At 40.3% G+C, this 57,671-nt stretch carries 47 protein-coding genes and 1 pseudogene (1 of these 48 cut by a window edge); 5 read left to right on the top strand and 43 right to left on the bottom strand.

Going from position 1 to position 57,671, the window contains the following annotated elements; all coding sequences use genetic code 11:
* Positions 1-161: 161 nt before the first annotated feature.
* From HNW13_RS04180 to HNW13_RS04165, 4 genes are all read right to left on the bottom strand, one after another.
* The gene (locus HNW13_RS04180; protein WP_192115199.1) at positions 162-707 is read right to left on the bottom strand and encodes a thioredoxin family protein; all 546 of its coding nucleotides are present in this window, start codon (positions 705-707) and stop codon (positions 162-164) included.
* Positions 708-929: 222 nt separating this feature from the next.
* A complete protein-coding gene (locus tag HNW13_RS04175) occupies positions 930-2,399 on the bottom strand; it encodes an ATP-binding cassette domain-containing protein (RefSeq protein WP_192115200.1) in 1,470 nt (489 codons plus the stop codon).
* A 158-nt stretch (positions 2,400-2,557) separates the two neighbouring features.
* Positions 2,558-2,848, bottom strand: a complete 291-nt coding sequence (locus tag HNW13_RS04170; protein WP_162023430.1) for a putative quinol monooxygenase — start codon at positions 2,846-2,848, stop codon at positions 2,558-2,560.
* A gap of 79 nt (positions 2,849-2,927) precedes the next feature.
* Entirely contained in the window at positions 2,928-3,953 is a 1,026-nt protein-coding gene (locus tag HNW13_RS04165; protein WP_192115201.1) for a zinc-binding alcohol dehydrogenase family protein, read from the bottom strand.
* A 122-nt stretch (positions 3,954-4,075) separates the two neighbouring features.
* Here HNW13_RS04165 and HNW13_RS04160 point away from each other — a divergent pair, with 122 nt between their 5' ends.
* Positions 4,076-5,011: a LysR family transcriptional regulator gene (locus HNW13_RS04160; protein ID WP_182744990.1), complete on the top strand. Its 936-nt coding sequence runs from the start codon at positions 4,076-4,078 to the stop codon at positions 5,009-5,011.
* A 112-nt stretch (positions 5,012-5,123) separates the two neighbouring features.
* Here the strand turns inward: HNW13_RS04160 and HNW13_RS04155 are convergent, their stop codons facing one another.
* From HNW13_RS04155 to HNW13_RS04145, 3 genes are all read right to left on the bottom strand, one after another.
* Entirely contained in the window at positions 5,124-5,363 is a 240-nt protein-coding gene (locus tag HNW13_RS04155) for a hypothetical protein (protein ID WP_162021953.1), read from the bottom strand.
* Positions 5,364-5,372: 9 nt separating this feature from the next.
* The gene (gene msrA / locus HNW13_RS04150) at positions 5,373-5,966 is read right to left on the bottom strand and encodes a peptide-methionine (S)-S-oxide reductase MsrA (RefSeq protein ID WP_192115202.1); all 594 of its coding nucleotides are present in this window, start codon (positions 5,964-5,966) and stop codon (positions 5,373-5,375) included.
* 170 nt (positions 5,967-6,136) lie between these two features.
* Positions 6,137-8,098 (bottom strand): DNA topoisomerase III, encoded by a 1,962-nt coding sequence (locus HNW13_RS04145; RefSeq protein WP_182744992.1) that lies wholly within the window; start codon positions 8,096-8,098, stop codon positions 6,137-6,139.
* Positions 8,099-8,269: 171 nt separating this feature from the next.
* Between HNW13_RS04145 and HNW13_RS04140 the strand changes: the two genes are divergently transcribed.
* A complete protein-coding gene (locus HNW13_RS04140) occupies positions 8,270-8,977 on the top strand; it encodes a tRNA (adenine(22)-N(1))-methyltransferase TrmK (RefSeq protein WP_192115203.1) in 708 nt (235 codons plus the stop codon).
* A gap of 150 nt (positions 8,978-9,127) precedes the next feature.
* Here the strand turns inward: HNW13_RS04140 and HNW13_RS04135 are convergent, their stop codons facing one another.
* The 5 genes from HNW13_RS04135 to HNW13_RS04115 form a co-directional block, all read right to left on the bottom strand.
* Positions 9,128-9,547 carry a hypothetical protein gene (locus HNW13_RS04135; protein ID WP_192115204.1) on the bottom strand — a complete coding sequence of 140 codons (420 nt, stop codon included), beginning with the start codon at positions 9,545-9,547 and terminating at the stop codon, positions 9,128-9,130.
* Between the two features lie 97 nt (positions 9,548-9,644).
* Positions 9,645-9,950 (bottom strand): DUF3240 family protein, encoded by a 306-nt coding sequence (locus tag HNW13_RS04130; RefSeq protein ID WP_101086726.1) that lies wholly within the window; start codon positions 9,948-9,950, stop codon positions 9,645-9,647.
* Complete coding sequence (locus tag HNW13_RS04125) at positions 9,947-13,000, bottom strand: CusA/CzcA family heavy metal efflux RND transporter (RefSeq protein WP_192115205.1); 3,054 nt, start codon at positions 12,998-13,000, stop codon at positions 9,947-9,949. Before HNW13_RS04125 ends, HNW13_RS04130 begins: the two co-directional genes overlap by 4 nt.
* A 1-nt stretch (position 13,001) precedes the next feature.
* Positions 13,002-14,033, bottom strand: a complete 1,032-nt coding sequence (locus tag HNW13_RS04120) for a membrane fusion-like protein (protein ID WP_192115206.1) — start codon at positions 14,031-14,033, stop codon at positions 13,002-13,004.
* Positions 14,030-15,271: a metal transporter gene (locus tag HNW13_RS04115; protein WP_192115207.1), complete on the bottom strand. Its 1,242-nt coding sequence runs from the start codon at positions 15,269-15,271 to the stop codon at positions 14,030-14,032. Before HNW13_RS04115 ends, HNW13_RS04120 begins: the two co-directional genes overlap by 4 nt.
* A 187-nt stretch (positions 15,272-15,458) precedes the next feature.
* Here HNW13_RS04115 and HNW13_RS04110 point away from each other — a divergent pair, with 187 nt between their 5' ends.
* Entirely contained in the window at positions 15,459-15,956 is a 498-nt protein-coding gene (locus HNW13_RS04110) for a LuxR C-terminal-related transcriptional regulator (RefSeq protein ID WP_162023441.1), read from the top strand.
* Positions 15,957-16,225: 269 nt separating this feature from the next.
* Here the strand turns inward: HNW13_RS04110 and purF are convergent, their stop codons facing one another.
* The 9 genes from purF to fabB form a co-directional block, all read right to left on the bottom strand.
* Positions 16,226-17,740 carry an amidophosphoribosyltransferase gene (gene purF, locus HNW13_RS04105; protein WP_011636872.1) on the bottom strand — a complete coding sequence of 505 codons (1,515 nt, stop codon included), beginning with the start codon at positions 17,738-17,740 and terminating at the stop codon, positions 16,226-16,228.
* Positions 17,741-17,773: 33 nt separating this feature from the next.
* Entirely contained in the window at positions 17,774-18,262 is a 489-nt protein-coding gene (locus HNW13_RS04100) for a CvpA family protein (RefSeq protein WP_101086721.1), read from the bottom strand.
* 152 nt (positions 18,263-18,414) lie between these two features.
* Entirely contained in the window at positions 18,415-19,047 is a 633-nt protein-coding gene (locus HNW13_RS04095; protein WP_192115208.1) for an SPOR domain-containing protein, read from the bottom strand.
* 71 nt (positions 19,048-19,118) lie between these two features.
* Positions 19,119-20,396, bottom strand: a complete 1,278-nt coding sequence (folC, locus tag HNW13_RS04090; RefSeq protein ID WP_192115209.1) for a bifunctional tetrahydrofolate synthase/dihydrofolate synthase — start codon at positions 20,394-20,396, stop codon at positions 19,119-19,121.
* 91 nt (positions 20,397-20,487) lie between these two features.
* Positions 20,488-21,273, bottom strand: a complete 786-nt coding sequence (gene truA, locus HNW13_RS04085; protein WP_101086718.1) for a tRNA pseudouridine(38-40) synthase TruA — start codon at positions 21,271-21,273, stop codon at positions 20,488-20,490.
* A 129-nt stretch (positions 21,274-21,402) separates the two neighbouring features.
* Positions 21,403-25,416, bottom strand: coding sequence for a FimV/HubP family polar landmark protein (locus HNW13_RS04080; protein WP_192115210.1), 4,014 nt, complete (start codon positions 25,414-25,416; stop codon positions 21,403-21,405).
* A 290-nt stretch (positions 25,417-25,706) separates the two neighbouring features.
* On the bottom strand, positions 25,707-26,723 hold the full coding sequence (locus HNW13_RS04075) for an aspartate-semialdehyde dehydrogenase (protein WP_011636866.1): 1,017 nt from the start codon (positions 26,721-26,723) through the stop codon (positions 25,707-25,709).
* Between the two features lie 189 nt (positions 26,724-26,912).
* Positions 26,913-28,049, bottom strand: a complete 1,137-nt coding sequence (locus HNW13_RS04070) for a 4-phosphoerythronate dehydrogenase (protein ID WP_192115211.1) — start codon at positions 28,047-28,049, stop codon at positions 26,913-26,915.
* Between the two features lie 628 nt (positions 28,050-28,677).
* Positions 28,678-29,892: a beta-ketoacyl-ACP synthase I gene (gene fabB, locus HNW13_RS04065; protein WP_162024366.1), complete on the bottom strand. Its 1,215-nt coding sequence runs from the start codon at positions 29,890-29,892 to the stop codon at positions 28,678-28,680.
* A gap of 132 nt (positions 29,893-30,024) precedes the next feature.
* Here fabB and mnmC point away from each other — a divergent pair, with 132 nt between their 5' ends.
* Positions 30,025-32,118: an FAD-dependent 5-carboxymethylaminomethyl-2-thiouridine(34) oxidoreductase MnmC gene (gene mnmC / locus HNW13_RS04060; RefSeq protein ID WP_243756165.1), complete on the top strand. Its 2,094-nt coding sequence runs from the start codon at positions 30,025-30,027 to the stop codon at positions 32,116-32,118.
* Positions 32,119-32,762: 644 nt separating this feature from the next.
* Here mnmC and galU read toward each other — a convergent pair.
* The 22 genes and pseudogenes from galU to HNW13_RS03950 form a co-directional block, all read right to left on the bottom strand.
* Complete coding sequence (gene galU, locus HNW13_RS04055; RefSeq protein ID WP_011636862.1) at positions 32,763-33,653, bottom strand: UTP--glucose-1-phosphate uridylyltransferase GalU; 891 nt, start codon at positions 33,651-33,653, stop codon at positions 32,763-32,765.
* A 296-nt stretch (positions 33,654-33,949) separates the two neighbouring features.
* A complete protein-coding gene (locus tag HNW13_RS04050; RefSeq protein WP_208062794.1) occupies positions 33,950-35,545 on the bottom strand; it encodes an IS66 family transposase in 1,596 nt (531 codons plus the stop codon).
* Positions 35,546-35,628: 83 nt separating this feature from the next.
* Positions 35,629-35,976 carry an IS66 family insertion sequence element accessory protein TnpB gene (gene tnpB / locus HNW13_RS04045; protein WP_208062782.1) on the bottom strand — a complete coding sequence of 116 codons (348 nt, stop codon included), beginning with the start codon at positions 35,974-35,976 and terminating at the stop codon, positions 35,629-35,631.
* Positions 35,970-36,299 carry an IS66 family insertion sequence element accessory protein TnpB gene (locus HNW13_RS04040; RefSeq protein WP_208062797.1) on the bottom strand — a complete coding sequence of 110 codons (330 nt, stop codon included), beginning with the start codon at positions 36,297-36,299 and terminating at the stop codon, positions 35,970-35,972. The genes tnpB and HNW13_RS04040 overlap by 7 nt, the downstream gene beginning before the upstream one ends.
* Before the next feature lie 242 nt (positions 36,300-36,541).
* Positions 36,542-37,813, bottom strand: coding sequence for an O-antigen ligase family protein (locus tag HNW13_RS04035; RefSeq protein WP_243756164.1), 1,272 nt, complete (start codon positions 37,811-37,813; stop codon positions 36,542-36,544).
* An 86-nt stretch (positions 37,814-37,899) separates the two neighbouring features.
* Entirely contained in the window at positions 37,900-38,598 is a 699-nt protein-coding gene (locus tag HNW13_RS04030) for a hypothetical protein (protein WP_192115219.1), read from the bottom strand.
* Entirely contained in the window at positions 38,598-39,335 is a 738-nt protein-coding gene (locus HNW13_RS04025; protein WP_192115220.1) for a CpsB/CapC family capsule biosynthesis tyrosine phosphatase, read from the bottom strand. Before HNW13_RS04025 ends, HNW13_RS04030 begins: the two co-directional genes overlap by 1 nt.
* Positions 39,332-41,614 carry a polysaccharide biosynthesis tyrosine autokinase gene (locus HNW13_RS04020; protein WP_192115221.1) on the bottom strand — a complete coding sequence of 761 codons (2,283 nt, stop codon included), beginning with the start codon at positions 41,612-41,614 and terminating at the stop codon, positions 39,332-39,334. Before HNW13_RS04020 ends, HNW13_RS04025 begins: the two co-directional genes overlap by 4 nt.
* Complete coding sequence (locus HNW13_RS04015) at positions 41,614-42,150, bottom strand: polysaccharide biosynthesis/export family protein (protein WP_123776938.1); 537 nt, start codon at positions 42,148-42,150, stop codon at positions 41,614-41,616. Before HNW13_RS04015 ends, HNW13_RS04020 begins: the two co-directional genes overlap by 1 nt.
* A gap of 7 nt (positions 42,151-42,157) precedes the next feature.
* A complete protein-coding gene (locus HNW13_RS04010; protein ID WP_123776939.1) occupies positions 42,158-43,369 on the bottom strand; it encodes an outer membrane beta-barrel protein in 1,212 nt (403 codons plus the stop codon).
* 321 nt (positions 43,370-43,690) lie between these two features.
* On the bottom strand, positions 43,691-45,091 hold the full coding sequence (locus HNW13_RS04005; protein ID WP_192115222.1) for an undecaprenyl-phosphate glucose phosphotransferase: 1,401 nt from the start codon (positions 45,089-45,091) through the stop codon (positions 43,691-43,693).
* Positions 45,092-45,102: 11 nt separating this feature from the next.
* Positions 45,103-45,837, bottom strand: a complete 735-nt coding sequence (locus tag HNW13_RS04000; RefSeq protein WP_123776941.1) for a WecB/TagA/CpsF family glycosyltransferase — start codon at positions 45,835-45,837, stop codon at positions 45,103-45,105.
* Positions 45,838-45,876: 39 nt separating this feature from the next.
* Positions 45,877-47,055 (bottom strand): aspartate-semialdehyde dehydrogenase, encoded by a 1,179-nt coding sequence (locus HNW13_RS03995; protein WP_192115223.1) that lies wholly within the window; start codon positions 47,053-47,055, stop codon positions 45,877-45,879.
* Between the two features lie 62 nt (positions 47,056-47,117).
* A complete protein-coding gene (locus tag HNW13_RS03990; protein WP_347813077.1) occupies positions 47,118-47,240 on the bottom strand; it encodes a hypothetical protein in 123 nt (40 codons plus the stop codon).
* Between the two features lie 268 nt (positions 47,241-47,508).
* Positions 47,509-48,936, bottom strand: coding sequence for an IS4 family transposase (locus HNW13_RS03985; RefSeq protein ID WP_192114076.1), 1,428 nt, complete (start codon positions 48,934-48,936; stop codon positions 47,509-47,511).
* Between the two features lie 100 nt (positions 48,937-49,036).
* Positions 49,037-50,527 (bottom strand): hypothetical protein, encoded by a 1,491-nt coding sequence (locus tag HNW13_RS03980; RefSeq protein ID WP_192115225.1) that lies wholly within the window; start codon positions 50,525-50,527, stop codon positions 49,037-49,039.
* A 1-nt stretch (position 50,528) separates the two neighbouring features.
* Positions 50,529-51,854 carry a phenylacetate--CoA ligase family protein gene (locus HNW13_RS03975; protein ID WP_192115226.1) on the bottom strand — a complete coding sequence of 442 codons (1,326 nt, stop codon included), beginning with the start codon at positions 51,852-51,854 and terminating at the stop codon, positions 50,529-50,531.
* Positions 51,847-52,998, bottom strand: coding sequence for a glycosyltransferase family 4 protein (locus HNW13_RS03970; protein WP_192115227.1), 1,152 nt, complete (start codon positions 52,996-52,998; stop codon positions 51,847-51,849). The genes HNW13_RS03975 and HNW13_RS03970 overlap by 8 nt, the downstream gene beginning before the upstream one ends.
* Complete coding sequence (locus HNW13_RS03965) at positions 52,988-54,190, bottom strand: O-antigen ligase family protein (RefSeq protein WP_192115228.1); 1,203 nt, start codon at positions 54,188-54,190, stop codon at positions 52,988-52,990. The genes HNW13_RS03970 and HNW13_RS03965 overlap by 11 nt, the downstream gene beginning before the upstream one ends.
* Complete coding sequence (locus tag HNW13_RS03960) at positions 54,180-55,406, bottom strand: oligosaccharide flippase family protein (RefSeq protein ID WP_192115229.1); 1,227 nt, start codon at positions 55,404-55,406, stop codon at positions 54,180-54,182. Before HNW13_RS03960 ends, HNW13_RS03965 begins: the two co-directional genes overlap by 11 nt.
* On the bottom strand, positions 55,396-56,319 hold the full coding sequence (locus HNW13_RS03955; protein WP_192115230.1) for a glycosyltransferase family 2 protein: 924 nt from the start codon (positions 56,317-56,319) through the stop codon (positions 55,396-55,398). Before HNW13_RS03955 ends, HNW13_RS03960 begins: the two co-directional genes overlap by 11 nt.
* A gap of 69 nt (positions 56,320-56,388) precedes the next feature.
* Positions 56,389-56,862: pseudogene (locus HNW13_RS03950) on the bottom strand (UDP binding domain-containing protein); the annotation flags it as partial.
* An 82-nt stretch (positions 56,863-56,944) separates the two neighbouring features.
* Between HNW13_RS03950 and HNW13_RS03945 the strand changes: the two are divergent.
* Positions 56,945-57,671 carry the 5' portion of an IS4 family transposase gene (locus HNW13_RS03945; RefSeq protein WP_192114377.1) on the top strand. The gene runs 704 nt beyond the window's last position, so 727 of the gene's 1,431 nt are visible here — the first part of the coding sequence; its start codon is at positions 56,945-56,947; the stop codon falls past the right edge of the window.

The following is a 57,671-nucleotide window of genomic DNA, read 5'->3' as shown; positions in this document are numbered from 1 at the left end:
AAACAAAAAACAAAATACAAATTAACAATAAATACAAATTAACAATAAATACAATTAGTTAACAACACAGTTAACTTAAAAATTTCTTTGCATTATTATTGTGCTTAAAAACAATTTTTCAAGGTTTATAGCTCATTAAATTTATAGCTAACTAAAATGGCTTATCGCCATTTAATAGAGCAACCCATGCTGGCTGTTTGTTGTTTAGGCCCTTTGCCTATTGCAGCAATCATTTGCATGGCTTGTAGTAGTTCAGGTTCTCTGTTCGGCGCATCTTGCAAACGCGCATCATCTAACCTGCCACGATATTGCAATTCACCGAAATGATTAAAACCAAAAAAGTCAGGAGTGCACACTGCACCATATTGCTTAGCCACTTGCTGATCTTCGTCCACTAAATAAGCAAATTCAAAACCATGTTGCTTGGCAAAACGCAGCATATTTTGTGGCGAGTCGGCCTCAACATCATGATAATCGTTAGACATAACCGCTAACACATTGATGCCTTCAGCCATTAATTGCTTTGTATCCGCAGCTAAACGCGTCGCAACGGCTTTAACATAAGGACAATGATTACAAATAAACATAATTAATAAGCCCTTTTCTCCTAAGTGCTCACTCATGGTAAAAGCATTACCATTGGCATCTTTCAAGGTGAAATCTGGGGCTTTCCAGCCATAATCGCAAATGGGTGTATCAAGTAGCATCAGTTTCCTTAAGCGTGTCGCTGTATGTCTATAGCCCTATTACAGCTCAATTCACTCAATATTCAAGGCTATCGGCGTTAATGTGGTTATGATATACAAAAGTTTAATCGCCATATACAGCATAATAATTGAAACATTATCAATTATTATTAGAAAATAAACTCACAAACAAAAATAGCCAACCTAAGTTAGCTATTTAGAGACTCTTTAAACACGATGGAATTACCCCTGAGAAACCACCGCCCGATAACCATCTTGGTTTTCATCTTGCACAAACTCAATATAATGCTGAATACTGTCTAGGCTATCTTCTTGATAATGCGAGACATACAACAATTGACTTAAGTGTTCTTTGGCAATGAGTTCAAGGGCATTTTTAATCAGTCGGCGTCCCAAATAATCCAAACCTTGATAAGGCTCATCGAGGATCAATAAGGTGGGTTGTTTCACTATGGCGCGAGCAATGAGTAATAAGCGTTGTTGGCCATATTCTAATTGTCGAAAAGCGGTTTTACTTAAATGGCCCATGTGTAAAATGGCCAACCATTCTGTAGCGACAGATATTTGTTGTGCCGTCGGTTTTTGGTACAAACCAATAGAATCATAAAAGCCAGAAACAATCACATCCAGTGCACTGCAATTAACCCGGTATTGAAGATGTAATGCCGAAGACACCATACCGATGTGTTTTTTAATTTCCCAAATACTTTCGCCAGAACCTCTTTTGTTACCAAAAATATCAATGTCATTACTGTAACATTGTGGATGGTCACCAAAAATAAGCCCAAGCAAAGTACTCTTACCACAGCCATTAGGCCCTTTGACCTGCCAATGCACGCCATTATCAATACGCCAGTTCACACCCGAGAAAATCACTTTATCGCTGTAAGCCACTCGTCCATTATTTAACTGAAAAACCGGGTTAGCAAATAATGGTTTGTGTCTGTGACGACGAATAAGCGCCAACATATCATCGCTTTGTTGACCCGCTTGCGCCGTTAGCTGGGCAATAACAGGATGGTTATCCCACTGTGATTTGGTCATCATAGTGTCTAATTTACCATGACTAAACATAGCAACATGTTCAATCCAATCTGGCATATCTTCTTCACGCGACACCACGACCAGTATTTGTTTGGTTTGAGATAATTGTTGTAAATATTCTGTCAGGGTCTGTCTGTGCGCAACATCAAGGCCTGCATAAGGCTCGTCGAGCACTAAAAAAGGCACTTGGGTTGCTACTGCACGGGCAAGCATTACTCGGCGGCCTTCACCGGTAGACAATTGAGCAAAAGGACTTAAGCTTAAATGCGTTAAATCTAATTGCTGCAGCAATTGATGGGTTAAGTCATTGTCATGGCATTGATTAAAAACAACCCCAAACACGGTCGTTTTAGGATCGGTATATCCCAGTGACTCGCTGTCATCTTGCTCTAAAATAGCTTCAAGCAGTGATTGTTGCTCAAGCAATGACACTAATGCCACACAAGCTGGCGTTACACCGGTAATATCGCCACTATACGTTAAGGTTTGTGCATCAACTTGCTGGGTTAATAACTGACCAAGTAATGCACCGACATCACCTTCGGTGCTAAATACCCCCCAAGATTGTTGTGATTCAATCACCCAATCATCAATATCGACAGTGACACTCGATGAACAACACTGCAACTGCGTAAATCTGATTTCCATCTTGCCACTTATCCTAATATTTAACCTGAACTAGGTTTAATCAAGTCGATTTATCACTTGAGTGTCTCATAAGAGACTAAAAAAAATCGACAAAAAAGCAGAACATTTTATGTTCTGCTTTTGGATGTCATTCAATTGAATCGCCAACTTGAATAAAACTAGTCGATAACGGTCATTTCATTCAACGTAAATTCATCAACAGCGCCTTGAGTTGCAGCCACAAAATCGGCTAAATGCTGATTTTCCATATGCACACGCCATAATTCACGGGTCTGCCAAGTCTCATAAAACATAAAGTGAGCAGAGTTGTCATTGTCTCGGTGTAATTCATAGCTAATACACCCTTGTTCAGCGCGTGTAACGTCAATCAGCTTCAGTAACTCAGTTTTCACCAATTCAATTTTGTCCGCTTTGGCTTTAATATTGGCTACAATCGTTAAATGTGACATGTTGATTCCTGTTCGATAATATAAGTGTTCGATAATATAAGTATTTAACATTACTCAATAATATAATTTAAGGTCTTAATTAAAACCCTTCTAACACAATTTTACCAATCGCACGGCCAGCTTCTAACGCCTCATGTGCAGCACGAAGATTTGCAGCATTTATTGCGCCCATGCGCTGGCCTAACGTAGTTTGAATAAAACCTTGGTCGACAAGATCCGCTACTCGGTTAAGTAAACGTCCCTGCTCATCCATATCGACTGCGTTAAACATCGAACGAGCAAACATAAACTCCCAATGTAATGACAAACTCTTTAGCTTTAATTTAGTCACATCAAGCGCAACTGGATCGTCAATCATCGCAATCTTACCAAACGGTGCTAATAACTCTGTGTAACTGTCAAAATAAGTATCGGTGCTGTTTAGACTCGCAACATGAGTAACAGGGCCAATGTTTAATGCCGCTATTTGCGCAACAAGCGGTTTAGTGTGGTCGACAACATAGTCCGCACCCAATTTCTTAACCCACTCACTTGAACTGGCACGTGATGCGGTACCAATAATGGTTGCACCCGTAATGGCTTTAGCCAATTGTACAAATATAGAACCCACACCACCCGCTGCGCCAACAACCAAAATCACTTCGTTTGATTTCTCTACAGCGCCAGGGCTTTGCTGCTTAATCGATAAATGTTCAAACAACAATTCCCATGCTGTTATCGCCGTTAAAGGTAGTGCAGCAGCTTCTGCATTCGATAAACTCTTAGGCTTCATGCCCACTAAGCGTTCATCTACTAACTGATATTCAGCGTTACTTCCTGTGCGAGTAATATCACCAGCATAGTACACCACATCACCCGGTTTAAATTGACTTGCCTTATCACCCGTTGCAATGACTTCGCCAACCGCGTCCCAACCAATCACTTTTACTTCACCGTCTGCCGGTGGCATGTTTAAGCGCACTTTATAATCGGCAGGGTTAACGGCGATGGCATTAACTTTAATCAATAAATCACGGCCTGTTGCAATTGGTTGATCCAATGTCACATCGATTAATGATTCTGGGTTCGAAATTTCAAGAGACTGTTTATATCCAATAGCTTTCATAAGATTGTTCCTGTGATATATAAAATAAGGTTGCTCAAACTTGATGAAGCTATATTAGCGCTTGTTTTATCTCCCATAAACAGCATAATAATTGAAACATTATCAATTAAAAATGGATAATCATGTTATTAGAAGACCTTTATGTGGTGCTTAAAGTCGCAGAGTTTCGCAGCATCACTGCCGCGGCAACCAATCTAGACATGCGCACCGCCACCGCTAGTGCTGCATTAAAACGGGTTGAAGCCAGTTTAGGCGTTGAACTTTTTATTCGCACCACCCGGCAACTTCGTTTATCGAGCGCTGGCGAAAAGTATATACCGCAGTGTGAGCAAGCCATGTTAATGCTGGAGCAAGCAAAGCAAAACATGAAAGGTGAGCTGGACATTATTGATGGTGACTTACGCCTAGCCATATCATCGGATCTGGGGCGTAATATTGTAATCCCTTGGCTTGATGAATTTATGGATACTCATTCAAAAGTGAGTTTGAGAGTCAGCATTAGTGATGCCAACGTTGACTTTTATCGCGACGCTGTCGATTTAGCTTTACGTTATGGTTCACCTAATGATGCTAATTTATACGGCTTTAAAATTTGTAATGTGCCAAGGCTAATTTGTGCATCACAAACTTACCTTGATAAATTTGGCACCCCAACACATCCACAAGAATTGGCAGAACATAATGCCCTGCTATATCAATTACAAAACTTAACTCACGACATCTGGGAGTTCACCCAAGCTGACAACAGTATTAAAGTAAAAGTATCCGGTGACCGGGTTGCCAATGATGCAGACTTAGTTAGACGTTGGTGCGTTAATGGCAAAGGAATATCAGCTAAGTCATGCTTAGACATGTCACATGACTTACTGACCAATAACCTAGTGAGGATAATGGCGGACTATCCCGTTAAATCCACTGAACTCTGGTTGGTATTTCCCAGCAGACAATCTATTACACCCGCAGCGCGATTACTGCGTGACATGCTTAAAGACAAAACTCGCAGTATTTTACTGCAACTAATAGAGAAAGGCATACTCGATAAAAGCGTTTTGGATTGACAAGACTAACTATGACATCTTATTCATTATTATTCCGATAACCTTATTCAATTCTGGCCTACGGCATTAACGTTTTAACGTTCGCTAACTCCAGCGTTGGAAAAGCAAAAGACTATCGCGTAACGACGTGCCAGATGACATAAAACCAAGATAAAAAACCATGAAAAATCGCCCATAAAACAGACTTGTTTACACTCCATGAAATAGCGATAGATAACGCTGTTCCAAAGGTTATGCCGTATTTCGCTATTTCATTCCTTGAATCTTTCATTAATTCTATTCCTTGTTTTATTTGATTCAGTATAAAATCATAATTCAATTGAATAGTGATAATACAAGTAGCTGCGGCCATAAATTAAGCCTAATGTGTTGCTTTATCACCCCAAATTTCATTTAATCTTTTGTCTCTGCCGCAGTTCCAGCGATAAGCATTATAGCGAATGGGGTTGTTCTTATAGTAATCCTGATGATAACTTTCATCACCTTTTATTGGATAAAATGTAGACGCATTTAAAATTGGCGTCACCACTTTATTATTCGGAAACTGCTTTTCTACTTTTTTTTTAGACTGTTGGGCAATTTGTCGCTCGGTGTCGTTTGCCACAAAAACAGCACTTAAATAGCTAGAACCTTTATCGCAAAATTGTCCGCTTGCATCAAAAGGGTCAATGTTGACCCAGTAATGTTCTAACAGCTCTGTATAGCTCACTTTGCTAGGATCGTATGTTATTTCAACCGCTTCATAATGACCACGGTGGTTACCATTATAGGTAGGGTCTTTGATGTTTCCGCCAGTAAATCCTGAGACCACATCGGTTACGCCATCAAGCTTTTCAAAATCTGATTCCATACACCAAAAACATCCACCAGCTAAAATGGTTTTATCTGCTGTGGCATTAGATGCATAAGACAATAAACTTGCTGCAAATATCGTTAACGCTAGTGTGCTTTTCATAACACTCTCCTTTATTTTCCTAGGTTATTAGTATGTTTGTCTGTAAATATCTACTATATGAACTTAATGGTTTAAAAGTTCACAATGACATTTACAAAGTTCCTAATGGTGAGTTAACACAGTTATATTTCCGAAATACCTAGACTGTAATGCAAGTAACTCTTGCCAATTTAGCTTTTCGCTTTAGCCTTCTTTTTATACGATTTCTTAAAACTGCGTTTCGGTGCAGTACTGGCAACACCTTGTAATGCTGAGGGTAATTGACTCGATGCTTGAGTGATAAGACCATCTAATTGGCTCAACAATGGCTGCATAAAGGCATCGTACTTTAAGCGTTTTTGGCTTATGGCATCGAGACTGTTTTCCCATAAAGCAGTCATGTCGGGTGTGGTTGCTGATTCGGGTAAACTGCGGATTAAGCCAGTACCCACAGGGGTGGCCAATATCGATTTACCCTGGCGAATTAAATAACCGCGTTTAAACAGCAATTCAATAATGCCGGCACGTGTGGCCTCTGTACCTAAACCATCGGTTTCTTTAAGGATTTTTTTAATCTCGCTGTTTGTCACATAACGGCTAATGCCGGTCATTGCACCTAATAAAGTGGCATCGGTAAAATGCTTCGGCGCTTGGGTCATTTTCTGTAGTAATTCACCACGCTGACAATGCAAAATTTGACCTTTAACCAGTGGCGGCAAAGACTGTACCGCGTCTTCATTGTCGTCGTCGCTGCTAGTTGAATTAGAACTAGATTGATTTGCAGTGGCAGAACGCTTAAACAGTTGTTTCCAACCTAAGGTTTTATCTTGACGTGCTTTAGTGGTAAATAAGCCACCGGCAATGGTCACTTCAACGGCGGTTTCTGCATAAATATAGGCGGGATAAAACTGGGCTAAATATTGCCTTGCCACATGTTGATATAACTTAGCTTCGTTGCTTGATAATGTCGATAAATTAGCCACCTTTTCAGTTGGCACTATCGCATGGTGAGCATCTACTTTAGTGTCATCCCACGCTTTAGATTTAAGTTTACTATTAGGAGACTCACAACCCTCAATTAAGCCTGAAGCGCCTTTGAGCACGGCGTCCAATACTTTTGGCGCCAAAGCATGCTGATCTTTAGGTAAATAGCGACTGTCTGAGCGCGGATAAGTAATCAATTTGTGGCGCTCATACAAACTTTGGCAAGTATCCAGTACCTCTTTCGCTGACAGGCCAAAACGTTTAGCTGCATCTATTTGCAGTGCCGATAAGCTGTAAGGTAATGGTGGGTTTTGGCGCTTATCTTTAGCTTCAATTTTAGTGACTTCCGCTGGTTTCCCATTGATACGGGCAACGACATTTTCGGCTAAACCTTTAGCTAATACTCGTCCGTCTTCATCCATATATGGCTGACATGCTTCGCTAGGTTGCCATTTGGCAGTAAATGCTTGTTGTTGGTCGGTGAGTAAATGCGCTAAGACTTCATAAAAAGCTTTAGGTTTGAAATCGGCAATCTCATCATCGCGACGAACGACGAGCCCCAGCAAAGGTGTTTGTACTCTGCCAACCGACAACACACCTTGGTAACCCACTTTACGACCTTGAATCGTGTAGGCTCGGGTCATGTTCATGCCATATAGCCAATCAGCACGGCTGCGGGCCAATGCAGAGGTCGATAATGGAATAAACTCTCGGTTACTGCGTAATTGCCCTAAAGCACGTTTTACCGCTTGTGGGTTTAAGTCACTGATTAACAAACGTTGAACTTGACTCAGCTTGTCTCCTTTCACACCCAAATAAGAAATCACTTCATCGACCAGCAACTGCCCTTCACGGTCTGGATCACCAGCATTAATGATCGATGATGCTTGCTTGACCAATTTTCGTAACACCGTAAGTTGGCTGCGCGTTTTAGGTTTTGGCTGTAGTTTCCACGTTTGTGGCACGATGGGAAGGTGTTCGAGTTTCCACGACTTAAATGCATCGTCATAGGCATCGGGTTCGGCTTGCTCTAATAAATGGCCAATACACCATGAGACGCAATCACCATTAGCGGCTGTGATAAAGCCATCACCTTTTTTGTGTGGCTTTGGCAGAACATCGGCAATAGCACGACCTAGACTGGGTTTTTCAGCAATATATAAAATCATAATCCACTGTTGGGTCGCTAATGTTCAATGAAATGAACCGCGCCACTTAACTGTATAAATTTACAGTATAGATTAGCGTTAAATACGCCAAGCTGCAAATATGAAATAATTAACCACTTAGTCACTTAAATCATTACAATGCGCAGGTTCACTTCCAAACACGACAAACAGATGAAACTCGGCCACCGCTTAGCACATATCAACATGATGATCCCCAATGGTTACACTCATATTTGGGATTGCTGTTGCGACCATGGATTACTCGGCGCCGCGTTGCTAGACAGACATGCTGCTATAATCCATTTTGTCGACATTGTGCCAGCATTGATGCAGCAGTTAACCGCCAAGCTCGAACGTTTTTACCCACAGCAAAACCCACCAAAATGGCAAGTACATTGTGTTGATGTGTCAGCGATCCCTTTGGATCAAGATGAGCATACACCCTTAGTGATTATTGCCGGAGTGGGTGGAGATTTGATGATCGAGTTTGTTAGGTCACTTTGCCAGCAATATTCGAACCGAAAAATCGATTTTATCTTGTGTCCAGTTCATTATCAATATGAGTTACGCCAACAACTTATCAAGCTTGATTGTGAATTAATTGACGAAAAACTGATTGAAGAAAACCGTCGTTTCTACGAAATCCTTTATATCAGACGTGATCCCAAACTCCCCGCGAATGTTGCTAATGATTCGCTTACAGACATTGACCCTATAGGCAGTGTAATTTGGCAAGCGAGTGATGCTGTACAGCAAGACATTGCTATGCGTTATTTAGCTAAAACGATTGCGCACTACAGTCGCATCAATCAATCTCGTTCAGGAAACACCTCTCAAGCACTAAAAGAGTATCAACAGGTAAACATCGCTTTAAAATAATGCCTAAAACGCTTCAATTGGCAGTCCATTTTTTGGTATATAAAGTATCAAGGACGCTATGCCGCAAATGACAAGGACGGACTTCGTCCTGCAATAAAGAGCTGGATTCCCGATCAGCTGCATCTCAGGAATGACGTAATTGCAGTATGACTACCCATGTAGTTTTCTATGTAAAATATCGTACTTTGGTTTTTTAGTAGAAGGCCGTGGATAGGTGTCATCATTTAAGGTTAACGTTGCTTCACCAAGGCTTATTGGGCCACCATTAAGCTGACTTTTCCATCTAACAAGATACTTAGCTGGAGGTAACTTAGGAAGATTAAAATAAAAAATAGTCCCAGGATCTTTTGGCACTTGAACATCTAAGTTAAGTAAATAACCATCATTATTTCTAATGACTATTGAATGCAAAGTCACACTACTTTCAAACGTTACCTTCAAAGATCGCGTAGGCTCGATAATAAACTCAATCGTCACATCGCTATTCTTCGCAGAAAGCTCACTAGCATATATATTATTTGATACCAGCAAAGCGAAAAAGATCATGGTTAGGTAGCGATAAACTCTCATTTCAATATCCTTTCTTATAACTAAATTTAATGAGCTGACCGCATGGTCCAAACACAGCAACGATTTCCTTTATCGACTTAGTACTTTTCTTTTGCGGCTAGCACAAAGTGCCTGTATGAATGATGGGTGTAATCCAATATCGACACGGATTATGTTTACAAACCGCAGACAAGGCACCTAATAACGCATCTTGATGATCCACAGGATGCATAATTTCAAACTTACAAAACTCCCTGTAGCCTTCAACTTGCTCTTTGATATTAAAATGGCTGTGTTCGCGGCTAAAACCGCAAATATTACCTAGGCTAAAACCAGATAAAAACTCAAGCTCAATCAAGGTATCAACGATGTCGTCCTTAATATCATTTTGGGCGATCAGCACTAACAATTGCTCCGTGATCATTGACGTTTCTCCAGCCAGTAATAAAGGATTGGTAACAAATAAAGGGTTGTAATGGTTGATGTCAGCAAACCGCCAATAACAACAATGGCCAATGGCTTTTGGATTTCAGCACCAGGGCCCGATGCAAACACCAATGGCATTAAGCCAAACATGGCTGTCGTGGCGGTCATCAAAATAGGCCGTAAACGTCTTGCTGCACCTTGCTCGACTCGCGCCAATAAACTGCTAAAGACATGTTTGGTCTGCTCGTAATAACTCACCATCACCACACCGTTAAGTACCGCGACGCCGAGTAATGCAATAAAACCAACCGAAGCAGGCACAGATAAATACTCGCCCGAAACATACAAGCTCACGATCCCGCCCATCATAGCAAAGGGGACGTTAGCCAAAATCAAGCCCGCTTTAGCAAGCGAACCAAAAGTGGTAAACAAAATGAGAGTAATAAGCGCAATGGCGACGGGAATAACCAGTAATAAGTTATTAGTGGCACGTTGTTGATTTTCAAACTCGCCACCAAAACTGACACTGTAACCGCTAGGTAACTTAACCTCAGCGTCAATTTTCGCGTTGAGTTCTTCAACAAAACTGACTATGTCTCGACCTTGCACGTTAGTCGTAATCACCGAGAAACGATCACCTTGTTCGCGTTCAATTAAAATAGGGCCTTCTTTGTAGGTTAATTTAGCGATATCGGTAAGGCGTTTTAATGAATGATCAGGCATCACCAACAACTGATTCTGCAGCTCATTAATACTACTCAACCCGCCTTGATTATTGGCGATCAATACTGGGGTACGCTTTTTACCTTGCAGCACTTCGGTCACAACAACACCTTCAAGTTGGCTTTTTAAATACCGCGAAAACTCCATGGTGCTTATGCCAAAGCCACGTGCCAGCTCATTATCTAGGGTTAAGTTAATAAATGGACTGCCCTCAATCATGGCCATTTTTACATCGATACTGCCACTGGTGTCACTGACAAGCTGCTCAATTTGGGCCGTTAATTGCCCAAGTGTATCAATATCGGTGCCAAAGACTTTGATGGCCACATCACCAATACTGCCAGTAAGCATTTCAGAGACGCGCATCTGAATAGGTTGAGTAAAATTAAAATTTACTCCAGGAAAATTAAGCAGTTCAGTGCGAATAGCATCAATCAGTTGCGTCTTGTCAGCAAAGCGCCACTCGTCTCGCGGTGCGAGTTCCAAAAATACATCGGTTTCATTTAGCCCCATAGGATCTAAACCAATTTCATCAGAACCGGTCCGCGCAACCATTTGTTTAATTTCTGGCACCTTATCAAGCAAGGTAATTTGAATTTGCTTGTCGATAGCAATCGACGCTTCAAGCGAAATAGAAGGTGATTTTTCTAGCTGTAAAATAATATCGCCTTCATCCAATGTCGGCATAAAGGTTTTACCGACAAGACTAAATAGCCCTAAACTCACCACTAACAGCGTAAACGACACGATGATAAACGGCTTTTTATAGGTAAACGTCTTTTTTAAACTGCTCAAATAAGCCGCTTTTAGTTTCTCTATCGCTTTAGGCTCTTGTGCAGACTTTTCGTTAACCAGATAAGATGCAATGACCGGAATAACCGTAAGCGACAACACCAATGCCGATAACATGGCAAAGACAATCGTGACAGCCACGGGCGTAAATAATTTGCCCTCTAAGCCGGTTAATGTCAGTAAGGGAGAAAATACAATCATCACAATGACAGTGCCAGATACAACTGGAATAGCCACATCTTTAGTCGCACGATAAATAAGGTGTAAACGCGGCAAACGTTGCTTAGTCGCAATAAGATTGACCATGTTCTCAACCACTACCACAGATGAATCAACCAACATACCAATCGCGATGACTAAGCCACCTAGACTCATTAGATTTGCTGACAGATTAAATAAATCCATCATCAAAAACGTCATTAATGCCGCAAGAGGCAAAGACAATGACACAACTAAAGCGGCCCTGACATTACCTAAAAACAGCGCTAGTAATACAATCACTAACAACACGGCTTCAAATAACGCACTTGAAATGGTATCAATCGCGGTATTAATTAAATTAGCACGATCATAAAAAACGTTAAGCTCGCTGCCTTCAGGCAACGAAGTATTAATTTGCGCTAACTTTGCTTTAATATTGGTGACTACTTGGGCAGTATTGGCATCTTTAAGTGCAATAATTAAGGCTTCAGTCGCCTCTTCACCGTCTTTTGATACCGCGCCATAGCGGGCTAAATGGCCAATCTGTACGTCAGCTAAATCTATCAAGCGATAAACTTGCGCATCATCCGCCTTAATCACTAACTGTTTTAGTTCATCAATATCATCAACTCGCCCTTCTGAACGCACAATAATGGTATCAGTACCAATGGTTAATTTACCGGCACCTTCATTATGATTATTGTCCGTAATCGCCTGTTGCAAATCTGCAAAACTGACGCCAGCGGCAGCCATGGCAGAAGGATTAGGGCTAACACTAAAACTTTTGGCATAGCCGCCTAAAATATTCACATCAGCCACACCAGCAACGGTACGCAGCAAGGGTCTGACTTCCCATTCCAGCAACTGCCGACGTTCCATTAACGATAAGTTAGGGTTTTCAAGTGTAAACATAAAGATTTCACTTAACGGCGTACTCATCGGTGCCACACCACCAGAGACACCTTCAGGAAAACTGTCCCATACCGCCGCTAGTCGCTCGCTGACCTGCTGCCTAGCCCAATAGATATCAGTTCCTTCAGTAAAATCTAAGGTAATATCACTAATGGCATACTTAGTAGTGGAGCGTAAAATGGCTTGATTTGGGATCCCTAAAAGCTCTGTTTCAACCGGTACAGTAATTTGCGCTTCAATTTCTTCAGGCGTCATGCCCGGCGCTTTTAAAATAATCTTCACTTGCGTAGGCGAAATATCAGGAAAGGCATCAAGAGGAATATTAAACCAGGCACGAGTACCCGCTAACATTAAAATCAACGCTACGATCAGCACAAACAAGCGCTGAGTTAGCGAAAAACGAATCACAGAAGCGAGCATATTATTCGCCTCCTAAACCAAGCAGTATACCTTTCACTGCCGCGACAGATTGAGACAATACTTTAATTTGACTCAAATCTTGATCACTCGCGACAATATAATCATCTACAGTAGAGCCTAATACATCGATACTCAATGAAGACAATGTTTGGTCTTTTTGGGTAAAAATCTGGCTATCTTGTTGCCAAGTGAACACACTAATTTTAGGCACCAAATACACGGCTTTTTGATATTCAGGTATCACAGTAATTTGTTGCCCTAAGAGTAAATTGCACGTTTGTGGTACAGGGGTAGACCAAGCTGTTAAAAATACCCCATCAGCAATTGCAGACACTTCATCAATGGCAATATGACATTGATTAATGTTCACCGCAGATAACGAGGTTGACTGACTCATAGGCACACTGACTTTCACCCGAATACTCTCGGTAGGAATAAGCGAGAATAATTGCACCCCAGCACTGTAGGGGCTATTGAGATAATTAAGATTAACAATGCCCGCCACAGGAGCCATGACCACCAGCGATTCAGTATCTGCATCAATGCTTTGCACCATCTCCATGAAGTGCTGCATGTGTTCGTACTCAAGGTGAGCACTAAAGTAATCTTGGCTGATCTCGCGCCACTTATCAGAGCCAATGCTGCCATTTTTTAATAAAGGCAAATTACGGTCATAACGCTGTTTAGCTAGATCATATAGGCTTTTGGCCGCCTCTATTTGAGCTAAAAAATGAAACACTTCCGGTCCAGTTAATCTGACAATGGCTTGGTCTTTGGTGACAACTTGCCCCTGTCCCACTAAAAACGTGACTTGCTGAATATTTTCAGGCGTCATAACCCAATAATCGTTACCGGGTAAACGGGCTATTTGTGCAGGAAGAGGACTACCTTCATAACTGGCCACTTTTTTAGGCGACATATAACTCACGTCTAAGTGACCTAACTCGCTAAGAGATATGGTTTCAGCACGAACAAACGCCGATGATAAACCGATTGTGATACATAAAAGGCTGGTGCCAAATTTGGCCATCATAATGAAATCCCTAAAGCTTGCAGTTGCTGAGAATGAAGTTGTTGCTGGGCCACTTGGTTAAGTGCTAAACGCGATTCGGTATCCAATGCATCCATGTAGCGGCGTAACCAAATTTCATAACCCATTTGGTTTTGGTCTTTTACCTTAGCCAAATCTTCAGTGATGGTGCGACTCAGTGATACCCCTCGTTGTAACAAGGCCTGCTGTTTTCTGAGATTATGCTGCTGTAATAACAGCTTTTGTGATTGGTTTTTGAGTTCCAGATACAGTCTTTCGCTATTGATGCGTTGATCTTGATAATCTTTCTGCCAAACCGACAGCTCACGTTGAGATAAAGCAGAGCCAAAACCGAGTGGAATACTGATCCCAACACCTAAATGTTGGTCGTTAGAGATATCACCAGCCGTTTCCTTTGCGGTTAATGACACAGTCCACGGATCTTGTTCACCCGCTTGCTGGCTTGTCATCATGACGTCTTGAAACTGTTGTTGCAGTGACTGTAATTGCCACAAAGGATGCTGCATCAATACCACATCAGCACCATGAATAGATTGCACGTCTAATTCAGCCATATTATGGCCACTTTCTTCTATATTTTCGGGGATCTCACTCAAACCAGTGAGTGATTGAAATAATGCCATTGCTTCATCTTGTTGCTGTTTTAGTTCAATCTGCGCTAAATCAATATCCACGCGTTCACGATCTAATAGCAATAAATTGACTTTAGGAAACTCACCCACAGCAGACAGTTGTTTTTGCTGCACATGTAACTGTTCTAATAGTGATGCTTTACGTTGCAGTTGGTTAGACTTAACTAAAGCGATGCGAAAATCCCACATGCTTTGTCTAAGCAAACCAGATAAATATAATTTTTGAAGTGCCACCTGTTGCTCAAGCAGAGAGCTTGTTAACCGTTTTAATTTGTTATCGCTTTGGTGCAAACTAAAAGATTTAATGGGTAAGTTAAGTGATACTTCTTGTTCATAAATGTTACTATTATCAAGATCGCCTAGGTAACTTAAACTAATGCTCGGTAAGCCCGTCAACCAAGTCGAACTGCTCAATTGTACTGCGCGGTTATCGTTGAGTGGCATGGCATTAAAGGTGGTCTTGTTTAATCGAGTTTGACTTAACTGCAACAGTGGTGACAGGTCATTGCTTGTAGCGCCATAGCTATAAGAGCTAATCGCTAGCGCAATAATAAGACATATTTTGATACTAAACTTCACGGCAGACATATGTGATTTCACTAACCCAAAAGATATAGTTAGACTATTATCTTTAGGTAGAGAACACATGGGGAGTATGTATCATAAATGTCGCTATGGTACATATGTACCATAATGTAAACTCATGATTTTAATGCGTAATTATTTACCCTTTTTAGTTTTATTTACGTAACACACTCATTTTTGGACCGCTGTCATGAGAAAAGATGTATTCATTATTATACTGCTACTGCTAATCACCTTGTTTAAGTTGTTCGACATATTTGCCGATTTTCAACTGGACATTCCCGCTTGGCACATTGCCCAAGAAGCCATGCTGGTATTGTTAACGATTGCAGCGAGTATTTTTTTAGGTTATGACCTGATCCGCAGTTCTCGCCAAGTCAAAGCACTCAAATCGAAACTTAAAAAAGCGGATAAAGAAATCGATCACATGTCAGCACAAATGCGATCAGCAAGACAAGAATATAGCGTAACAATCGCAACACAATTCGATGCATGGCAGTTTACAAAAAGTGAACAACAAGTCGCTTTATTACTGTTGAAAGGCCTCAGCTTTAAAGAAATTGCCGAGGTACGACTCACCAAAGAAAAAACGGTCCGCCAACAAGCATCAACAATTTACAGCAAGGCACAAGTTGACGGCCGCCACACCCTATGCGCCTGGTTTATGGAAGATTTTATTCAAGAGTAGTACTCACTAAGCCCAAAAAATATATAGGTCCCTGCTTAAAAATATTACAGGGTGAATAACGTAGTAGTCAGGATCATTATTTTAGCTTTTGCCCTTCGTCTTCATTATCCGCGCAAGCTTAGATCTCGGCTTAAATGCCTTATTGGGAGGGATCCATTTTAGACTTTTGACTTTTGACTTTTGATTTAATGATTTAAACCCATAAAAAAACCAGCATTTTCATGCTGGTTTTTTGTTGTTAACAAATATTGCTAACAAGGCCGGTTAACTTATGGATGACACTCGTTGTGCATTTCTAAGTTAGTACCAATGTCTTTTGAGCGATTGGCTTTAGCATCATCATTACGTAATTGCGTTAAATGATCCAAGTAAGCTTGATCAACGTCGTTGGTAATATAATGACCGTCGAACACAGATGTTTCGAAACGCTTAATCTCTGGATTTTCCATTCTTACTGCTTCAATTAAGTCGCTTAAGTCTTGGAAAATAATGCCATCGGCACCAATGATTTTGGCAATTTCGTCAGCATCACGACCATGAGCGATAAGCTCATTAGACGTCGGCATATCAATACCATACACATTCGGGAAACGGATTTCAGGTGCAGCGGAAGCAAAGTACACTTTCTTTGCACCGGCTTCACGCGCCATTTCAATGATCTGTTCAGACGTAGTACCACGTACAATCGAATCATCAACCAATAATACGTTTTTACCTTTAAACTCGGTATTAATCGCATTCAGTTTACGACGTACAGATTTTTTACGCTCTAACTGACCAGGCATAATAAACGTACGACCAATATAACGATTTTTCACAAAACCTTGGCGGTATGGTAAATCCATGCAACGTGCAATTTCTAATGCGATATCGCACGAAGTTTCAGGAATAGGAATAACAACATCAATGTCGTGATCTTCCCATTCTTTCTTAATTTTTTCGCCTAACTTAGCGCCCATGTTTACACGGCTTGCATAAACAGACACTTTATCAATGCTCGAATCGGGACGTGCAAAATACACGAATTCGAAAATACATGGCGCATAGCTTGGGTCTGCTGCACATTGACGGGTAAACAATTGTCCATCAAGTGAAATATAAACAGCCTCACCAGGTGCTACGTCACGCATCACTTCAAAACCAACAGCGTCTAAAGCAACACTTTCAGAAGCAACCATGTACTCAGTACCCGTTGCGGTTTCGTGTTTACCCAATACCAAAGGACGAATACCAAATGGGTCGCGAAAGGCCACTAAACCTTGGCCAATAATCATCGCAACTACCGCGTAAGCACCACGAGTTTGCGCATGCACTTTAGCAACTGCATCAAACACTTCATCGGCACTTAAGGTTAAACTGCGCGTTTCTTGTAACTCATCGGCTAACAGATTTAACAAGATTTCTGAGTCTGAGGTGGTGTTAACATGACGACGCTTTGTGACCAAGCTTGCAGCCAGTTCAATCGTATTAGTCAAGTTACCGTTATGTGCTAACGAAATACCAAATGGCGAGTTAACATAAAACGGTTGTGCCTCTGATGCACTCGAGCTGCCAGCGGTAGGATAACGAACATGTCCAATACCGGCATTGCCTTGTAAACGCTGCATATGTTTAGGTTCAAACACATCTTTGACTAAGCCGTTTGCTTTACGTAAACGAAACGCATTCATGTCAACCGTCACAATACCTGCTGCGTCTTGACCACGATGTTGGAGCACAGTCAGCGCATCATAAATGGTCTGATTAACTGTTGATTTTCCTACTATTCCGACGATACCACACATGGGTAAGGTTCCTCACTGTAAAGTGTTTTATGTTTATATTTTGGGTACAAAGCTAGAGGTATTTTCAAGGTAGTTAAAAAACCACTGAATAACCACGCCAAATTCAGGTACAAGAACAGAGTCCTGCCACCATTTAGTGTCAGGGAATGCCGTAAAAGCATCCATAAAAAACAGTAATGCACTAACGATTAACGCGCCACGAATGGCACCAAAACACAGGCCTAAAACACGGTCTGTGCCCGATAATCCGGTTTTAGCCACTAACTGGCCTAATAAATAATTAACGAGAGCCCCTATGATCAGGGTAATGATAAAAAGAATAGCAATCGCCACACCGTTTCTAACTAACTCGTCCTGCATTTGGGTTAAATGAGCTGCAAGATCAAGATAAAACTGGCTAGCGATAAAGAAAGCGGCAAACCAAACCACAAGAGACATGGCTTCTTTGGCAAATCCGCGGATCAAACTAATAATAGTTGATAACCCGATGACAATAATTATTGCGTAATCAATCCAAACCATGGAGATGGGGATCCGGTATAGGGTTCAAGACGGCGGGATTCTAGCAGAGACAGAGATGTTTCTCACCTCTGATTGCACAAATTATTCTTGCGTGATTAAGAACAATCAAATTGTAAATATTAATCACGCACGCAAAATACCGTCTGAAGAGGTTATTGTTCCTGTGGATTATAGGCTACGATTTTGCCTTTTAATCCGGTTAATTTGAATATAGGTTGCTGACGAGCTTTAAGTTTTTCTTCTGAAACTTCAGGGCCAACAAATACTCGGGTTAGTTTCCCTTCAACGGGTACTTTAGGCAGTGTATAAGCGTTAAACCCCGCTTTTCGCAGTTGAGCAATCAACGCTTTTACATTGGTAATATTATTAAACCCGCCTAACTGCAATGTAAAACCAGCAGTAATAGGTGATTTCACTTTATTTGCAACCTGGGTTTCAGGCTTTTTAACTGCCACTGCTACTGCCACTGGAGCTGGCGGCTTAACGGCTTGGCTGACTTCTTTGGTCGGCTCTTTGTTCGGTTCAGCTCCCCCTAATGCAACGATATCGTTACTGAGATCTTGTGGTTCAGCAATCGTTAACACTTGGAATTCTTCTACTGGTTCAGCGGTATTGTCAGAATTAACTTTATTGGAAGCACTTGGCTGAGTTTGACGTAAAGGAATTTCAGTGAACTCCTCAACCACTTGCGTTTTTTTACCGTCTAATAAGTCGGGTAAAAAAATCACGCCTAAGGCCACTAATACGATGGTACCCACCAAACGATTTTGAAATTGACGATTCAAAGCTAATTCCCTTTTTTAACCAAATGACGTTAATGATGGCTTGTACAACCGACGTCGGACATAAATAGTGTTTATAAAGATTTAAAGCCTGCAACAGTATAAAAAGAACCGAAGACAATAACCACATCATCGGCATTTACCGTAGTTTGTATGGCTTGCCATGCGCTAGCGATGTCAGCAAACTCACTAACATGCTCACGACTACTGTCATTGGGCAATGCTTGACGCAATGCTTGTGCTGATGCGCCGCGTGGATTATCTAAACTCACCAAGTTCCAATGGCTAATTTGTTGATCTAATGTCGCCAATACCGACTTAATGTCTTTATCTTTAAGCATGCCACACAAGGCTACAATACGCCGACCTTGGTACGCCTGTAATTGTTGTGCTAAATATCTGGCTGCATGGGGATTATGCGCAACATCTAATAGTACTAATGGTTGCTGACTCACCTGCTCTAGTCGTCCAGCCAGTTGAGCTTGTTGTAATCCTCGATTAATGTGCTGTTGGCTTATTTGCGGCCAAATATGGCTTAGCAGCGCAACAACACTTGCAGCGTTAGCTAACGGTAACCTTGGCACCGTTAAGCCAGTATATGACTGCTGCGCAGATTCAAAGTGCCATAATGCTGGTTGAGTCTGATCTTTATGGTAATCAAACTCATGCCCAACACGATAAAGAGTTGTCCGGAGTTGATTAGCATATTCAGTGACGCTCAACGGTAAATCTGGCTCACCGATAATAGCGACACAATCTGAGCGAAACACGCCAGCTTTTTCTCTGCCAACCAGTTCACGGGTATCGCCTAAATATTCTTGATGATCAAGATCGATAGAGGTCAAAATAGTGGCAGTGGAATCGATAATATTGGTTGCATCCAATCGCCCACCTAAACCCACTTCAAGAATGATCACATCGACTTTAGCAGCTTTAAACAAATATAAACCTGCTAAGGTGGCATATTCAAAAAAGGTTAATGAAATATCACCTCGCGCCGTCTCTATCGCACAAAAAGCTTCGATAAGGGAGTCATCACTGGCATCTTGTTGATTTATTTGTACCCGTTCATTGTAATGCAGCAAATGAGGCGAGCTATAAACGCCGACGGACAAATCAGCTTGATGTAAAATCGAAGCCAGCATAGCGCAGGTTGTACCTTTGCCATTGGTACCGGCTACGGTAATGACTTTCGCTGGCGCTAAATCAAGCACATTTAATTTCTCGGCAACAGCGCTGACTCGAGTTAAGCCCATGTCAATTTCGCTAGGATGAATTGCCAGCAAATAATCCAGCCATTGAGCTAAGCTTGACTGTTGATTGGGTACAGTAATTTCAGACACGATTGACATAATTCAATACCATTTAACTTATTCAAACCTTACTCGGCGCTGCGAATACAGAACATGGGTTTTACATTTCAATAAAGATAACTTACAAGACTTAATCGAGCATAAACAATGGACCCAAAGCTAACTTAGGCAATTGATATTGTTCAGGGTAAGTCACATCGACCAAATACAATCCATTCGGTTTAGCAGTAGGTGCCGCTAGCTTACGATTTTTTAGTGCAAACAATTCTGTTATCCACTCTATAGGTTGATTACCTAAGCCGATTTGCAGTAATGAACCAACAATATTACGCACCATATGATGTAAAAATGCATTAGCTTGAATATCGACCATCACATACATGCCTTGGCGAGTCACATTGACTTGATGTACGTTTCGAAACGGCGTTTTAGATTGACAATGCAATGCTCTAAAACTGGTAAAATCGTGTTCGCCAACAAAAAGCTGTGCCGCTTTATGCATCAAGGTTTCATCAATATCACCGTGATAATGGCTCACTCCGGCACTTAAAATACCCGGGCGCAGTTTATGATTATAAATCACATAGCGGTAACGTCTGGCTGTAGCACTGTAACGAGCATGAAAACTGTCATCGACTTCTTTTGCCCAGCGTATCGCCACACTGTCGGGTAAATTAGCATTAACGCCCTGTGTCCACGCCGTCATTGGACGTTGAACATCGGTGTCAAAATGAACCACCTGCCCGGTACCGTGTACACCAGTATCTGTTCTTCCGGCACACAAAACGGTTATAGGTTCATTAGCCACATAACTTAACGCTTTTTCAATCTGGGCTTGCACTGAATCGACCTCGAGTTGGCGCTGCCACCCACAAAAACCACTACCATCATATTCAACACCTAACGCGACCCGCATGCCTATATCCTCTACTCAATAATGGCGCGCAGTTTATCACAAAAAAACGGCGCATGTATCTGCGCCGTTTGCTTTTATGTGGTTAACATAAGCCTATTTCTTTACCTATGCAGGCAAAAAATTATCGGCTTAACTGACACTTTTTAGTAAATTTTTGGCTTCTAATTGCTGACGTTCATTACCGTCCATTTGCACTTCTTTTAATAACGCTCGGGCACTGTCTTGATCTTCAATCTCAATATACGCCCTAGCTAAATCAAGTTTTGCATTAACGGAGTTTTCTTCATCATCAACATCAACCATATTCAGATTGCCCATTAATGAACTTGCAGAGCCCATATCAACATTAACGTCTTTATACTGATCGGTTTTATCGTCATCTTCATCAGCATCGTTCAACAGTTTATCAATGTCGATATAACCGTTTTCACGCTCAAAACGCATTAAATCATCGTCACTGGCTTTATATTCTGTTGATTGGCTTCGTTCTTTTTGATCGAGTGCAGCCAATGCTTCATCAACAGTTAAGTTGTCATCGCTAAGGATATACTCATCTTCTGAGGTAAAGTCATCATCGTTGTCATCATCATTGAGTGATTGTGAAAATGCAGCCAGTAAATCATCGTCACTCACATCTGCTTCATCAACTTCTCTCTCGTCAGCGGCTGACTCGGCAGCTTTAAGTAAATCGCTTTCCCAATCTAAAAGTTCAGGCTTTGGTTTACTTGATTTTAGGTCATTAAAGAAGCCTGAATCTTTATTGATTTTACTTTTCGCACTAGACGAAGCAGCCTCTTCATCATCCATTTGCGCTAACAAGGCATCAAGACCATCATCCGTTTCTGATGTAGGAGCTTGTGCAGCTGTAGTTTCTTGATCAGTCTCAACATCATTACTGCTCGTTGACGCTAACGCAGCTTCAAGTTCAGCATCTAGCCAGCGGTTATCTTCGTCATCGCTGTCTGCTGCTTTATCAGCATCCGCTTCTGGCTCAATATACTTGTTCGTTTCAATATCAGCGGTATCAACTGTGTTAGTTAAATCGGTATCATTAAGATATTCATCAAACTCATCGAATAATGCGTTATCGTCGATGCTTTCATTGTCAGGCTGAGTGCTGTCAACCTGCGGAGCACTGCCATACTGTGGGTTTTCAGTGTCATTTTCTGATGGAGTATCGTCTTTTATATCTTCTTTAAAGCTTGCCAATAAAGTATTAATATCATCATCGAGGGACTCATCATCAGATATTGATTCTTCATCGGAAATATCATCATCTAATTCAGCAGCAATCTGTGCTTGGACGGCAGCCTTTTCCTGAACGTCGGCATCTGACTCAATCACAGGCTCGTTAAGACTCGCTAATAATGCATCGATGTCATCATCACTGGTTTCATTATCATCAATGGAATCTACGACATCATCATCACTTAACTCTGCAGCAATTTGCGCCGCTAAATCATCACTATCGGAAGTTTGCTGTTCACCGGTTGATAGTTCATCATTTTTTTCATCAAACACTGATTCAATAACAGGCTCATTCAAGCTAGACAGCAATGCGTCAATGTCATCATCACTCGACTCTACATCTTGGATATCTTCGTTAGTATCATCTTGCAACTCAGCTGCAATTAACGCGGCTATGTCATCATCGTTGTCAATTGAATCACGGTTTAGCGGCTGAAGGTCTGTATCCCCATCATCTGTTGAGCTATCTTCTTCGTTCTCATCCTTGGTTGCAGATAAGCCGGCTAGGAGTTGATCTATATCTTCGTCCGTTGCAGTAGGAGCATCAACATCAGTTTGTTCCGAATCAGGCTCTGATAGTAATAAATCAAGGTCCTCTTCCGCGTTTGTTTCAGCTGATTTTACCGGTGTTTCGGCAGCCACATCATCCGGTTCTGCAGGCATATCAAACTCTGCTAACAATGCATCGATATCGTCATCCGCTTTTGCTTCAGCTGATTTTACCGGTGTTTCGGCGGCCACATCATCTGGCTCTGCAGGCATATCAAACTCAGCTAACAATGCATCGATATCGTCATCCGCTTTTGCTTCAGCTGATTTTATCTGTGTTTCGGCGGCCACATCATCTGGCTCTGCAGGCATATCAAACTCAGCTAACAATGCATCGATATCGTCATCCGCGCTTGTGTCTGCTGATTTTACCGGCGTTTCGGCGGCCACATCATCCGGTTCTGCAGGCATATCAAACTCTGCTAACAATGCATCGATATCGTCATCCGCTTTTGCTTCAGCTGATTTTACCGGTGTTTCGGCGGCCACATCATCCGGTTCTGCAGGCATATCAAACTCTGATAACAATGCATCGATATCGTCTTCCGCGTTTGCTTGAGCTGATTTTACCGGTGTTTCGGCGGCCACATCATCTGGCTCTGCAGGCATATCAAACTCAGCTAACAATGCATCGATATCATCTTCCGCGCTTGTGTCTGCTGATTTTACTGCTGCGGCAGCGGCAACATCATCCGACTCCGCTGGCATATCAAACTCAGCTAACAATGCATCGATATCATCTTCCGCGCTTGTGTCTGCTGATTTTACTGCTGCGGCAGCGGCAACATCATCCGACTCTGCAGGCATATCAAACTCAGCTAACAATGCATCGATATCGTCATCCGCGCTTGTGTCTGCTGATTTTACTGCTGCCGCAGCCACATCATCTGGCTCTGCAGGCATATCAAACTCAGCTAATAGCGAATCAATATCATTTTCTGCTGAAGCATCTAGATCATCAGTTTCATCTTTTCCAGTATCTTCATCTAAACCCGCCAACAAACTGTCTAAATCATCTTCTGGTGCAGCAGAATTTAGGGTTGCAGCAGGCTTATCATCTAATCCAGCAAGTAGACTATCGAGATCATCATCATCTTCAAGAGGTTCAAGATCAGAATCTTGATCTTCCATAGCCTCTGCCCATAAATCGTCTAATGAGGTCCCTTCTTCATCTTCTATTTCTGTTTCACTAACAAACATATCAGACGCCATATCCATCTCGGCATCATCTTCCATTTGGATTTCAGGCTGTAAATCTACGCTGTCCAAATCCAATAAATCATCAATTGAATCTTCATCACTTGAATCTAAATGGACCACAATATCATCAGAGTCATCTAAGTCATCACTGCCTGTTGCAGCTGCAGACTCTTGTTCAGACTGGGTTGCTGTTTTCACTTCAGATTGTTGAGACTTTTTATTTCGGCGACTGAGCAACCAGAAAATAAGCCCGAAGATAATTAACAGAGGAATCGAGGCGGCAAGGATCAACAAAATGGTGTTATCCATTAGGCTACGCCAAAAGTCAGTGGGTTCTTCTACTACGGGTTCCGCATTTTCGGTTTGATCTACGAGTTTTTTATTTTCTAAGTTTAAAGCTTCATATTTCTCGCGTAATAGTTGTAGATCTTCTTCAAGCGAGGAAATGTTTAATGACATTTGTTCAATTTTGTTTTTCAACGCTTGATTGTCATTATTACTGACCATTAATTCATCTTGCGCGCGCGCTAGCTCATCCGTGACCATCAACGTTTTTGCATTAGCTTTATCTAAGGTGCTATTGAGATCATTTACGACAACAGCATTAGCCTCATTAATCGCTTTGGTTTGAACCGCCACAGCAGGTGTTTGCTGAACTATTTGCAGTGGTTTTGCAGCAGTAGGCTTTTTAGGCGTTTCGACTATAGGGGATTGAATAAGTTTATTAATAACGGGACGAGGCTGGGTTTGTCTGTTAGCGCGGCGGTCATCTTGTTCAGCACGGCGTTTAGCAACATCATTGGGTATAGCGGCTATCACATCTACAGAAGGAACAAGTAATATCATCCCTCGCTCTAGTGTATTGTAATTATTACCACTAAAAGCATGTGGATTCGCGTCAAATAACGCCGCCATCACTTGATAAATACTGACCTTATCACTGGGTCTGACTTTTTGCGCAATACTCCAAAACGTATCTCTTGATGTCGTCGGACCATATTGCCGTTTCGCTTGTTGTTTAACCTCGCCATTGGGCCCAGTAATTTTGAGCGTTTCTGCCTGTGCAGACTCAATAATTTGTACACTGGTTAAACCAACCGCTGTGCAGGCAATCAAACCCACAATATATGAAGTACGCAAAGTCATCCCATCCTTCCCTTTTAGCGCTATTGAGTTACCGATTTGGCAACAGGCTTTAGGCAATTTTTATCGTTAGTATTATGGTCGTTAACTGTATCTAGTCACATCAATCGTGAGCCAATTTTACAGGCAATTTCGATGTTATTGATGTTAAAAATGATATGTTTACGACTATAAACTAGATTCACCACACCTGCTACTATTGGGCTCAGTAAAACGGAAAAAGCCTGCGCATTGCAGGCTTTTTAAACTAAATCGCGTTGTTGATTAAGTCATTACACATTGTTAAAGCGTAATTAATAGTAATCTCTAATCAAAATCTCGGCAATTTGTACGCTGTTTAATGCTGCGCCCTTACGAATGTTATCGGCAGTAACCCATAAATTTATACCGTGAGAGTGTGAAATATCTTTACGAACACGACCAACATAAACAGGATCATTACCTGCAGCTTCAGTTACCGCGGTTGGATATTCGCTATCATCATCAAACAATTCTACGCCTGGTGCATCACGTAAAACGGCTTTAACATCTTCTGCATCAACAGGTTGACGAGTTTCAATATGAATAGCCTCAGAGTGACCATAAAAAACAGGCACACGCACAGCCGTTGGATTAACCACAATTTCGTCATCACCAAAAATTTTCTGCGTTTCCCACACCATTTTCATTTCTTCTTTGGTGTAGCCATTTTCCATAAACACATCAATTTGAGGCAATACGTTAAAGGCAATTTGCTTTGGATAAACTGTTGGCTCAGACGGTAATCCTTGCAATAATTTAGCACTTTGACCCGCTAACTCATCAATCGCCTTTTTACCGGTTCCCGACACAGACTGATACGTCGCCACGTTAATACGTGAAATACCAAAAGCATCATAAATAGGCTTAAGAGCCACTAACATCTGAATCGTTGAACAATTCGGATTAGCGATGATATTGCGATTACGGAAATCAGCAATGGCTTCTGGGTTAACTTCAGGTATCACCAGGGGCACATCTACGTCGTAACGAAAATGTGAGGTGTTATCGATAACGACGCAACCTGCATCACCCGCAATCGGCGCCCATTTAGCAGACACATCGCCACCAGCAGAAAAGAAGCCAATTTGTGCTTGGGTCCAATCAAACGTTTCTACGTCAAGAATTTCAACTTGTTTACCGTGAAAACTGACTGTTTCGCCAGCACTGCGACTGCTCGCTAATGGAAACAACTTAGCAACCGGAAAATTACGCTGCTCGAGGATCTCAATCATTGTTTGACCCACTGCGCCCGATGCACCTAAAACGACTACATTAAATTCCTGAGACATAATTAACGCTCGACTCCATATTATCCAGTTTGAACAATCAATCTACCCTAGTTTAGTTATGCTTTACTAGGGTTAATGTACTAAAAAAGCCGACTTTGAAGTGATTTTTTCTCAACTGGCTAAAATTACTGTTTTTTAGCTTCAATCTGTCGTTCTATTGGCAATATCGGCCTTATATACTTTAACTAATTAATTAAAGCCTAAAGCACTCAACATCGGTGGGTTAATCGTACCATCAGATAAATAGTCCACAGATTGAGCTAACGAGATAGCACTATATTCACGACGATAAGTGTGGTTTTTACGCATTAAATCAAAACCTGTCGCTGTTGAAAAACACCCTCTAAAACTAAAGTCATCATCACGCAAATCATAGACCAAACGCGACAATTTCAACAATTGGCTTTCAGTTAAATCACCTCGATTTACAATTTGATTAAATTGAAATGCCGGTAATAAACTCTCTAATGATTTTTTTACCGGAAAATCAAGTAACTCACACCACTTTTGATACAACATAAACGTACCGCGGGCTTTGCCTTCAAGGCTATAACCTGCAATATGCGGCGTAGCAAACTCTGCCAAGGCGACTAATTCGGCCATTGGGTTAGGTTCACCTTCCCACACGTCAAGTACCAGCTTTACATCATCACGTTGTTGTTTAAACTTGATCAGCGCTCGGTTGTCAATAACCTCGCCTCGACAGCAATTTAGTAACCAAGTATTGGGCTTTAGCTTATTCAGTCGAGTTTCATCAAACAAGTACCAGGTTTTGTGCTCACCGTCTTTAGTGATAGGCACATGCAGACTGATAATATCGGCTTGCTCAATAATAGTGTCTAGCGACACAAACTCTCGGGTATCACCTTGCGATGCTTTAATGGGATCGCATAACAATACTTTTAGCCCATAAGCTTGCATACACTTCGCGGCTGCGGTGCCGGTATTACCCGCGCCCACAATCCCAACCACTTTACCGGCTAGAGACTCACCGAAACGTTGCGCTAACTCCAGCATGGCAATAAATGCATACTCACCTACTGCAGTCGCGTTACACCCTGGGGCATTAGTAAAATAAATATTGCGCAACGAAAGATAATCAACATCGATATGATCGGTACCAATTGTCGCGCTACCCACAAATTTAAGTTTATGCGCATTTTTAATTAACGCTGCATTTACTTTGGTCACCGAACGCACCAATAACACATCAGCATCTTCTACTTGTTTAGCAGTCAAGGTTCGGCCATTTACATATTCAATCTTGCCTAAATAGCCAAACAAGGCATCAACATAAGGCATGTTTTCATCGGCAATTATTTTCATTTGGGTATCTTATTCACTGCGAGTTTAACGACATCACATCGCGTTTTTTTATAACTAGTATCTTATACCAAACTCACCCACTCCGTCATTCTCAAGATCTGTTATTGGGAGTCCAGCTGTTGACTTGGATGTTATAGCCACTAAAAGCAAAGCGACATAAGCTCTATTGAATGAAAAGCTAAAACAAAGAATGGATCCCGGCTCAGAAGCATTACCGGGATGACGTAGTAGTGGATGTTATCGAAATGAAGCAGTAGTGGGCGTTAATTAAATGAAGCAATCAGCCCGTCATCCTCGAATGCTTTTATCCCGGCTCAGAAACGCTACCGGGACGGATCCAGGTGTTGCTTGGTTTGTTGCATGCGATCTTTAAAGCGTAAAACATTAACACCTGGATTCCGGCTCAAAAGCGCTACCGGAATGACGTATTAGTGGATGTTATCAAAATGACGCAGTAATGGGCATTAATTAAATGAAGTAGTAGTGGGCGTTAATTAAATGACGTACGAGTGGGTTCCTAATAGGGTTTAGCGTTTTGGCCTTTGCTCTTTTTAAGGCAACAAAAAAGCCAGCATAGTCACCCAAGCTGGCTTTCAAATCATTCGCGGGTTGCCCCACTAATGAGGTTTTATGCTTTATACTTACGCATGACTAACGTTGCGTTAGTGCCACCAAAACCAAAGCTATTGCTCATGATGGTGTTCAATTCTGCTTTGCGCATTTCACGAACTACTGGCATGCCAGTTGCTTTTTCATCTAGGTTGTCAATGTTAATGCTTGGAGCAATAAAACTGTCTTCCATCATGATTAAGCTGTAAATCGCTTCATGAACACCCGCAGCACCTAAAGCATGACCTGTCATTGATTTAGTTGATGCGATAGGAGGCATGTTATCACCAAACACTTCGCGCAATGCTTCAAGTTCACGCATGTCACCTACAGGAGTAGAAGTACCATGAGTGTTGATGTAATCAACTGGCGTATCGACATCAGCTAATGCCATCTGCATACAACGTACGGCACCTTCTCCAGACGGAGCAACCATGTCGTAGCCATCAGATGTGGCACCATAACCAACAATCTCAGCATAAATCTTCGCACCACGTGCTAAGGCATGTTCTAATTCTTCAACAACAACGATACCGCCGCCGCCAGAAATAACAAAACCATCACGATCGGCATCATAAGTACGTGACGCTTTTTCAGGCGTGTCATTGTACTTAGTCGATAGTGCTCCCATAGCATCAAAGCCCATAGTGAGTGTCCAATCGACTTCTTCAGCACCGCCAGCAAAAACCATATCTTGCTTACCCATTTGGATAAGTTCAACGGCATGGCCAATACAATGAGCCGAAGTAGCACAAGCTGAACTGATTGAATAGCTCGTGCCTTTAATTTTAAATGGTGTCGCCAAGCAAGCACTTGCAGTACTCGACATAATACGAGGCACTATATAAGGGCCTACACGCTTAACACCTTTTTCACGAAGTGTATCAGCAGCCTGAACTTGGTTTTTTGAAGATGCACCACCCGTTCCAGCAATCAAGCCGACACGGAAATTAGAATATTGCTCTTCTGTTAAGTTAGCGTCAGCAATCGCTTCCTGCATAGCAATGTAAGCATATGCAGCAGCATCGCCCATAAAGCGTAGTGCTTTACGATCGATATGATCAGCTGGGTTCATTTTAATGTCACCCCAAACTTTGCTACGTAATTGCATTTCTTCAAACTGTGCCGAGTGAGTAATACCGCTACGACCCGCTTTAAGTGAATCAGTCACTTCTAGCTTGTTATTACCGATACTTGAAACAACACCCATTCCGGTGATCACGACTCTTTTCATTTTTATGCTATCCATTTGGTACATGTCGGTACTTAATTGCGGCAATCATAGCTGCTTTGAAGCAATTAAGTGGTCAGCTTTCCATAAACGCAGGTAAAATAATGCCAAGTTATCGGCCCTGAGTAAAATATTTTGAATAAAACACCTTTATTATCTGTATCCCCGAATTTACACGAGTTGCATATTTGTGAATTACTGGGCAATAACGTCAATCAAAATAGCCGATATCCCCACATTTTTAAGCAGTATATTGCCGAAGTATTGCAAAGCGGTGACGATAAAATAGCAGCCACAAATACTAAACCACATTTATTAACGCTAGGCCAACTCGGTTTTGGCGATGGCCACGAAATAATACTATTACTGGCAGCCTTGCAAGAGGCTAACCTGCAAAACCCTTTGAAACAGCAAAAAACTCGAATTCACATCAGTGTATTTGAACAAAGCCCAGTAAATCGTAAGCAACTAGAATACAAATGGCAACAACAAGGGCTACTTAATTCAGACCATCATTTATTCGATTTTACCCAAGCACTACTCAATGGTGAAATTGCAGCCATCGAAGGTTGTCAGCGGCTAGGCCTACTTCAAAACCAACTTATCATAGACCTGTATCAAGGCTCGCCACTAGCGCAAGCCAAAGTCGTTGCCACGCCTGGTAAACAAAGGATAACACATTGGTTTGCCCTACCCCATACGAACCAAGAGGCTTATTCAGATCATTATTTTAATCAAAGTTCACTTTGGCAATATGGTCGGCTCAGTGTTGATAATGCAACATTTTTAGCAGCCAGCACAAATAATGCAGATGTCGCTCCGGCTATCAAAAAGCAACTAGCACTATGCGGTTTTTTATCAACCACATCATCAAAATCCAATGATGACATTGCTATCGCAGAACGTAACGCACTAAGACAACAGCTACAGCAACAGTTTGCTTATAACCCATTGCCACCGTTACATTCTAATAACAACAGCCCTATAGCTATTATAGGGGGCGGTATCGCTTCTGCAAGTCTTGCTTTATCTCTGGCTGAGCGCGGCAAAGATGTGATTATTTATTGCAAAGATAACACTCTAGGACAAGGCGCATCTGGTAACAAACAAGGTGCCATTTATCCCTTACTTACCCCAGAAAATGGATCGCTAAGCCAATTTTTCCAACAAGCCTTCCTATACAGTCGACGCAGAATTCAGGCATTAGTTGATAATGGATATGAAATAGGACATGAGTGGTGCGGTGTATTACATACAGGTTTCGATCAACGTAGCCAAACAAGATTGGATAAAATTATTGATGGCCAAGCATGGCCAACTGAAATTGCTTTTGCAGTAAGTCCAAACCAAGCCACACGACTTGCTAACGTCGAGATTGATAAATCTGGCTTTTACTACCCATTAGGAGGCTGGGCTTGTCCGTTTGAATTCGCACAAGCTAGCATTGCCAAAGCACAAACATTAACCAAGGTTCGCGTTATTTATAATAGCGACATTAGCTCACTTGAATCACACTCATCAGGCTGGCAACTGTTTAGTGCCGGGAATAATACCCCTATAGCAACTCACGAACAGGTCGTCATCGCCTCTGGAGCTAAACTTACCCAGTATAAACAGACAAAAAACCTGCAAATCACTGGTTTTAGAGGTCAAGTTAGCCATGTACCGCCACAAGGTGAGCTAGCGAAACTTAATACTGTTATTTGCGCTAATGGTTATTTAACCCCACAACATAACCAACTACATTGCGTTGGAGCCAGTTATGTAAAAGACCCACAACATCTTGATTTTTGCCCAATAGAGCAGCATGAAAACAGCCTTAAAATGCAACAAAGCTTTCCTAATTCAAACTGGCCTAACGATATTGATGTTTCAAACAACGATGCCAGAGTCGGCGTAAGGATGGTCAGTCGCGATCACTTCCCAGTAATGGGTTGTGCGCCTGATGTTGAAGCGTTATTTACACGCTATGCTGTTCAGCAGCAATCGAAAGACAAACCCAGTCTATGGCAACGTTATTGGCAAATAACACCAGCACCAATTTATGACGGATTATATGTGTTAGGAGGACTAGGCTCACGCGGCCTAAGCTCAGGCCCATTAGTCGCCGAATGCTTAGCAGCGAACTTATGCGGTGAACTGTCACCATTAAGCATAGAGCTACAAGCACTGCTTAGCCCCAACAGAATGTGGCTGCGTAAACTGCTTAAAGGAAAAGCGTTGATGTGATTGTCAAACTACTCGAAGGTGAAAACGATGAGCATCTATGCCATTAAGGTAACGATCTCATTCACGTCATTGCGGGAACGCCAAGTACCACGTCAATCCTGTCGCGCTCATTATCACGTCATTGCGGGAACGCCCACTATCACGTCGTTCCGGTAACGCTTTTGTGCCGGAATCCAGGTGTTAATCCCTTGTGCTTTACAGATCGCATGCAAAAAACTCAAGCAACACCTGGATCCCCGATACGAGCATTCGAGGATGACGAGCGGTGAAGTAAGCGCTTTTGAGCCGGAATCCAGGTGTTAATCTCTTGCGCTTTACAGATCGCATGCAAAAAACCAAGCAACACCTGGGTCCGTCCCGGTAGCATTTCTGAGCCGGGATACGAAAATTCGAGGATGACGAGCATGGGCAGTAGACAGTGAGGCAGAATAAGCCTTCGTTGCCTAAATGCCTATTCAATAAAAAATGCCACTAGTTATTAAGCGAGTTGCATTAAATAATGTATCTTATCGCGTAAACATTAAGGCTTTTCAGATTAATACTTACGATCTAGTGCAAACATTAATAGCCCAACTGAAACATTTAGACTTCACTTTACCGGTGCAACGTATAGTGGTTATAAGCGTTTAAAAGTAAACTACAGTCTATTTATACTCTTCTAACAAACTAGAGACCTCTTTCATAAAGCTGTTACCCAATTTAGGATCCCGTAAACCGTATTCAACAAATGCTTTCATGTAGCCAAGCTTGTCGCCACAATCGTGTGACTTACCGGTCATATTAAACGCTTCAACCGTGTCAGACTCAATTAACATGTCAATGGCATCGGTTAACTGAATTTCATCACCTGCACCAGGAAGTGTTTTTGCCAGTAAGTCCCATATCTTTTCAGACAACACATAGCGACCAACAACGGCTAAATTTGACGGTGCCAGGCCAATTTCTGGTTTTTCAACCATTTTAAATATTTTAGTCGAGTCACCAGGATTTATGGTTTCGCCACCACAATCTGCAATGCCGTATTTATTAACTTGGTCATCTGGTACTGGTGCAACCATTATTTGGCTGACATTAGATTCACGATAACGAATTAACATTGAGGCTAGGTTTTCGGTGCGCTGATCAGCAGAATACGAATCTAAGATGACATCGGGTAACACAACCGCAAACGGATTATCGCCAATACATGGTTTTGCACATAAAATCGCATGTCCTAACCCTTTAGCTTCGCCTTGGCGCACATGCATAATGGTGACGTTTTTAGGACAAATGGCTTGTACTTCATGCAATAGCTGACGTTTTACACGTTTCTCTAGAGTAGATTCAAGCTCGTAAGATTTATCAAAATGGTTTTCAATGGCATTTTTACTGGCATGAGTTACCAATACAATCTCTTTAATCCCCGCACTTACACATTCGTCGACAATATATTGAATCAGCGGCTTATCGACCAAAGGTAACATTTCTTTCGGAATAGCCTTGGTAGCAGGCAACATACGAGTACCTAAACCGGCAACAGGAATAACAACTTTCATGAAGATCCTTATTTAGCGTGAGCTAATAGCAAAAAATTAAAAGGTAAAAATGACAAGAAACACCTAACTCAAAAGCAAAAGAAAACACCTGGGTCCCTGATAACAGATCTCAGGGATGACGAGCGAGAGACAAGCAATCGATAACCGCAGCGACTACGCAATTCCAGCAACGCCTACTACGTAATTCCGGTTTTGCTTCCTACCACGTCGTTCCGGCAATGCTGTTGAGCCGGAATCCAGGTGTTGAGTTTAAATATTCAAGACAAAAGTCAAAAGAAACGTAAGCGTCCGGCGAACTACGCCTTGTCTAGTTTAACCTCCCAGGGTAAAAGGCTGTTGAGATCGCATTTAGGGTAGGATAATTGTTCTAAGCAGTGTTCGATGTAATCAAACGGGGTGAGTCCATTCGCTTTAGCCGTTTCTATGATGCTGTACAAAATTGCACTCGCCTCAGCGCCGCGATGGTTGTGATTGAATAGCCAGTTTTTACGCCCTATCACAAAGGGTTTTACTGCCCGCTCTGCGCGATTATTGTCGATATTGAGTCGGCTGTCTTCTGTATAACGGCTCAACGCTGACCATTGATTGAGGCTGTAATGGATGGCTTTGCCTAGTGGGCTTTCTTTTGACACTTGCTGCACTGATTTATCCAGCCATTGCTTAAATAACGCCAATTGGGCACATGAATGGGTGCGCCTAAAATACAATCGCTCTTCCAGGCTCAGTGCTTGTATTTGGGTTTCAATACGGTACAGCTTGGCTATCATGCTCAATGCCATATCCGCTTTACTGACTTTGCCTGCTTTGGGTTTGCCTTGTGCTATTAGCGCTTCTTTGAACTTGCGCCTAGCATGAGCCCAACAACCTACAAGCTTATTACTTGCCTGCTGATACGCTGCGTAGCCATCGACTTGTAAATAACCATTAAATACCGTTTGCTCGGTGGCAAGAAAACGGCTCACGCAGGTGCCCGCGCGGCTACCGTCTTGGTAGTCGTACAGTACGATATTGCGCAAACCTTGATATCGAGGCTCAGTGCTTGGTTTATCCGCGCCAGCGCAATACACCCACATGTAGGATTTCACCCGCTCATCGTTAATCACTTTAAGCGTGGTCTCATCGGCGTGGATGACATCTTGTCTTAATAAATGGTGGTGGAGTAAATCATATAAGGGCTTGAACAGCGCTGCAGATTTCATCATCCAATCTGCCATGGTTTGCCTGCTTAAGGCGATACCGTGTTGTTTGAACAGTGTTTCTTGCCGATAAAGGGGTAATGCGTACTGATATTTACTGGTAATGAGTTGGCTTAGTAAGCTTGGTGTCGCCACACTTTTAGGGATAGGGCTAGCTGGCACGGGCGCTTGCTTGATATTGGCCTGGGTTCCTTTGGTTTCACAATGCTTGCAGCTGTATTTTAATCTAACGTGCTCAATCACACTGATTTGCGCCGGAATAAACTTCAGCTTCTCACTACTGTCCTGGCCCATTAACGCCAGCTCATGACCACAGCACTCACACTGCTTATCTTCATCACTGATGTCATGGATAATCACTTCACGTGGCAGGTCTTTAGGCAGTAATTTACGCTTGGCGCGCTGTTTAGGTGACACAGGCGCGTCAGCATCTGCTGTTAATTCAACAGGCTCATCAACCGTCACTTCTGCTTCGTTAAACAACTCACCTTGATAGTCATGGCTTTCACTGCTGGCGCCGAAACGTTGTTGCTGGGCTAAGCGAAATTGTTCAAGCAAACGCTGCACAGAGTGTTTAAGTTCGGCGATTTCAGCGTCTTTCAACTCGATAACATTATCTTTAGCCGCCAGCGTCTCAAGCAATAATTGCTTAAGTAAATCAACGTCATTGGGTAAGTTATCAGGGCTTAATTTCATGGTGTTATTATATCAAATATCCCATTAAATAAGGCTAAAGCAGTGATCTAATTATCGAAAACAGCCTTCGCAATGGCGATCAATTAACTGTAATTCAAGCCGTTCACATGCTGATGACCCAGGACATCAAAGCCAGATAACAGCCAATGAAACTGTTGCTCAGATAAACTCAGGCACTCATCAATACTTTTCGTCGGCCACTTAAACTTATCCTGCTCGAGGCGTTTGTACCACAGTGCAAAGCCGGTGTTATCCCAGTAGAGGATTTTTAATTTATCACGGCCTTTATTACAAAAGACAAACACACTGCCGTCGCTGGCCTGTAAGGATAATTGCTGCTCAACGATAACAGCTAAGCCATTTATCGATTTACGAAAATCCACCGGTGCACGGTGCAGATAAACACACGGAAGCTCACGAAACATCAACATGCTTGTAGGCCTTTTATAATCTCCAGCAGGTATCGTGCAGGCAAGGTGCTGGGGAAAGTCCATAAACCGGTTTGATGCTGAAAATGGATAGCCTGCCCTGAAGCGGAAGGTTGAGCTTGGGTTGTCATCGCTGTCGGCGATGTCACGGTAGCCTTAACAAACGGCGCTATCTGTTGGGTGCCCGTTTTAGCCATGTCCGCTTTGCGGGCGTAAAACCCACTAAGACTAAGCTTGTGCACACGACAAAAATTTGAAATCGTTAAGCCGCTAGCGGATTGCTGTTGTATCAAAGCAGCCCAATCTTGATGTGAACGTTTAGCCATGTTAACTCCTGATGTCATTATCAGTCGTTAAGATAAAGGCTCGATGAGCGCAGTTGAAGACGTACTTGCCCGGACGCTTACAAAGAAACACCTGGATGCCCGATAACAGATCTCGAGGATGACGGGCGCAGAACCTAGGACCTTGATTCTGTAGGCGAAGCGTCCCGTAAACCGTTATCCGTCTTTGCTTTCATATAACTAGCACTCGAGGATGACGAAATAGAGAAACACCGGGTTTCCGATTATCTTGCTATTTTGTGAGTATCAGCAGGTAAATAACGCACTAACCAGCATAGGGTTAAGATGGTTAAAAACAGTAAAGTGTTCGAAGGTGATTGCAGATTAAAATCAACAGAAATATGCAATAGCATGTGCACTATGGCCATTGCACAACCAAAAGCGACCCCTTTATAAAGTTTATTATTACGCAAATACATGGTTCGACACGCTAACCAAAACGCGTACAACACCCATAAGCCTAAAATGGCTGTCATTACAATCCCATACTCAACAACAAACTGAATATATTCGTTATGGGCATGGTCATAAAAACCAGAATAAAACTGAGGTTGGTATTGTGGGAAAACAGTATAGAAACTCCCTCCCCCAGTACCCGTGAACAAGTGTTCTTGGATGATGGGAAGACTATCCATTACCACTTCATCACGAGTTTCTGAACTAAAAGAGGTATCGTCTAAACGCTGTTTTAGTTTATCGACCCCAAAAATTGAGCCGACAATGAGCAAATCAAGAATGAAAATACTCAGTACTAAAGGCTTAAATAACGTTGGCGGTCGACGATAAATAAACATCGACAATAGTGATACAACACCCAGTGCAGTAAAGAAGCCAGCGTTGCCCATTCGTGAGCGACTTAAGATTAAGCCTATCACCATAATCACAATGGCTAAGCGAAGGATCAGTTTTCGACTGAATAATGTCGATAGTAAGTCAATCATCATTGCACGCAAATCGAACTCTTTCTTGCTGGTTTTTAGCTCGGATAACAGCCAACCAAACGCAATAGAAAGACATAATGCTAAATAATTAGCAAAATGATTTTGGTACACAAACGATCCACGGGCCCTATCGCCATCGGAATAACCAAATACAGGTGATACATCCAGTTGCAACAAATTCAGCAAGGTGCCATAAAAGGCCTGTAAACAACCAGATAATATAATGGCAATTAACAGCCAACGAATCGCCTGTGAACTCTGACAATATTGACTTAACAATAAAATAAACACGCCATAACAGAAGGTTTTTAAAAGTTGTTGTGCCGTTTGATAGCCATCAACTGTATTAATTACAGGGATCCAGTTAAGTAATTGTAAGCATAAATAAACTAGCATTAATCCAATGGGGATTAATGCATACTTTTGCCAATGATAACGTAACAATAACGCATTTTGCTTAATGCAGTAGCCTATGTGCACAACGCCAAGTAATACAATACACAACTCTAAAATAGCTAACGACCAAATACGATTACTACCTAATGGGATAGGCATCCAAATAATCAGCGCACATAGCCCCAACAGCATAAAACGATTAAAGAACCCAAAAGATTTTATTGTGTGGGGGCTCCTGATATCCATTAGCGGCACATATCCTGTTTAATCCATTTATCAACGTTGGCGCTAACTGGAGTTGCATAAGTAAGGTAAGTACACATAACAGAGGTTAATCGATACTCCAAGGCCAGTTGCTTTAAATCGTTACGCATTTTCCAATTGGCACTGGCAGCAATATGTGCGGTGCTAAATACAGTTTGCTTTTGGATTACGGTTAAACTCGGCCAATAAGCAAATCCAATGGCTAAGGTTTGATGTAACACCTCGGGGGTATAAGGACCATAATGCAATGCTTGTTGTAAATACGGCCAAGCTTGAACAATATCTTTCTGAATAAAGGCCAAATTATAGGCATAGTCACTGTAAGCATTTGGCCAATTAGGGCGCTGGATAATGGCATCTATATACAGTTGATTAAACACTGTCTTATTCGGTTGAGCCAATTGAGAAAAAACGCCCCATTCCATCACTTTAGCTAATGTTAATAAATAGTGTGGATTTTGGTCGTCAATACTAGAGGCATAATCAGCAGCTAACAACGCATTGGCATACTGTAACGAAGTCGGCTTAGCACCTTGCTGCCATTGGTCAATGTAAAAGCGAGATTTGAAGTGGTACGCGTTAGCTAAGCCTTTTTGAAGTAAAACTGGCAGTAAGGCTAACAGTGCCAACATCATCAATGCATACACAATATTGCGGGCAGACCAACTTATCCGTTTCATTAGTCGCTGCTCTCGGCAAATAGCACATTCGAAATACTACCAGGCATAGAAGTGGTTAATGCAAAGGCATACTCCTGGTCAGTCAGAGCAGTCACAGCATGTTGTGCTTTTAACAACTTAGGTGGTCGGCGGTTTAACGAATGGCAATCGGACCCGATAATAGAATACAGCTTTTGTTTAATAAAATATTCACTCAATTGCTTTGGTGCCTCACCCATGTCACCAATCAATGACGCTGCAGTTAACTGAAATAAGCAACCCGCACGTACGAAAGGGGTTATCCGTTCTGGATGGGATTGTAACTCACGATTTCGCTCTGGGTGAGCAATCATGGGTAATACATTTTTTGCTAATAGCCAACTAATCAGCTTGTCGGTACCAGGTGGAATATGGCTGCTAGGCAGTTCTAGCAGCAACACATCTTTTTGCTGGTAACGGCCTAAAAAAGGCAATTGCTGCTGCTCAATAAACAGCATTATTTCGGGTGAAATCCTTACCTCTGCAGCTGCGCGCAATTGTATATCTATATTGGTAAACGCCAACGCGTCACACAACAAATGATAAGCAGCATTGATTGATTGTAAGTTATTGTCATAAATACCCAAGTGAATATGAGGAGTCGCCACCATTCGTGACACCCCCTGCTCGGCGGCTAGAGCCACCAAAGCAATGGCTTCGTCAATTGATTTAGCCCCATCATCAATATTGGGTAATATATGGCAATGCAAATCAATCATGCCTTGGTGTTTTCCTTAGTGTTTCCTTTACTATTACCTTTGTTATTGCCGGCTGGCTGTTTAATGGCATAGTCGGCACCATAGGCCTGGTAGTAACCATAATCACCTTGGTAGCGCTGGGCATCTTTAGTGTTGAATTGATTTAACACTACGCCAAACACTTTGCTGCGCGCCTGGTTTAACTTAGCTAATGTCATCTTAACCGCTTCGCTACGAGTATGACCAGCTTTGACTACCAATACAGTAGCATCGCACAACGAGGTGATAATGAGTGCATCACTTACCGCATGAACTGGTGGGGTATCGATAATAATTTTACCGTATTGAGTTTTCAGTTCAGTCAACAGTTCTGCAAAATGACGAGATGTTAGTAACTCTTGCGGATTTAACGGCACTGCACCAGCAGGCATCACATCAACGTTAGGTTTAACCTCTTTTGCAATACTGTTATGTAAGCTATCGGTACCCGACAACACATTAGCAAGCCCAGGTTGGTAAGTAGGTAAACCAAAGCGCAGACCTAAACTTGATTTGCGTAAATCAGCATCAATAATTAACACTTTTTCCATGGTGGCATAGGCAAATGCTATATTCATTGATGTGGTGGTTTTACCTTCATTAGGGTTAGAAGATGTCACCTCAATCGTAGAAAGTTCACTTCCCATAGCCATTAACGACATCGATGTTCGTATCGTCCTTACAGCCTCTGCATGTAAGGGTAAACTCGCATCGTAAAAAGCAAAGTTAATATCATCATAACTGGTGCCTTTTTTAGCTTTCGGCACATATCCTAACGCTCGTTGCGATAAAAGCTTTTCAACATCATCGCTGGTTTTTATAGTGTCATTTAATGCATCCAACACCAACACTAATACCATGGAAAAACCTAAACTGGCCATAAAAGCTAAAATAACAATCATTTTCTTTTTAGGCTTTTCTGGCAACAACGGAACTACGGCACGGTCAGTAAAACGTGCGACAGGTGAGTCAAAATCACCAGTAACAGCGGTTTCTTTTTGACGAGCTAAAAAAGTATCAAATAACTGTCGATTGGTATCTACTTCACGCAATAAGCGTTGATAATCGGTGTCTGTGGTACTTAAATTTTGAAACGCACCTTTAGCGTTACTAAATTGCGCTTCTAACGCTTGCAGTGTTTGCGCTGCAGTTTGTGCTTCATCTTCTATGCCTTGAACTAACCGGCTTATTTGCTTGTGTAAATTTTGTTGCACCGCATTAAGTTCGGCTTGTGCTGCTATCATCTTTGGGTGTTTAGGGCCATACACCTGTTGTAGCTCAGACACTTTACGCTCAACCAATACCACCTCACGTTTAACGTTTTGAATCGATAAATGCGAGGTCACCTCGGGTAAACTTTCTAGACGACTAATGTCAGTGGCACCGTAACGCCGCACCACCGCTATAAAGCTATCAGCTTGGGCTTTGCGCGACCTTGCCACAGTAATCTCGTCACTTAAGCGCTCTAACTCTTTGGCATCTAATGCTGTCACCCCTTCAACGTCAATTAATCCATTTATTAATTTAAATTGCTCTAATCGTTTCTCTGACTCATCCAGCTTTATACGCAAGTCTTCTAAGCGACCGCCTAACCACGTGTTCACTTTTTGAGTCATACCCAATTTGGCTTCTAACTGGCTTAAAATATAAGTATCACCGATAACATTTGCTATCTGTGCTGCAAGCTGAGAGTCTGAGCTTTCATAACTAATATTCACTAGTTGGGTTTTACGCACTGGAGATACATTGATATTTTGAGCGAAACTATCAATTAATTTATGCTTGGCTATATCTTGGCTAATTTGGCTATCAGCAGCCGTAGCAATTTCTTCAGGGATAAAATTTAACTGCGATTTAATCTCAGAAAACCAACTTGGAGGCTGGTTAAAAGCGGGATGATTGATTAAATCCAATTCATTAAAAACTCGCTCGGCAATGCTGCGCGATTTAATAATCTCAAACTGGGTTAAATAGTATTCTTGCTGCCCAGAATTAATACCATACACTTCATCTATTTTAATCGCTTTAGCTTGTTCGGATTCTATCAATAACGTTGATGAAGCCTTATAAATCGGTGTCATGCTTAACACCACAAATACGGCTAACGCTGTGACCAATAAAGCAAATGCTAAAATGCGCCACTTAAAACGTAATAGTGGTAGAAGCAGTTTTTTTACATCAATAAGCTGATCCATTTGCGTCACAGCAGGACTCAGTAAATTACCAGGGGAAGCACTTTGTCGTCTTTCTTGGAAGCTCATTAAAAAAATCTCTGTTCAATGGTAATTGTATCGCCTGCTTGAATCGCACTATTAATCGTGCCGCGCTCAGACTCGACTTTGCTGCCCTCACGTGAAATTAAAATCTTTTCTTGCGAGGCTCGCTCGGTTAATCCACCCGCTAATGCAATGGCTTGGTTTACCGTCATCCCAGGCTGATAAGGGTAGCCTCCCGGTTGTTTAACTTCACCGTGTATATAAAAGGGTCGATATAATATCATGCCAACAAATACATTAGGTTCAACAAAATAATCGCCCTTTAAGCCGTTATAAACAATTTGTTCAACTTCTTTAATGGTTAAACCAATTAATTTTAACGAGCCTAGAAAAGGATAGTTGATGGTGCCACTATTGGTAATTTGGGTTTCGAGAGTTAATGCCTCTTCACCATATACTTTAATCACTATGGTATCACCAGCACCTAAACGGTAATTCTGTGTTTCAGCACTGGTTGTCATTGGCAATAGCGCCAATGACAAAAATAGTATGACTGAATAAATTGGCGTTAAATACTTCATGGCCTTCCTAGAGTGTCATTTCTGCTTTAATAAAGTATACATTTCGATCAAAAGCATATTGGTTGTCAGTAGAATCAACCTCAATAATATCGACTCCAGTGTTTAAGGTTAACCAACGGGTGACGTAATAATTAAGGCCGAATTGGTAAATTTTACTTTTGTCCTCACGTTCGACACCAGTATAGTCGTCATTTACTTGCTTGAATCCAACAGAGGAGGTAAACAGTTCGCTCCATTCATGATGCCATTTGACCCCATAACTAGTCCCTCTAATAAAGTCACCTGCGCCATTAGGGTCTCGACTCGTTCTGCCAGTAGAAAAATCAAAAGCAGAATAGGTTAACGGAGTCCAGGTCACTTTAGCGTCCCACGATAAACCACTAAAGTCTTCACGGGTATCATTGTCAAAGCCTTTCCGTTGATAACCTATACCAATGCTACCTTCAGTCGACGCAGAAGCGAGCCATTCAACACCGACTCTAGCAGTATTAGTAGTACTATCACGATCGCCAGTAGGATCGACTACTTCATAAACAGTGCCTACGTTTTGAAAGTCAATAAAAATACTGGTAGAAGCTCTTGTATCATAGTAAAAGGTGGCACCTAATGTGGTGTCATCAAAATTACGAAATTGAGTGATAGATTCAAAGTTACTGTATTCTTTACTTAAGTACTTAGCATTAGCTCGGATACGTGCGGGGGTAGTTTTAGCACCATATTCATAAAAGCCGCCGACACTTGAAACATCATAAGTATTTGGCTCATCCTGATCAGCACCACTGTTGCCTTCGAAAATCCCGCTACCGCGGTCTTCATGACCAGAAATATAAGTTGCCTCAAGGCCGAATCGTCTAGACTGATTAACATCAACCTCTGCTTTGGCCTTGATCAAAGCATCTAAATAATTATCATCGCTACTAGAAAAGTAATCACCATACTCAATGCCCGCATCAAGTGTAAAAACACTGCTGCCGTCAATTAGTTGGGCTTGAACTGCAGGAGTCACAGTTAGTATCCAACTATCTAACTTATCAACTGAAGCATTTGCGCTAGTAATGTTGTCATCATATTTCAAGCCACTGTTTAAACCAGGGGTGAAATCAATACCAGACTCAGTACGAATAACACCGGCTTTTTCATCTGCAGCAGACACAGGGTTTGTTATCACTATTGCAGCAACCACTGTAGCGATGCAACTCAACTTATACGGTACATTCATGATTTATATCCTTATAAAATAAATACATGGAAATAATTAACACCAACGCTATCACGTCAGTGAGTAAATTTTTCTTCGCCGTAATCCCCAAGATATCTTATCGGGAATCCAGCCTTTAAACCTTTAACAAAAGCAGATACCGCAGCGAACACCTAACCTATACAAGGTAAAGTAAAAGCTCTTAATAAGTATCATAAAATTAAAACGTTACCAGAATGACAAACAACTAAACATCATCCGAAAGACTAATAAATAAACGCAACTTAATATTAAAAACCTATCGTAAAGAAAAGAACCTACAAAAGGATAAGCATAACCTCACTAATAAACGTTCTTACCAACAAAGCCTTTAAAAATAGTCATAAAAACAATTTTTATATCCCACCACAAGGTCCAGTTACGAATATAAGCTAGATCGTACTCAATTCGTTTTTCCATCTTATTTAAAGTATCGGTTTCACCGCGCCAGCCATTCACTTGTGCCCAACCAGTAATACCTGGTAACACCTTGTGGCGTAACATGTAATAAGTGACTAATTTCCGATACTCCTCGTTGTGAGCCACGGCATGTGGACGAGGACCCACTACTGACATATCGCCCTTAAACACATTAAAAAATTGCGGTAACTCATCCAAAGATGTTTTTCGTAAAAAAGCACCCACTTTAGTAATGCGGGTATCGCCTTTGGTAGCTTGTGTAACAACATCACTGTTTTCGGTTACCGTCATCGAACGAAACTTCCATACTTTAATCTTGCGACCATCTAAGCCATATCGATCTTGCTTAAAAATGACAGCGCCTGGTGAATTTAGTTTAATTGCGGCACCAATAATCACCAAAACAGGCGATAGGGCTAAAATAGCAGTTAAGCTAAATATTATATCGAAAGTTCGCTTGTAAAAACGTCTCATACCGTTTACTGGAGACTCAAATACACTTATAGTGTCAACGTCACCGACGCTACCGATTCGAGCCTGCATTAAGTTTTTTAGTAGAAAATCAGGAGTGATTAATACATCGACAGTGGTATTTCCAAGCTGCTCAATAATATCAGCAATACGTTTTTCAGCTACCATGGGTAAGCAAATATACAACTTTTGTATTTTTCCATTTTTAGCTAAAGCAACAGCTTCATTAACCCCCCCCTCAATGAGAGTAGTTTGCATACCACCAAGGCGTTTCGGTTCTCTATCATCAAAGAAACCAACAAATTTAAAACCTAATTCATAATTTTTTAATATTTCACGATAAAGATTTATACCTGATGATGTTAAACCTACTATGGCAACATCTTGAAAACCAAATCCAGACCGTCTACGCAATGATTTAATCCATTTAGCTAAAAAACGCCAGGTCATTAAACATATAATTGATAACGTAAACCAGCCAACAATGATAATACGGGAAAATGTCTCAGATTCTTTAAGAAGAAATAAACTAGATGCAACAATAAAAAAGCAAAAAAGTTTCACCAAAAACAATGAACTAATCATTCTTGAAAACTTCCCAACTCGCCATGAACGATACAATTGAAATGATTCTGATAAATAGGAATAAACAAGTAAAGTAAATATTAATACAATTAAGTAATCTTTAGAAAAAACTGCACCATATAAAAGAAGTGCTGCATTGAAACAAATAATAATAATTAAGATATCAATAAGACGATACAAAAATGTATAGCTGTCTTTTTCAACATCCAAAGTTTTTCGCGAATCCATAATTTATGTTCTTATTTAGTAAAAAACTTTTCTTTAAAAAGCAAAAAAGCAAAAGTAGAGTTTGTAATCAGGTATCTTTTCCACATTCTTCTTGGTTCTTGAATTACTCTATATAACCATTCCAAGCCACTTTTTTGCATCCATAACGGCGCACGTTTTACCTTGCCGGCAACCACATCAAAAGTGCCACCGACTCCCATCACAAAATCGACACCTAGCTTATCTTGCCATTTGTTGATGAAGTTTTCTTTTTTTGGTGATGTTATAGCAACAAACAATAACTTAGCACCCGATGCGCGGATCTTGTTTACTACAGCTTCTTCATTTTCCCAGAAGTAACCGTCGTTAAAGCCTGCAATCGTTAAGTTTGGATAAAGTGCTTTAACATTATCTGAAGTTTTAGTGACCACTTCATCTGTCGCCCCCAAAAGAAACACAGGAAAATTGCAACGAGCACTCATTTTTAATAATTCATGAAATAAATCTACCCCTGATACTCTTTCAGGTACGTCATGGCCTAAGAATCGAGCGCCAAACACAACCCCCATTCCATCAATGTTGATTACATCACATGCTTTGACCGACGCAGCCAAAACAGGGTCTTTTTGCATATTGACTATTTTGGCAACATTGACGACTACGTGCTGTAGAAATTCACCGTTGACTATTTTGGTTTCGATAAACTTAACAGTTCCAGACATGGATGCTATATCCATGGGAGATTTTAAAAACTCAATACGTTTCATTATGTGATCAATCCATGCTTATATTAGGCTAATAGTTACTCAACTATTAGGTTGCTTACTTTCAACAGTCATACGATTAAAATAAGCAAAGGAATAATAAACCCATGCTTGTGTCCAACGCACATAATCAACTTTATTTGCGAATTTTTTATTCTGTTGATAAATAAAGCGTTGCTGTTTGGATAAATATAAGGTGTCAATTGCACGCTTAATAACTTTATCTGCCATAGCAAAATCAGCCGGAGTTTTACCTACTTTTGTGAGTGTAAAAATTGCTTGTGATACACTGTGCATATCTAATGGATAACGGTTTTTATTATAATATTTGGCAGTACCATCATCCTCAAATAAGTGCTCCTTATAATATGCAAAACCAAGATCAATAGCCGGTTCAAAATCGTCAATCATCAATACATCACTAAGCATTCTAAGCGCTTCAAGATTATAACCGGTGTGAAAACCGTCAATAAATTGATGATGATGGCGAGCACCATACACCCAAGAACCGTCAACGCCTTGCTCAGACACAGACTGCCTTGCGGCATTCAAAGCTAATTGCTTGTAGTTATGGTTATTAGTCAACACGGCAACTTTAGCAACCCATGCAGCGCCCCATAAACTAGCATTATGTACAAAGGCGGTTTCACCCGGAATATAAGCAAAAAACTGACGCCCTTCAAGCTCGCTATATAGTGTTTTTACAATAAAATGTGCCGAATCCAGCGCATGAACACGATATTTATTATCACCAGTTACCTCACTGAGAGCATACAGCGCCTGCGCAACATAAATAGTGGTAATAATATTTGGTTTACCTTTAGGAACGAAAAATGCCCTTGCATTCCAATCAAAATGATATCCCCAACAACTATGCTTCCAAAGAGATATATCGCTTTGTTGAGTTAATAACCAATCGGCAAGCTTTATTGCTTCATTGAGGTAATTGACATCTTGATATATGCGATAGTCCTCAAGTAGCCCCAATATGAATAAAGCGATTCCTTTGGGATTACGCATTTTAGGAACCAAACACAAAGGCCTAAAATTAATAGCAGAACGTTTATGGAACTGAATCCAAATCAGGCCAAACAAACCATGCTTCAAAAATGGGAAAAAATCGAATATAGGACTGTTTAATCCATCAAAAGGGTCTTGACCTTTGTAATTATGAAACTTTGCATTTACTAATATTTGGTTAGAAATTTCAATATACCCCACTTTATAAAACCTCCTAGTTCACTCCGAATAAAACATCAAATTTTTTTAACGACTTTAGCTGGCTAACCGGAAATAACACAATGACTCGGTATATCGTTAACAACAACGGAGTTTGCACCAATAATCACATTATCTCCAATGGTTATTTTTCCCTGTATACGTGCACCTGCACCAATATATATCACCACCAATTATTGGGCATGAATCTTTGGCTTACGACCGATAGTAATACCTTGTTCGATACATCCACGCTCGCCAATTATAGATCGTTTATGAATAACGCAACCAATTCCACCATAAATAAAAACAGGAACCTCGTTCTATTGAAACAGAGTTTGGAACGACTTAATTAAACAATAACAAATAGATTAACTTAACAAACTTAATAAATATATATTAATTACACCCCGCTTTAAATTCCGTAAAGCATAAGTTCTGTCTCTTGATCAGATTTCATAAGCTCTCGCCATCAGCAATCATTTCTTTCGCGACTCGGTAGCCTACAACATGAGACTGCAATGTACTCCAACCTTCCCAAACCGCCGTCCAGCTTGCGATCCCTGTTCGTTTGGTATCGGTGAAACCACCCAACTTTGCGATTGATTGATACGCCCATTTCAGACTCGGCGCGCCTTTATCTTTATGCCCTCTAGGCTTATTAAACCGCATTAGCACCTTCCATTCATCTTCTTCGAGTACCGTGTCACAGCGTTGAGCCTCCACTGCTTTGGCCTCCTCAACCAGCCCTTTTTTACGTAAATAATAAGGGATGGTGATGGCTTCTCTGAGTTGCAGTAAACGGACGCCGATAAAAGCTAAGATTGAAACCGCTCTTTCTAAGTTCTTAGGCTCTGTCATTCTTTGGCGCTCAGCTCCTGCACCCGTTTTCCATGCTTTATGAAAATCCTCAATTCGCCATCTTGCGGTGTAAATATCAATAATATGAAGTGCTTGAATTAACGTATCGATTGGCTCTGTTGTTAATAGCACCCAGCGCAACGGCTCAGTAACGCTTTTTGATGTTTTTTCTTGAGCGTACACCACGTTTACTGGCTTAGTCTCACCTTTCGTTTTGAACGTAACCTGTGCCACTTTAATGGTTAGCTTGGCTTTTCTTGCCACGCGGTTTACAGGCTTCCCTTTACTATTTTTTGTCCCCTTCTGGGCGATATCGATAGTGTATTCACCCCGTTCGGCTTGTGATTCAAGATGTTCAAATAACGTAGAGTCAGTCTCTATCAGCGCTCTAGAATGTTTCGCTCGAACGACAAAACGCTCATTATGCTTCTGTTTATCTTGAATATAACTCAGTATGTCTGCTTCTCTATCACACACTGAAATTACCCGTGACATGAGCTTTCCCAAGCGTTGACGGCAGAAATAAGAGGCTTCTGACCACTTACCGCTTTCTTTTTCGTCAGCATCTTCAGGATTATTAGGACGAAGCCAGTATTCTTGATGAATGAGCCCGATAGTCTGAGTCGTGAAGCTGTCTAATAGCAGGGTTGAATGAACCCACCAACCACGTGATTTATCTGTCGTCGTCCCCAGTTTGCCAAGCTCTTCTGCTACTTGATGTTTGTAACTCAGCGCAGTGGTGTCATCAATGGCTAATATCTCAGCATAGGGCTGGGCAAGCTCTGCAGTATGTTGAAAACCAGAAGCTCTAATTACTTCTGGAGAAATGTTGTCGTTACGGATCAATCGATAAGCCCCTTCAACTTTAGCCTCATTACCTTGACATGATAAAGCGATAGACTTACCACTACAACGTGCCATATCTGCAGCGACTTCGATGACACGATCTGTGCGACGCGGGTCACCAAAGAAACCGTTTTTAAAGTGATTGTATGACCATTGCTCTGGGTTGAATATTGACATGGTTTTTCTCTAAGTAACTGAAGTTACTTGATCTGATCACAGTTCACCCCAGAAGTTCAATATTTTTTATACTTGTGTAGAAGAGTCAGGCATAAGTTCATTACAAAACTTTTTTCCCTAAATTATTGATTAAATGATACTTGGCTATATCTACAATAGAAAAAATAAAACTAGATTTTAAAGCTGTTTTAAGTTTAGAAGAAAATGAATGTTTTGGGTTGATTGGTATACCGTCCAATTCAGAGGCCATGTTACTAACTAAACGTAAAAATAATTTATTATTAGTGTATCTGGTATATCGACTATTAAGCATAATCATTTTACTTATTAAATAGTGAGATGCAAAAGGGTTAACCTCTTCAAACGCGAGATCTGATTCTGCATTTCCGACCGCGCCCCAATTTCCAAGCTTCTGCTCAATATAAAATAAAGTGTTAATAGGATACTGTGAAGCATAGGGATGATGTTTTAATTCATTAAGCCAACTCGTGGTTACTTTGTTAGCATAAGTAGAGTTAGCGCACTGATATTTATAACAAAGATAGTTGGGTTCAACTTTAAATTTTGACGGGCCATATACTGAGCGGCCAAATTCACCGACACCACAAATATTGATATGACCAGAAAGCTTGACAGAATAATTATACACTTCGGGCAATCTTTTTGGTAATGAATAAAAGACAGAGCCAGAAAATGAGTTCTTAAACTCTAAAGGGATATTAGAAATAGACTCGAAATTATCATGCTTATTAAAATAAACATTTAAAACTTCGCAAACCCTCGCGCCAACAACTAAATCGGGGTGACTATCATTCATAGATGACAATTTGTCGATGAAATAATAACAGGACTCGGATACATCTTTAGAAGCTGCTGCCATAACCCTACTATCATTACCAGCAGTAACCGCAATTGAAAGTGGGGCTAACCGAGAAAATGCTTTTAATGTCAACTTTAATTCATTAGTTATTTCACTAACTGCTATATTAAAATCTATATAGTTAAAGTCTCTCCAAGGCCAAAAACGGGTTACTTCATAATTTGACAAACTAAGAGTATGATTAGGTAACGCTTTGCAGATCTCGTTATATATAGTGTCGGTCCCAATCCAAGCATTGCCATTACCTTTCCGAGGAAACACTTCTTTATAAAAGCCTTCTGCTTCAGAGTTAATACTAACGTCTACACCTGAATATTTAAGTAAATTAATATCTGTAGCAATTATTTGTTTCATTTTACAGTAATTAATCTGTGCTAAAGAAGTTGCATCTGAGCGAACAAAAACACCGTCATCACCTTTGTACAAAAGGTAATAACGACCGCAGACTCTTTCTAAAATTTTATTAATTTGTAAAAAAGTAGGATTTAAGATTTCGCCACTAAATAAGTCTTTTAGGTTAAATTCAGCTAAATCTGGGTGCACCACTACGCCTACCATCAGACATTCAAAGCTATCAGACTGATAAGAATAAATAGCATTCAAATGATGGTAATACACGATATAGTCATCAAAATAAAAGCGATCGAAGCCATTAGGTATATTTAAATCACTGTTACTTGAATGACTAAGTAAGATTTGCCTAGTAAACATGTTAATCTCTCACTTCGTAAATAGCCTGTCGGAACTTACCGTTTTTAGTTCTCGGGATGTGGTCAAGATAAATAATTTCAACCACCATGCCAGATCCTAAATAATCTTTTATATTGTTAATTAACTTTATCTCAGAAGATTTTTTAAAATCTTTACCTGTTACAATTAAAGCTAGAATTTTAAGCGGCTCAACTTGCTTTAATTGAAGTTCAACCAAACCAACTACACCTTTGGGAATGTGGTTAAATATAGAAACTTTTGAACCTTTATCTGAGACAAGGTACTCCCCAACTCGACCTCGAATCGCCTTTACTTTTCTGAATGATGAACCGCAATCGCATGGTTTAATTTCATTCTCAACACCAACAAACTGATCTCCGGTATTATACCGAATTAAAGGCATTTTTTTATTATGGAAGCCAGTTGCAATTAATATATTCTTGTCATCAAACTCATAATAGCCATAATCTTCAATCAAATGAAGTTGACCCTCTTTACAAGTTCCAACTGTTGCGACTCTTTCACTCAATCCATACCAACTGAATACTTTAGCATTAAAAATCCGTTCTATAATTTCAGCTTGATTAGGTTCGAAAGATTCCGAAGATAAAATAACGGCTTTAATTGAGACATCAATAACCAGCCCCTGACTCTCGATCAACTTAGCAAGTAAATATAAAGCAGATGGGTAAGCCTGTATAACATCTGGTTTATACTTATTTATACGGTCGACATAATCAGATACCGTTTGTTCATTAATATGATAAACAGACATCATCAACATTTCATCAACTATATTGCGGCGCCAATAGGGTTCCATACTTTGTTCCATTGGAACCACTAAATCAGCCCTTAACCAAATACGTTTATCACCAGGCTTAAATCCAGCCCAGTGTAGTTGTCTTGCTGATTGAGCGTGATCTTCTATAATTGCATCTAAGTCAGCATATAACTCTAATGGTTTGCCAGTAGTGCCGCCAGTCTGAGATGAGAAAGTCCATAAGCTAGTTTTAACTGAACTCAAAAATTTATTAGGGCTCCCCCTGACCAATTCTTTGTCAATAATGGGGAAATCCGTTAGCTCAAAACCATTTATATTCTTATAGTATTCACAGTTATTTTTTGCATTAAATAGTTGTTTTGAAAGTTCAGTTTTACTTAAAGAAATTAGTTCCTCTCGTGACAATTCGGCATTAAGTAATAATTGCTCTACTCTTAATTTGTAAGACCGACCTTCTCTTAATAACCTATACACTATGGCTTTAGCATTAATCAATAATTCTTGAAAAATAATGGGAGAATACTTATATAACTTGCTTTTATACATTAGGTGAAATGTCCAAAGCAAGGGCCATCGCAGTCAATTGATTTTGAATACTGGCTTCATTCCGAACAGTTCTTAACGCTTCCGTAGACATTCGCAGTTTAGTTGCTTCATTTTCACCATCACCATCAATAAACGTTACCCACTCATTAATAGCAAATTCGTTAAACATCACTCCATTGATATTTTCTTCCAAATAATTAATTTCAGGACTGTGAAAAGAAATATTTTCAGTCAGTAGCGGCAGACCGGCACTAAACGCATGAACAATGGCTAATCCTACATATCCAGGCATTATGAACCAATCGGCACTTTTAAAAATTATCGCAAGTTTTTCTTCATCAAATATTTCACCCAAAAAATGTATATTAAGTTCATATTCTCGACTTAGCTTTTGCCATTCTCCTGACATATCACCGTCGCCTACGACAACAAGTGCAGACTGAGACTTTTTAGAACTCATAGAAAGTGCTTGAATAAAATGTTCTAAACGTTTACCTGCTCTCAAACGTCCGGAGAACAAATACACCGTCTTATTGCATAAATCATATTGTGCTTTGAATGCATCAATACTACTGGGTTTAACAGTATCGTAACTGGCTAATAGTTTTTCGGTATTAAGTGTATTTGGTGCGACAAATATTTTAGCATCATCAATTCCTTTAGAGGTAAGATAAGTTTTACCTGAGTTAGAAAATGTAATAATCGAGTCGCCTTGTGATACACACCAGTTAATAACAGCAACCCTAATTTTTTCAAGGTATTTTTTAATACCACTTTTAGGTCGTTGGCAATGATCATATCCATGAGTCCAATAGACTAATTTAGAACTAGTAAACTTGCAAAATATAGCTAATGTTAACTCAGTTATATTAGAACTATTAGGAAGGGCCAGCACAGCAAAAGGTTTTTCTTTTAAAATATAGTAATATGTCTTTGGAAAAAAACTCAAACCAGCTATATTATTTAATAAATTCATACTTTTTATATAACGAAGTTTATCTGTAGACTTAATATCAGGCTTTATTTTACATTGAGTTATAATATCAACTTCACAATCAAACCTTTTCGTTAATTCTATTAATACTTCATTTCTATATCGTTGCCAAGATGCATCTTTAGAAACAAATAAAATTTTACTTGTCATTTAAACTAACCTTTTCTTTTATTCCAGATAAATAGATTAAAATGTACAGAACCCAAATCAAATTATTACTTCGAAAATAATCAGTTTCCATGAAAGAGTGAATTGTAAAAAATAAAAACATAGAAACAAACAAATAATTAAATTTATTGATTACGATAATAGAATGAATAATAAATATTATAAAAGTTACTAAGCCTATATATCCTAACATTACCCAAATATCCAAATATGAATTATGAGACTGATTTAATTTAGTAATAAAGAAATCAAAATCCCCACCATAAAGAACACTAAACCCTTGTTCTCCCACCCCCCAAAAAGCCCGATACCCAAAACCAAGTAATTCGTAGTCTTTCATTTCAAATAAAACAAAATCCCAAATAATTGCTCGACCAGTAAAATCTAAACCTAAATCTGTTAATGTACTGGAGTCAGTTAATAACAGAGATAGGAAAACAACACTAGCTACGCCGCCAATAAAAGAAATTATTGTTTTAGCATTAATTTGTTGGTTGAGTTTTAACGTTAGTACAAATAAATATGAAAAAATCATTAATGCTAATGACGTTTTCGATTTAGAAATAACTAGCAGGAAAAATATCAATAGCAAGAAAATATAATTCGATTTATTCTTATAGCCTCTTATATATATCTCGCAAAGATAAAACAATCCCGCTAAAGCAAAAATATAGCCAGCTGTATTTTTATGACCATGTATTGATCTAAAACCTATATCTTGCCAAGCAAACGAAAATGGCAAACAAATAATACCAATTAATATTATTATTATTGAAAATTTTTTTAGCACACCATAAATATCATCAAGACTTAAATAAGTAATTACAAACAATAGAAAAGATATTAAAAAAACTTGTTGAGTCAAGCGGGTAAATGATGTCAGAGTTACATCTGACCATATACAAGATAAAAAAGCATAAAATAATAAAAGCCAAAGAGGCCATGCACTAGCAACAATTTTAATATAATATTTTCTTTCCGTTTTAAAAATAAAAAATACAGATACCAAAAAAGCCCCTAACATCACTAACCTATTAATGATGTTAGATGACACCTCCACTTCAGAAGCAAAGTCACTGTCTCTGATTGTTAGAGATGGAGAAAACACTCCTGCAGAATTGAGCAAAAAAATTAATAATAAAAATGATATGAACTCCCGATAACTAATTTTCATTGAAGATCCCACCTCGATGAATCTTAAAGTTGGTACAAAGTAAATGTAGTAATTCTCCAATCACATAACCAAAAACAATACCTATCGCACCAAATGTATAACCAAGAAGAACAGACGCGACAACGCCGATTGATGAGATTATGACACCAATAAATGCAAGATATTTAAATTCTTCTGCAACATTTAATATATTACTGTTAGCAAACTTAAAAGCCTGAATAATGCAAGCTGCTAACCAGCATAGTAAAAGTTCAACTTTAACATCTGCTTTTAAAAAATATTCTATATAATTTAATAGCAATATACTTACAACGGCATATACACTAATAAAAACGAACATGATTTTAGATGTTCTATTACTAAGATTTTTAAAATTATTTTTATTTTCTTTATATAACTTTGCCCACTTAGGCTTTTCAGCCATATAGATCCCAGATGCTACTAGATTTATGGGCATAATAATTAATCTCGCTAACGCTAATGAAGCCGTAGCTTCGAGTCCAATAACTAATGTTGCTAAATATGTATAACTATTATTTTGAGCCCATGTGGATAAAGAACCAATAGACGACCACTTCCCAACTGATATCACATCTGAAATTGATACCTTTATATCCATTAATGAAGGTAGTTTAAATTTAATACTTTTTAACAACGCGAACAGCGAAATTAATCCAGAAAATATAGTAACAGCATAAACATTAGTAAGAGTTAAGCCTTCTATGTCAAAAAATAGCAGTAATAATAAACCAATTGCAGTAAAAATAAGGGAACTCATTGCCGAAAATATTATGATACCTCTAAGGTTGAATACATAGTTGTATACTCTATAAACTTCGCGGGACAAATATAAAACGAATGATAAATAGACACAAAAAACAAAAACAGCGTCAACTTTTCCGATGAAGTATATGCAAGGAAGAACAAAAAACAAATGAACTAAGTTTGCTAATAGACACAAGGATTGAGCTTTAGTTTCTTTTTCTCTTGAATCATCAATTTTTGAGTATTTAACTGAAAGTGTTGTATTAAAAAATGCATTTTGCAATGTAGATGCTAACATCAATATAGAAAAAAGATTCATATATAGAGCGTAGTCTTTAGTGCCTAACTCCCTAATAATAAAGAATGAAATTAAAAAGTTAGCAGCACTCACTGTACCAACATCTATAACACCACAAAGCTTGTATACTGACTTTATTAATTTACTTACCATACATATTTATCGCTTTACCAAAAAGGCCCTCTATTTGACCAAGCCGTGCTATTGATCTTATCAAAAGAGCAGGACCAACCCGCTTAGCAGAAAATAATATTAATAATATTGCAAATATTGCCCCTAACCCACCGTAAACAGATCTAGTGATTGCTATTGAAACTTTTTGTAAGGATGAATACTCCGAACACCTAATTTTTGCATAGGTTTGTCCGCCTCTCCTAGCTCGTTTAACAGCATATTTTAGATTGGCTCTATCCATAGCAAGATATTCAAATGCTTCTGATTCATCACACCAAACAAATTTAGTCCCTATACATTTACACCGGTAAAAAAACTCAGAATCTTCACCTCCGCTTGTACCATAAGCGAGATTAAAACCGCCCACTCTATCTATCAGTTTTAAAGAGATAAAAGCATTACCTGTATTCCCTGTCGATTGTATCGTACCTGTTTTGCGTCTTGACCGTTCAAAAATTCTTGTTTGGATAATCCATTTCGGAGTTTCAGGGTAATAACAAGTAACAACAGGACCTATTATTACATCTGGATTATCTTTTACATATAATAAAGCCAAACCCAAAAAGTAATTTTTACTTATAAATTCATCATCATCTAAAAACAATATATAATCAGTATCAACATTTCTTGCGAGATCAACACATCGATTTCGAACATTTGATATATTTCTTGATAATTCAACATTATATCTAATATCAATCCCTCGATTCATGAATTTATCAATAACATGTTTAGCGCTTTCAAACTCATCATTGTCGACAATAATAATTGACAACTCAAATACATCTGACTTTTCAGATTCAAATATTGAACTTAATAAATCGGTAAGAAGTTCAGCTCTTCGAAAAGTGCAAATGCAAATTGCTAATTTCTTTTTGGTTTTAACCTTCATAAATTAATACCCTAGTAATAATATAAAGCAACAAAATAATTTAAGGATTTTGTTTATTTATTTATAAAACTAAATAATACCGCGAGTATCAATTACAACCTTAGTTGCAAACTGCATTTTATCGGCAGCTTTAAATTGCTTATGATCAACAAGCACAACAATGATGTTTGCTTTTTCTAGTGCAGCTTCTAACGTTGCATGTTCAACACCCGCATTTATTAATTTTTCAGGTAGATATTGTACATTTGGTTCCACCGCAATAAGTTGGCCAATATTTTTTAATGCTAATTGCTCAACAATTTGTAATGCAGGGCTTTCACGAAGATCGTCTATATCAGCTTTAAATGCTAAACCTAAGCACGCGATAACAGGACGTTTAAATTCGTCTGCCGCTTTTTCAATTTGCGCGATAACGTAATGAGGCTTTGCGTCGTTAGTTAAACGAGCTTGACGAATAATATTAGCTTCTTCTGGGCAGCTATCCACAATAAACCATGGGTCAACCGCGATACAGTGGCCTCCAACACCAGGACCAGGGCTGACTCTTCTACACAAATCTGAAGCAAAAATGAACTTTGTGACAAATCGATGATCAGATCTGGTAACTCAATCAACTTGCAGATTAATGATGTCAATTTTTAACCCAGAGCAATGGTCATACAATCACTTTAAAAACGGTTCATTTGGTGACTCACGTCGCACTGACCGTGTCATCGAAGTCGCTGCCGACATGGCGCGTTGTAGCGGTAAGTCAATCGCTTTATCATGTCGAGGTAATGAAGCTAAACTTGAAGGGGCTTATCGATTGATCCGTAATGACAACATTTCTCCAGAAGTGATTAGAGCTTCTGGTTTTCAACATACTGCAGAGCTTGCCCAGCCCTATGCTGAGATATTAGCCATTGATGACACCACTGCGTTGAGTTACAAACATCAAGTAGCAGAAGAGCTTGGCAAACTGGGGACAACAACAGATAAATCACGTGGTTGGTGGGTTCATTCAACCCTGCTATTAGACAGCTTCACGACTCAGACTATCGGGCTCATTCATCAAGAATACTGGCTTCGTCCTAATAATCCTGAAGATGCTGACGAAAAAGAAAGTGGTAAGTGGTCAGAAGCCTCCTATTTCTGCCGTCAACGCTTGGGAGACATCATGTCACGGGTAATTTCAGTGTGTGATAGAGAAGCAGACATACTGAGTTATATTCAAGATAAACAGCAGCATAATGAACGTTTCGTTGTTCGAGCGAAACATTCTAGAGCGCTGATAGAGACTGACGCTACGTTATTTGAACATCTTGAATCACAAGCCGAACTGGGTGAATACACTATCGATATCGCCCAGAAAG

Source organism: Shewanella sp. BF02_Schw, assembly GCF_014596695.2.
Taxonomy (GTDB): domain Bacteria; phylum Pseudomonadota; class Gammaproteobacteria; order Enterobacterales; family Shewanellaceae; genus Shewanella.
This window is presented reverse-complemented; position numbering and strand designations above follow the sequence as displayed.

What these genes read in the sequence shown, in the direction of transcription:
- HNW13_RS03965 (WP_192115228.1), bottom strand. Translation starts at nt 54,190, where the DNA reads ATGAAAATTAGTTATCGGGAGTTCATATCATTTTTATTATTAATTTTT.
- HNW13_RS04120 (WP_192115206.1), bottom strand. Translation starts at nt 14,033, where the DNA reads ATGATGGCCAAATTTGGCACCAGCCTTTTATGTATCACAATCGGTTTA.
- HNW13_RS04005 (WP_192115222.1), bottom strand. Translation starts at nt 45,091, where the DNA reads ATGGATTCGCGAAAAACTTTGGATGTTGAAAAAGACAGCTATACATTT.
- HNW13_RS04135 (WP_192115204.1), bottom strand. Translation starts at nt 9,547, where the DNA reads ATGAGAGTTTATCGCTACCTAACCATGATCTTTTTCGCTTTGCTGGTA.
- HNW13_RS04115 (WP_192115207.1), bottom strand. Translation starts at nt 15,271, where the DNA reads ATGTCTGCCGTGAAGTTTAGTATCAAAATATGTCTTATTATTGCGCTA.
- HNW13_RS04010 (WP_123776939.1), bottom strand. Translation starts at nt 43,369, where the DNA reads ATGAATGTACCGTATAAGTTGAGTTGCATCGCTACAGTGGTTGCTGCA.
- msrA (WP_192115202.1), bottom strand. Translation starts at nt 5,966, where the DNA reads ATGAAAAGCACACTAGCGTTAACGATATTTGCAGCAAGTTTATTGTCT.
- HNW13_RS04020 (WP_192115221.1), bottom strand. Translation starts at nt 41,614, where the DNA reads ATGAGCTTCCAAGAAAGACGACAAAGTGCTTCCCCTGGTAATTTACTG.
- tnpB (WP_208062782.1), bottom strand. Translation starts at nt 35,976, where the DNA reads ATGTTGATGTTTCGTGAGCTTCCGTGTGTTTATCTGCACCGTGCACCG.
- HNW13_RS04050 (WP_208062794.1), bottom strand. Translation starts at nt 35,545, where the DNA reads ATGAAATTAAGCCCTGATAACTTACCCAATGACGTTGATTTACTTAAG.
- HNW13_RS04075 (WP_011636866.1), bottom strand. Translation starts at nt 26,723, where the DNA reads ATGTCTCAGGAATTTAATGTAGTCGTTTTAGGTGCATCGGGCGCAGTG.
- HNW13_RS03955 (WP_192115230.1), bottom strand. Translation starts at nt 56,319, where the DNA reads ATGAAGGTTAAAACCAAAAAGAAATTAGCAATTTGCATTTGCACTTTT.
- HNW13_RS04175 (WP_192115200.1), bottom strand. Translation starts at nt 2,399, where the DNA reads ATGGAAATCAGATTTACGCAGTTGCAGTGTTGTTCATCGAGTGTCACT.
- HNW13_RS04170 (WP_162023430.1), bottom strand. Translation starts at nt 2,848, where the DNA reads ATGTCACATTTAACGATTGTAGCCAATATTAAAGCCAAAGCGGACAAA.
- HNW13_RS03985 (WP_192114076.1), bottom strand. Translation starts at nt 48,936, where the DNA reads ATGTCAATATTCAACCCAGAGCAATGGTCATACAATCACTTTAAAAAC.
- folC (WP_192115209.1), bottom strand. Translation starts at nt 20,396, where the DNA reads ATGTCAATCGTGTCTGAAATTACTGTACCCAATCAACAGTCAAGCTTA.
- HNW13_RS04015 (WP_123776938.1), bottom strand. Translation starts at nt 42,150, where the DNA reads ATGAAGTATTTAACGCCAATTTATTCAGTCATACTATTTTTGTCATTG.
- HNW13_RS03980 (WP_192115225.1), bottom strand. Translation starts at nt 50,527, where the DNA reads ATGTTTACTAGGCAAATCTTACTTAGTCATTCAAGTAACAGTGATTTA.
- HNW13_RS04125 (WP_192115205.1), bottom strand. Translation starts at nt 13,000, where the DNA reads ATGCTCGCTTCTGTGATTCGTTTTTCGCTAACTCAGCGCTTGTTTGTG.
- HNW13_RS04110 (WP_162023441.1), top strand. Translation starts at nt 15,459, where the DNA reads ATGAGAAAAGATGTATTCATTATTATACTGCTACTGCTAATCACCTTG.
- galU (WP_011636862.1), bottom strand. Translation starts at nt 33,653, where the DNA reads ATGAAAGTTGTTATTCCTGTTGCCGGTTTAGGTACTCGTATGTTGCCT.
- HNW13_RS04130 (WP_101086726.1), bottom strand. Translation starts at nt 9,950, where the DNA reads ATGATCACGGAGCAATTGTTAGTGCTGATCGCCCAAAATGATATTAAG.
- truA (WP_101086718.1), bottom strand. Translation starts at nt 21,273, where the DNA reads ATGCGGGTCGCGTTAGGTGTTGAATATGATGGTAGTGGTTTTTGTGGG.
- HNW13_RS04100 (WP_101086721.1), bottom strand. Translation starts at nt 18,262, where the DNA reads ATGGTTTGGATTGATTACGCAATAATTATTGTCATCGGGTTATCAACT.
- HNW13_RS04080 (WP_192115210.1), bottom strand. Translation starts at nt 25,416, where the DNA reads ATGACTTTGCGTACTTCATATATTGTGGGTTTGATTGCCTGCACAGCG.
- HNW13_RS04180 (WP_192115199.1), bottom strand. Translation starts at nt 707, where the DNA reads ATGCTACTTGATACACCCATTTGCGATTATGGCTGGAAAGCCCCAGAT.
- HNW13_RS04140 (WP_192115203.1), top strand. Translation starts at nt 8,270, where the DNA reads ATGAAACTCGGCCACCGCTTAGCACATATCAACATGATGATCCCCAAT.
- HNW13_RS04155 (WP_162021953.1), bottom strand. Translation starts at nt 5,363, where the DNA reads ATGGCCGCAGCTACTTGTATTATCACTATTCAATTGAATTATGATTTT.
- HNW13_RS03970 (WP_192115227.1), bottom strand. Translation starts at nt 52,998, where the DNA reads ATGACAAGTAAAATTTTATTTGTTTCTAAAGATGCATCTTGGCAACGA.
- HNW13_RS04145 (WP_182744992.1), bottom strand. Translation starts at nt 8,098, where the DNA reads ATGATTTTATATATTGCTGAAAAACCCAGTCTAGGTCGTGCTATTGCC.
- HNW13_RS04040 (WP_208062797.1), bottom strand. Translation starts at nt 36,299, where the DNA reads ATGGCTAAACGTTCACATCAAGATTGGGCTGCTTTGATACAACAGCAA.
- HNW13_RS04025 (WP_192115220.1), bottom strand. Translation starts at nt 39,335, where the DNA reads ATGATTGATTTGCATTGCCATATATTACCCAATATTGATGATGGGGCT.
- purF (WP_011636872.1), bottom strand. Translation starts at nt 17,740, where the DNA reads ATGTGTGGTATCGTCGGAATAGTAGGAAAATCAACAGTTAATCAGACC.
- HNW13_RS04070 (WP_192115211.1), bottom strand. Translation starts at nt 28,049, where the DNA reads ATGAAAATAATTGCCGATGAAAACATGCCTTATGTTGATGCCTTGTTT.
- HNW13_RS04030 (WP_192115219.1), bottom strand. Translation starts at nt 38,598, where the DNA reads ATGAAACGGATAAGTTGGTCTGCCCGCAATATTGTGTATGCATTGATG.
- HNW13_RS04165 (WP_192115201.1), bottom strand. Translation starts at nt 3,953, where the DNA reads ATGAAAGCTATTGGATATAAACAGTCTCTTGAAATTTCGAACCCAGAA.
- HNW13_RS04160 (WP_182744990.1), top strand. Translation starts at nt 4,076, where the DNA reads ATGTTATTAGAAGACCTTTATGTGGTGCTTAAAGTCGCAGAGTTTCGC.
- HNW13_RS04000 (WP_123776941.1), bottom strand. Translation starts at nt 45,837, where the DNA reads ATGAAACGTATTGAGTTTTTAAAATCTCCCATGGATATAGCATCCATG.
- fabB (WP_162024366.1), bottom strand. Translation starts at nt 29,892, where the DNA reads ATGAAAAGAGTCGTGATCACCGGAATGGGTGTTGTTTCAAGTATCGGT.
- HNW13_RS03960 (WP_192115229.1), bottom strand. Translation starts at nt 55,406, where the DNA reads ATGGTAAGTAAATTAATAAAGTCAGTATACAAGCTTTGTGGTGTTATA.
- HNW13_RS04035 (WP_243756164.1), bottom strand. Translation starts at nt 37,813, where the DNA reads ATGCCTATCCCATTAGGTAGTAATCGTATTTGGTCGTTAGCTATTTTA.
- HNW13_RS03975 (WP_192115226.1), bottom strand. Translation starts at nt 51,854, where the DNA reads ATGTATAAAAGCAAGTTATATAAGTATTCTCCCATTATTTTTCAAGAA.